The sequence below is a fragment of the Pseudomonas sediminis genome (assembly GCF_002741105.1).
In the GTDB taxonomy this organism is placed as follows: Bacteria; Pseudomonadota; Gammaproteobacteria; order Pseudomonadales; family Pseudomonadaceae; genus Aquipseudomonas; species Aquipseudomonas sediminis.
Map to the genome: position 1 here is coordinate 173014 of NZ_NIQU01000007.1, position 55593 is coordinate 228606.

Sequence of the window (55593 nt, forward strand, 5' to 3'; positions counted from 1 at the left end):
CCGGCGTTCTATGCCGGACGATAAACGCGCACATTGGCATGTCCCTCGCTCAGCAGATGGTGGGCGTGCAGGCGGCTCATGACGCCCTTGTCGCAATACAGCAGGTACTGGCGGTTCTCATCCAGTTCCTTGAATTTGTTGTTCAACGCATAGAACGGTAGCGCCTGCACCTCGATGCCCGGCACGTCCAACGGCTCGTCTTCGGCAGCGTCAGGGTGACGGATGTCGATGACGATCTGGCCAGCCAGCGCTTCACCTACTTCCTCGACCTGCACGTCCTTGCCCAACTCGTCGATCACGCGGTCGATGGGCAGTTGGGTGGCGCGCTCCAGAGCGCGCTCGAGGATGGCCATGTCGAACTGGGCCTCCTCCCTCTCCACGCGATAGCCACGGGCCTTGGTGGTCGGGTTGACCGAGATCACGCCGCAGTACTCGGGCATGTTCTTGGCGAACTCGGCGGTACCGATCTGCGTGGCGGTGTCGATGATGTCCTGCTTGTGGCTGGCAATCAGCGGGCGCATGACCAGCATGTCGGTCGCCGAATCGATCACCGCCAGATTGGTCAGAGTCTGGCTCGACACCTGGCTGATCGCCTCGCCGGTGACCAACGCTTCGATCTGCAGTTTTTCGGCAACACGGGTGGCGGCGCGCAGCATCATGCGTTTGAGGATCACACCCATCTGGCTGTTGTCGACCTTACCGAGAATCTCGCCGACCACTTCCTCGAACGGCACGCTGACGAACAGCACGCGCTGCGAGCGGCCGAACTTCTGCCATATATAGTGCGCCACTTCCATCACGCCCAATTCGTGGGCACGACCACCGAGATTGAAGAAGCAGAAGTGGCTGACCAGGCCGCGACGCATCATCTGGTAAGCCGCCACGGTGGAGTCGAAGCCGCCGCTCATCAGCACCAGGGTCTGCTCCAGCGAGCCCAGCGGGTAACCGCCGAGGCCTTCATGACGGTTGTGCACCACGAACAGGCGCTGGTCGCGAATCTCCATGCGCACTTCGACGTCCGGCTTCTTCAGGTCGATGCCGGCAGCGCCGCACTCCAGACGCAGGCGCGAACCGACATGACGCTCGACGTCGATGGAGGAGAACCCGTGCTTGCCACCGCGCTTGCAGCGCACGGCGAAAATCTTGCCCGGCAGTTGCTCGGCGTAATGACGCTTGCAGTGTTCGGTGATGTCGTCCAGATCGCCCAGCGGGTATTCATTGATCTCGAGGAACAGACCGATACCCGGCGTGTTGCGCAGGCGTTCAGTCATCTCGGCAAGCAGCTTGGGATCGTCCAGATCGGTTTCGACCTCGAGGTTGTCCCAGACACCGGTCACCCGCAGTTCGGGGTCAAGATCGCGCAGCACGGAGCGAATGTTCTTCCCCAACTGGCGGATGAACTGCTTGCGCACCGGGCGGCTCTTGATGGTGATTTCCGGGAAAACTTTGACGATGAGCTTCATGAATAGAGCGCCCGCTTGGGGGACGAAAAAACAGGGGCGCGGATTATAGCGGAAATTGTTCAAGCTTTGACCAAAAATACTGCACCACCCATATGACGCACCAAAATGGATCTTTTGCGAAATTAAAGGCCCTTAAATGGTGCAAATATTTCTGGTGAATTGCCGCGCAGACGCCGCAGCACCTGAGTTTCGTGGCTTCTGCCCAATAAAGGGCACTGGCATGCAATTTGCTCCCTTGTGAGGCAGGTCGCCCTGGAGGACTATCCCGCCGGGCTTCACCGCATCTTCAAGGCTTATCGATAAGAGCCTTTTCCACCTGGAGGACAACATGTCTAAGGCTGTTCAACTGATCAAAGAACACGACGTGAAGTGGGTAGACCTGCGCTTCACCGATACCAAGGGCAAGCAGCACCACGTGACCATGCCGGCCCGTGACGCCCTGGACGACGATTTCTTCGAGCACGGCAAAATGTTCGACGGCTCCTCCATTCATGGCTGGAAAGGCATCGAAGCCTCCGACATGATCCTGATGCCGGTAGACGATACCGCCGTTCTGGACCCGTTCACCGAAGAGCCGACCCTGATCCTGGTCTGCGACATCATCGAGCCGAGCACCATGCAAGGCTACGACCGCGACCCGCGCTCCATCGCCAAGCGCGCTGAAGAGTTCCTCAAAGGCACCGGCATCGGTGACACCGTATTCGTTGGCCCGGAGCCCGAGTTCTTCATCTTCGACGAAGTGAAGTTCAAGTCCGACATCTCCGGCTCGATGTTCAAGATCTACTCCGAGCAAGGCTCCTGGATGACCGACGGCGACGTCGAAGGCGGCAACAAGGGCCACCGTCCAGCCGTCAAAGGCGGTTACTTCCCGGTTCCGCCGTGCGACCACGACCACGAAATCCGTACTGCCATGTGCAACGCCATGGAAGAAATGGGCCTGGTCGTCGAAGTGCACCACCACGAAGTGGCCACTGCCGGCCAGAACGAAATCGGCGTGAAGTTCAACACCCTGGTCGCCAAGGCTGACGAAGTTCAGACCCTGAAGTACTGCGTGCACAACGTAGCCGACGCCTACGGCAAGACCGCCACCTTCATGCCGAAGCCGCTGTACGGCGACAACGGCTCGGGCATGCACGTGCACATGTCGATCTCCAAAGACGGCAAGAACACCTTCGCTGGTGAAGGCTATGCCGGCCTGTCCGAGACCGCTCTGTACTTCATCGGCGGCATCATCAAGCACGGTAAGGCCCTGAACGGCTTCACCAACCCGTCGACCAACTCGTACAAGCGTCTGGTTCCGGGCTTCGAAGCACCGGTGATGCTGGCCTACTCGGCTCGCAACCGCTCCGCCTCGATCCGTATCCCGTACGTTGCCAGCCCGAAAGCCCGCCGCATCGAAGCGCGCTTCCCGGACCCGGCTGCCAACCCGTACCTGGCCTTCGCTGCTCTGCTGATGGCCGGTATCGACGGCATCCAGAACAAGATCCACCCAGGCGATGCGGCCGACAAGAACCTGTACGACCTGCCACCAGAAGAAGGCAAGCTGATCCCGCAAGTCTGCGGCAGCCTGAAAGAAGCCCTGGAAGAGCTGGACAAGGGCCGCGCGTTCCTGACCAAGGGCGGCGTGTTCTCCGACGACTTCATCGATGCCTACATCGAGCTGAAATCCGAAGAAGAAATCAAGGTACGTACCTTCGTACACCCGCTGGAATACGACCTGTACTACAGCGTCTAAGCCAGTCTCGCGCCGCCCTCGTGCGGCGCGTTTCAAAAGCCCTGCCCGGTTCTGCCTGGCGGGGCTTTTTTATGGACACGCAGCGGCACCATGCCCTGTAGGAGCGAGCATCGCGAGCGAACCTGGCGACCTGAAGAGCTTCGCTCGCGACGCTCGCTCCTACGGCAGATCCGAGTCCACTTTTTGTAGCCAAACATCACAGCCATGGCGCCCTGCGCTTGCCAGGAACCGCCAGCAGTGCAAGGCTTAGCGCATCATCCGCGGAAGGATCGGCCCATGCGCCCGCTACTCGCCTGCCTGCTGCTTGCCCTGGCCTTGCCGGCCAGTGCGCAGATCTACAAATACACCGACGCCAACGGCAACACGGTCTTCACCAATCAGCCACCGGATGGCACGGCCGCCGAGAGCGTCAATCTGCCGCCAACCAATACGGTGGAGATGCAGACGCCCAGCATTCCTGCGGACACCAGCGGCGACACCTCAGCACAGAGCGCGGCCCTTTACTCCGTGTTGAGCCTGACCGGTATCCCGGATGATGAAGCCATGCGCGCCAACAACGGCACCTTCGTCGTCGGGGTGAACATCCAGCCACGTCTGCAACCCGGCCACCAGCTACGGCTGATTCTCGATGGCGAGCCATACGGCCAGGCCAGCAACGTACCGAGCCTGCAGCTGACCAATGTCGAGCGCGGCGAACACAGCCTGGCGGTGGCAGTGGTCTTGGGTGACCGCATCATCCAGCAGAGCGCCACCGAAACCTTTACCGTGCAGCGCATCAGCGTCAACAGCCCTGCCCGCCCACCTGTCACGCCACCGCGTCCGACCCCAAGACCTGCGAACTGATCACGATGCGTACACTGCTGCTCTGCCTGCTGTTCATCACCCAAGCAGCTTCGGCTCAGGTCTATACCTATATCGATGCTGAAGGTAACCGCGTTTTCACTGACAAACCGCGCAGCAGCAATGCCGAACGGGTGATGCTCGCGCCGTCCAACAGCGCGCAAATGAGCCAGACCCCGCCCACGGTGCGCATGGCCCCGCCACCTGCGGTTAGCAAACCGACCGTGCACTATCAGCTGCTGCGCATTCTGGTGCCGGAGCCGGACGCCTCGATCCATAACGGTTCCGGCGACATGATCGTCACCCTCAATAGCGAGCCGGGCCTGCTGCCCGGCCACAGCTACCGACTGCTGCTCGACGGCGCGCCCCAGGGCGAGATCAGCCGCAGCCCGGTCTTTTCCCTGCAGCACGTCGACCGCGGCACGCACCAACTGGTGGCAGAAATCATCGACTCCGCTGGGCTAATCGTCGAGCGCACCCCCGCGCAACCCTTTCATATGCACCGCATGACCCTGGCGCAGAAACGCAAGGTCAATCCGTGCAAGAAGGACGAATACGGCGTGCGCCCCGAATGCCCACTGAAAGACAAGCCCAAGGAAGAGGTCAGCATCCTTCCTTTCTTCTGAAAAGCATATCGCACCTTAATGGTGCAATCTCACGCACCACCTCCTAAGCTCTCCCTGTTTTGGGTCGCTTTTCTTTACCCAGTCGCGCCGCAGCACCACCAAAACCTGGCAGACCGCACAAATAATGCGTCTTTTCGGGGCCTTGGTTTGCTTCTTGCATTTTCCTGCCTATCGCCGGAACGCACTGCCTATGACCATCAACGACGCGCTGCACCGCCTGCTACTCGACAACCTGACCACCGCCACCCTGCTGCTCAACAGCCAGCTGTGCCTTGAGTACATGAACCCGGCGGCGGAGATGCTCCTGGCCGTCAGCGGCCAACGCAGCCACGGTCAGTTCATCAGCGACCTGTTCACCGAATCGCCCGAGGCGCTGTCATCCTTGCGCCAGGCGGTGGAACAGGCGCACCCATTCAACAAGCGCGAAGCCGTATTGACCTCGGTCACCGGCCAGACGCTGACCGTGGACTACGCGGTAACGCCGCTGTTCAGCATGGGCGAGACCCTGCTGCTGCTGGAGGTGCACCCGCGCGACCGCCTGCTGCGCATCACCAAGGAAGAGGCGCAGCTGTCCAAGCAGGAAACCACCAAACTGCTGGTGCGCGGCCTGGCCCACGAAATCAAGAACCCACTCGGTGGCATTCGCGGCGCAGCACAACTGCTGTCGCGCGAACTACCCAACGAAGAGCTCAAGGACTACACCAACGTCATCATCGAAGAGGCCGACCGCTTGCGTAACCTGGTCGACCGCATGCTCGGCTCGAACAAGTTGCCGTCGCTGTCGATGACCAACGTGCACGAGGTGCTGGAGCGCGTCGCCAACCTGATCGAGGCGGAAAGCCAAGGCAGCATCACCTTGGTGCGCGATTACGACCCGAGCATTCCGGATCTGCTGATCGACCGTGAGCAGATGATCCAGGCCGTGCTCAATATCGTGCGCAACGCCATGCAGGCCATCGCCGGGCAGAAGCACGACATGGGCCTCGGGCGCATCAGCCTGCGTACCCGCACCCTGCGCCAGTTCACCATCGGCCACACCCGCCACCGCCTGGTGGTCAAGGTCGAGATCATCGACAACGGCCCCGGCATCCCGCCTGAGCTGCAGGAAACCATCTTCTATCCCATGGTCAGCGGGCGTGCCGACGGCACCGGCCTGGGCCTGGCCATCACCCAGAACATCATCAGTCAGCACCAGGGCCTGATCGAGTGCGAGAGCTATCCCGGCCACACCGTATTCTCGATCTTCCTACCGCTGGAACAAGGAGCGCCCACGCCATGAGCCGCAGTGAAACCGTCTGGATTGTCGACGACGATCGTTCCATCCGCTGGGTACTGGAAAAGGCCCTGCAACAGGAAGGCATGACCACCCAGAGTTTCGACAGTGCCGACGGTGTACTCGCCCGCCTGACCCGCCAACAGCCGGACGTGATCATCTCCGACATCCGCATGCCCGGCGCCAGTGGCCTCGACCTGCTGGCACGCATCCGCGAGCTGTATCCACGCTTGCCGGTGATCATCATGACCGCGCATTCGGACCTGGACAGCGCGGTAGCCAGCTACCAGGGCGGCGCCTTCGAGTACCTGCCCAAGCCTTTCGATGTCGATGAGGCCGTTTCACTGGTCAAGCGCGCCTTCCAGCATGCCCAGGAACAGCAGAGCCTGGCCGTACCGGCGGCACAGGCGCGCACCCCGGAAATCATCGGTGAAGCACCGGCGATGCAGGAGGTGTTCCGCGCTATCGGCCGCTTGAGCCACTCCAATATCACCGTGCTGATCAACGGCGAATCCGGCACCGGTAAAGAACTGGTAGCGCATGCCCTGCATCGCCACAGCCCGCGTGCTGCCGCGCCCTTCATCGCGCTGAACATGGCGGCGATCCCCAAGGACCTGATGGAGTCCGAGCTGTTCGGCCACGAGAAAGGCGCCTTCACCGGCGCGGCCAACCAGCGCCGCGGCCGTTTCGAACAGGCCGATGGCGGTACCCTGTTCCTCGACGAAATCGGCGACATGCCAGCTGACACCCAAACACGCCTGCTGCGCGTATTGGCCGATGGCGAGTTCTACCGCGTTGGTGGTCACACCCCGGTGAAAGTGGACGTGCGCATCATCGCCGCCACCCACCAGAACCTGGAAACCCTGGTGACCGCCGGCAAGTTCCGCGAAGACCTGTTCCACCGTCTCAACGTCATTCGCATCCACATTCCGCGTCTGGCCGACCGCCGTGAGGATATCCCGACCCTGGCTCACCATTTCCTCGCCCGTGCCGCGCAGGAACTGTCGGTCGAACCCAAGCTGCTTAAGAGCGAAACCGAGGACTACCTCAAGCACCTGCCCTGGCCAGGCAACGTGCGCCAGCTGGAGAACACCTGCCGCTGGATCACCGTCATGGCCTCCGGTCGCGAAGTCCATGTCGACGACCTGCCGCCTGAGCTGCTGACCCAACCGCAGGACGCTGCCCCAGTGACCAACTGGGAGCAGGCGCTACGCCTGTGGGCCGACCAAGCTCTGGCACGTGGCCAGTCCAACCTGCTCGATAGCGCCGTACCGGCTTTCGAGCGCATCATGATCGAGACTGCACTCAAGCACACCGCCGGCCGCCGCCGCGATGCCGCCCTGCTGTTGGGGTGGGGTCGCAACACCCTGACTCGCAAGATCAAGGAGCTGGGCATGAAGGTCGACGGCGGGGACGACGACGACAGCGACGACTGATCCCGCCAGCGTTACGAAAAAGGGCATCCCACGGGATGCCCTTTTTATTTGCAGTCAGTGGCCGGCCATTGGTGGTGCGCACAGCGCACCCTACCCAGAGCGCGACGACCGTAGGGTGCGCCGCGCGCACCGCCTATTGAGACAGGCTCAACCGCGTTGCGCGTTCTTGATCGAGATCTGCGTGTTCAGCGTCCAGAAGTCGTAGAGCACGCCGATCAGGAACAGGCCGCCGGTAAACAAGTAGATGATCCCGGTGATCCACTTGCCCTGATACATGCGGTGCACGCCGAACACGCCGAGGAAGGTCAACAGAATCCACGCCACGTTGTAGTCGGTTTCACCTGCGGTAAAGCGCAGATCGGCCTCGCGATCCATCGCAGGAATCAGGAACAGGTCGATGATCCAGCCGATGAACAGCAGGCCGAGGGTGAAGAACCAGATGGTGCCGGTGACCGGTTTGCCGTAGTAGAAACGGTGCGAACCGAGGAAACCGAAGATCCACAACAGGTAGCCGATCAGCTTGCTGTGCGTATCGGGTCGTTGCATGGCGAACTCCTTGATAGACATATAGCTTCAGACGCTGCCTGCAGACATAAGGTTTCACGCGCTCAGAGGCGACACGACACAACGAATGACTTGATAGCTGTACGGAGCCCATATACTGTATAAAAAAACAGTATAGATATGGCCTGCCATGCAACTGATCGAAAAGCTCACCATCCTCGCCGACGCCGCCAAGTATGACGCCTCCTGCGCCAGCAGCGGCGCACCAAAGCGCAGCTCCAAGGGCAAGGACGGCATCGGCTCGACCAACGGTATGGGCATCTGTCACAGCTATACACCGGACGGTCGCTGCGTGGCGCTGCTGAAGATTCTGCTGACCAACTTCTGCCTGTACGACTGCCAATACTGCATCAACCGTCGTTCCAGCGACGTGCCGCGTGCGCGCTTCACGCCCGAGGAAGTGGTGACGCTGACCCTGGACTTCTACAAGCGCAATTGCATCAGTGGCCTGTTCCTCAGCTCCGGCATCATCCGCTCGGCGGACTACACCATGGAGCAGCTGATCCGCGTCGCCAAGCTGCTGCGCCAGGAGCACCAGTTCCGCGGCTACATTCACCTCAAGACCATTCCCGATGCCGCGCCGGAACTGATCGCGGAGGCCGGGCTGTATGCCGATCGCCTCAGCGTCAATATCGAGCTGCCCACCGAAACCAGCCTGGTACGCCTGGCACCGGAAAAGAACGTCGGCAGCATCCACCAGGCCATGCACAGCATTCATCTCGGCGAGCGCGAGGCCAAGGAAGAACGCCGCGCGCCGCGCTTTGCCCCGGCCGGGCAGAGCACGCAGATGATCGTCGGTGCCGACGCCACCGATGACAGCACCATCCTGCACAACGCCCAGAGCCTGTATCACGACTACCGCCTGCGCCGCGTCTACTACTCGGCCTTCAGCCCGATTCCTCAGAGCCCGAAAACCGTGCCCTTCGAGGCGCCGCCGCTGCTGCGCGAGCATCGCCTGTACCAGGCCGACTTCCTCATGCGCGGCTACGGTTTCAGCGCCACGGAGCTGCTCGCAGGCCCTGGCAACCTGGCGCTGGACATCGACCCCAAGCTGGCCTGGGCCCTGGCCAACCGCGCGCAGTTTCCCGTCGATCTCAACCGCGCCGACGAATCACTGATTGCCCGTGTGCCCGGCATCGGCGTGCTCAGCGCACGACGCCTGGGCGCGCTGCGGCGGGAACGGCGTATCCGCTACGAAGACCTGACCCGCCTGCGCTGCGTACTGGAAAAGGCTAAACCCTTCATCGTCACTCAGGACTACCGGCCACCGCGCGCCGAACACGAATCCGTGGTGCTGCGTCAGCAGCTACGCGACACCCCGGCACAGATGGCGTTGTGGTGATGCACAGTCTGCGCTTCGACGGCAGCTTCGCCACCTGGCGCCAGGCCGCACGCCGCGCCTTGTTGCAAGGCCTGGCCCCGCACCAGTTGCAATGGCTGGACGAGGAGGCCCCACCCAGCCTGTTCGATCAGCCCGCCGAGGGCGCGCCGGAGCCTAGCGGCCGCTTGCGCGTCTCCCCCGAACTGCTCGATCTGCTGGAAAGCGCCGCCCAGTACCGCGGCGATGAACGTTGGAGCCTGCTCTACCGCGTGCTCTGGCGCTTCGTGCAGGGTGAACGCAGCGCCGTGCTGGCCGGCGACCCCGATGGCAGCGAGCTGCATCGCCGGCTCAAGGCGGTGCGCCGCGAGGCGCATCATCTGCATGCCTTCGTGCGTTTCCAGCCATGCAAAATCCCTGACGCGCCGGACTTCGTCGCCTGGTTCGAACCCGCGCATGACATTCTCGCCTCGGCCAGCGGGCACTTCGCCGAACGCCTGGGCAAACACAGCTGGCTGATCGCGACGCCGCGTGACGGCGTGTACTGGGATGGCCAGCACCTGCAGCATGAGCGCCGCTGCCCAGCGCAGTGGCAAGCCTGGGCGCAACAGCCCGAGGATGACGGCCAGGCGCTGTGGCGCGCCTATTACGGCAGCACCTTCAACCCGGCGCGGCTCAACCGCACAGTGATGCAGCAGCATCTGCCATTGAGGTTCTGGAAGCACCTGCCGGAAGGCCCGCTGATTCCCCAACTGATGAGCGAAGCACGCGCTGGCGCGCAGCGCGATGGCCAGGCATTGGTGCTGGCCGGCAGGAAGGGCAAACGCATCGCCCAGATAAACGAGGGGGACGCAGCGCGTCCCCCGTCAGCCAGCGTCAGCGGAAGCGACGCCCCGGATCTTCCTCGCTGACCTCCAGCGCCAGGCCCTGGGCCATGCTGGTCAGGTGATCGCCATCGGTTTCCGAACCGAGCTTGATCATCAGGCGCAGGTCGTTGGCCGAGTCGGCGTAGAGCAGCGCATCTTCGTAGGTGATCTCGCCCTGGGTGTAGAGGTTGTACAGCGCCTGATCGAAGGTCTGCATGCCCTGTTCGGTGGAGCGCTTCATCAAACCCTTGAGTTCGTGCACTTCGCCCTTGCGGATCAGGTCGGCAGCCAGCGGGGTGTTGATCAGCACCTCGATTACCGCGCGGCGACCTTTACCATCTGGGGTTGGAATCAACTGCTGAGCGACGATGGCCTTGAGGTTGAGCGACAGGTCCATCCACACCTGGTTTTGCCGATCAGCCGGGAAGAAGTTGATGATGCGGTCCAGCGCCTGGTTGGCGTTGTTGGCGTGCAGGGTGGCCAGACACAGGTGACCGGTTTCGGCGAAGGCCACGGCATGATCCATGGTCTCGCGGGTCCGCACCTCACCGATGAGGATCACGTCCGGCGCCTGACGCAGGGTGTTCTTCAGCGCCACTTCGAACGACTCGGTGTCGATGCCCACTTCACGCTGAGTGACGATGCAACTCTGGTGCTGGTGGATGTACTCGATCGGGTCTTCGATGGAGATGATATGACCGCTGCTGTTCCTGTTGCGGTAGCCGATCATTGCCGCCAGAGAGGTCGACTTGCCGGTGCCCGTGGCACCGACGAACAGCACCAGCCCGCGCTTGGTCAGCGCCAGTTTCTTGAGAATTTCCGGCAGCTTGAGTTCGTCGATGGTCGGGATGGTCGTCTCGATCCGACGCAGCACCATGCCCACCAGGTTGCGCTGGTAGAAGGCGCTAACGCGGAAACGACCGATACCACGGGCGCTGATAGCGAAGTTGCACTCATGGTTCTCGGCGAAATCACGGCGTTGCGCCTCGTTCATCACGCCGAGCACGGTTTCGCGAGTCTGCTCCGGCGACATGGCGTTCTTGGTCACGGGCATGATCTTGCCGTTGACCTTCATCGACGGCGGGACACCAGCGGTGATGAACAGGTCGGAGCCGCCTTTTTCGACCATCAGGCGCAGTAGTTTTTCGAATTCCATCGTCGTTCTCGCCGCTTCGTGTGCAATGCCGTTCGGCAGCCATCTGCCGAATCATGGGAGCGAGCTGTGCCCGCGAACAGGGTGACGCAAAAGCTTCGCGAGCAACGCTCGCTCCCACACCAGTTCCTAGAAGTTTTCCGGGCTCTTGGCCTTCTCGCGCGCACTGTCGCGGCTGACCAGTCCCTTGGACACCAACGTCTTCAGGCAGGCATCGAGGGTCTGCATGCCCAGCGCGCCGCCGGTCTGGATCGCCGAATACATCTGCGCGACCTTGTCCTCACGGATCAGGTTACGGATGGCCGGCGTACCGATCATGATTTCGTGAGCAGCAACACGACCGCCGCCGATCTTCTTCAGCAGGGTTTGCGAGATCACCGCCTGCAGCGACTCGGAGAGCATCGAACGCACCATCGACTTCTCCTCGGCCGGGAACACATCGACCACCCGGTCGATGGTCTTGGCAGCGGAGGTGGTGTGCAGGGTGCCGAACACCAGGTGACCGGTTTCCGCGGCGGTCAGCGCCAGGCGGATGGTTTCCAGGTCGCGCATCTCGCCCACCAGGATGATATCCGGGTCTTCCCGCAGGGCCGAGCGCAGGGCTTCGGAGAAGCCGTGGGTGTCGCGGTGCACCTCGCGCTGGTTGACCAGGCACTTCTTCGACTCGTGGACGAATTCGATCGGGTCTTCGATAGTGAGAATGTGGTGGTACTTGTTGCTGTTGAGGTAGTCGAGCATCGCCGCCAGGGTGGTCGACTTGCCCGAGCCGGTGGGGCCGGTGACCAGCACCAGGCCGCGCGGCACGTCGGTGATCTTGCGAAACACCTCGCCCATGCCCAGGTCTTCCATGGTCAGCACCTTGGACGGAATGGTACGGAACACCGCACCGGCGCCACGGTTCTGGTTGAAGGCGTTGACCCGGAAACGCGCCACGCCCGGTACTTCGAAGGAGAAGTCGGTCTCGAGGAACTCTTCGAAGTCTTTGCGCTGCTTGTCATTCATGATGTCGTAGATCAGCGCGTGTACCTGCTTGTGATCCAGCGGCGGCAGGTTGATGCGGCGCACATCGCCGTCGACGCGGATCATCGGCGGCAGACCCGCCGAGAGGTGCAAATCCGACGCGCCTTGCTTGGCGCTGAAGGCGAGCAGCTCAGTGATATCCATGGGACTCCCCAATTACAAGCAAGCAGGTAGAATGCCGCAAACCCTCTAGGGGTCAGGCTTTATAGAGCGCAGGTAATGTCCACGATAGCAGAGAATATTGCAAAGGTCGGAGCGCGCATCCGTGAGGCGGCGCAAGCCTCGCAGCGTAATTTGGCGGATATCGGCCTGCTCGCAGTGAGCAAGACCAAACCGGCAGCGGCCATTCGTGAAGCGCATGCGGCTGGTTTGCGCGATTTTGGCGAAAACTACCTGCAGGAAGCCGTGGAAAAACAGGCCGAACTGAGTGACCTGCCCTTGATCTGGCACTTCATCGGCCCCATTCAGTCGAACAAGACCCGGCCCATCGCCGAGCATTTCGACTGGGTACATTCCGTGGATCGCCTGAAAATCGCCCAACGTCTCTCCGAGCAGCGCCCCGCGCACCTGCCGCCGCTGAATATCTGCCTGCAGGTCAATGTCAGCGCTGAGGACAGCAAATCCGGCTGCAGCCCAGAAGCGCTGCCAGAACTGGCCAAGGCCGTCGTCGCCCTGCCCAACCTGCACCTGCGTGGACTGATGGCGATTCCCGAACCTACCGACGATGGCGCCGCGCAACATGCCGCCTTCGCCCGCCTGCGTCAGCTACGTGATGACCTGGCGCTCGATCTCGATACCCTGTCCATGGGCATGAGCCATGACCTGGAGGCCGCCATCGCCGAAGGCGCCACCTGGGTGCGCATCGGTACCGCCCTGTTCGGTGCCCGCGATTACGGCCAGCCCACTCACTGAATGAAGGATTTTCTGCAATGAGCAACCCGACCATCGCCTTCGTCGGCGCCGGCAACATGGCCGCTAGCCTGATTGGTGGCCTGCGTGCCCAGGGCGTGGCAGCCAGCGCCATCCGCGCCAGCGAACCTGGTAGCGAACAACGTACTCGTCTGCAGCAGGAACACGGCATCGCCACCTTTTCCGATAACGCTGAAGCGATCAAAGGCGCGGACCTGATCGTGCTGGCGGTCAAGCCTCAGGTCATGAAGACAGTGTGCCTGGACCTGGCCGCCCACCTAGCGCCGAATCAGGTGATCATTTCCATCGCCGCCGGCATCAGCTGCGCCAGCCTAGAGAACTGGCTTGGCCAGCGCCCGGTAGTGCGCTGCATGCCCAATACGCCGGCGCTGCTGCGCCAGGGTGTTTCCGGCCTGTTCGCCAACCCGCGCGTCAACGCCGCGCAGAAAACCCAGGCCGAGCAGGTGCTGAGCGCCGTCGGCCTGGCCCTGTGGCTGGACGACGAAGCGCAGCTCGATGCAGTGACTGCCGTCTCTGGCAGCGGCCCTGCCTATTTTTTCCTGCTGATCGAGGCGATGACCGAAGCTGGCGAGAAACTCGGCCTGCCGCGTGAGACCGCTGCGCGTCTGAGCATCCAGACCGCACTGGGCGCTGCGCGCATGGCCAGTGAAAGCGATGTCGACGCGGCCGAATTGCGTCGCCGTGTTACCTCACCGAACGGAACCACCGAAGCGGCAATCAAAACCTTCCAGGCCGGCGGCTTCGAAGCGCTGGTACAACAGGCACTGAATGCCGCCGCCAATCGCTCGGCCGAACTGGCCGAACAACTGGGTCAATAAAGGAAGCACACATGTCCGGACTCATCGAAGCCCTGATCTACATCATTCAGACCCTCGGCAGCCTGTATCTGCTGATCGTCCTGCTGCGTTTCATCCTGCAACTGGTACGTGCAGACTTCTACAACCCGCTGAGCCAGTTCATCGTCAAGGCCACGCAGCCGCTGGTAACTCCACTGCGCCGGATCATTCCGGGCTTCGCCGGGCTGGACCTGGCCTCGCTGATCCTGGCGATTCTGGTGCAGTTGTTGCTGATGGTCGTAACCCTGACCCTGATGGGCTACAACGTCGGCGGTTTCATCCTGCAGTTGCTGGTGTGGTCGATGATTGGCGTGACCTCGCTGTTCCTCAAGGTGTTCTTCTTCGCCCTGATCATCAGCGTGATCCTTTCCTGGGTCGCACCGGGCAGCTACAACCCGGGCGCACAGTTGGTGAACCAGATCTGCGAGCCGCTGCTGGCGCCGTTCCGCAAGCTGCTGCCGAACCTCGGCGGCCTGGATATCTCGCCGATTTTCGCCTTCATCACCATCAACCTGATCGATCGCTTCGTGATTGGCGGGCTGGCGGCCTCTACTGGTCTGCCGCCGATGCTCAGCCCCTTCCTCTGAGTGACAAGCTACTTTCGCTGGGATGGCGAGGACCTGATCCTCGACTGCCATCTGCAGCCCAAGGCGAGCAAGGACGAGTTCGCCGGGCTACAGGGTGAGCGGCTGAAAATCCGCCTCACCGCCCCGCCGGTAGACGGCAAAGCCAACGCCCACCTGCAGGCCTTCCTGGCCAAGGCCTTCGGCGTCGCCAAGAGCCAGGTGAGCCTGGAAAGCGGTGAACTCAATCGGCATAAACGCCTGCGTATCCGCGCCCCGCGAAGCCTGCCGCCGATTCCTGGGCTGCAGCGCACCTGACGACCGCTCAGCCGCCGCACCCGACCATAAGGCGGGACTGTAGAAGCGGCCAATTGACGACCGCCTTGTAGCTCGCATAATGCAAGCTATTCTCGCCAATGCCGTGCTTCCTGGCGGCAACCCCAACTGAACAGTCACGTAGCCCCAGCAAGTGGATGAACTTGCCGAGAGGAGAGCCAGGATGAGCATGGAACGTCTCAGCCAGCAGGTTGACGCTTACGTCGCCTGGAAACGCGAGCTGATGCGCGAGATCACGCGTTATCGCAGCTGGCTGGAGCACAACCGGCTCAACTCCGAGGCGGTTCAGGCCAAGCTCGAACGTGCGTTGAAAATCCTGCGTACCGATCACATCACCCTCGCCTTCGTCGGCGAGTTCTCGCGCGGAAAGACCGAGCTGATCAACAGTCTGTTCTTTTCCGAATATGGCCAGCGCATGCTGCCCTCGCATGCCGGGCGCACCACCATGTGCCCCACCGAGCTGTTCTTCGATCCGCGTTCGGAACGCCCCTACATTCGCCTGCTGCCCATCGAGACCCGCACGGCCTCGGCCAGCGTCGCGCAGTTCAAGCGTATTCCCCGGCACTGGGTGAACATCCCGCTGGACATCAGCGACCCGGCCAACATGGCGCTGGCCTTCAGTCAGGTGGCCAAGACCAAACCCATGCCGGTGGAACAGGCGATCCAGCTCGGCTTCCACCCGGACATGCTCGAAGGCACCGGTAAACGCGGCCAGGTGCTGGTGCCCGCCTGGCGCCATGCGATGGTCAACTTCGATCACCCGTTGCTGCGCCAGGGTCTGCGCATTCTCGACACCCCCGGCCTCAACGCTCTGGGCAGTGAACCCGAGCTGACCCTGTCGATGCTGCCCAATGCCCAGGCGATCATCTTCCTGCTGTCCGCCGATACCGGCGTCACCGCCAGCGATATGCACATCTGGCAACAGCACATTCGTCAGCTCGACGAAGACACCCAGACCAGCCTGTTTGCCGTACTGAACAAGATCGACGTGCTATGGGACGACCTGGCAGGCGAGACTTTCGTGCAGAACGCCATCGGCCAGATCCAGAGCGCCACCGCCAAACAGCTGGGCATCGCCAAGCAGGACGTACTGCCGCTGTCGGCCAAGCAGGCGCTGCTGGCCAAGGTGCGCAAGGACGAGGCACTGCTGGCCCGCAGCCAGATGGCCAATCTGGAGACCCTGCTGTGCGAGCGTATCGTCGCGCAGAAGGAGCGCCTGATCGAAGATAGCGTGGTACGCCAGGTGCTGGCGCTGCTCAACAACAGTCAACACGTGCTCAGCCTGCGCCTGGAGAAGGTCAGCGAACAGCTGGCCCTGCTCGGCAACCATCAGCAGGACAACGGCCAACTGCTGTTCGAACTGACCGCCAAGACCAAGGAAGACCACAGCCTGCACCACAAGCGCCTGCTTGGCCTGAAGACCAACCAGCGTCTGCTGCAACGCCAGGGACAGTTGCTGCGTCACGCAGCACGCGTCGAACGCCTGGAAGAACACCTGAGCGAAGTGCGGCGTACCTTGACCGGCAGCTGGACCACCCTGGGTATCAACCAGGGCATCCTGCATTTCTTTCGCGCCGTCGAGCAGGATTTGCACAACCTGCAGCACGAAGCCGAGATGGCCAACAAGATGGTCGCCGCCATCTATCGCCGCCATAACGAAGAAAGCCCGCTAGGCGGCGTCGACGCGCCGCAGTTCAAGATTCAGCGTTACCTGCGTGAGCTGAAGAAGCTGCAGGAAAAGGGTGACCAGTTCCGCCTGCATCTGAAGACCCTGCTCACCGAGCAGCGCAGCCTGACCCGGCGCTTCTTCGCCACCCTGGCCCAGGAGGTGATCGGCCTGCACCAGCGCCTGCGCCTGGACGCCGAACAGTGGGCCGCCGACGCACTGATGCCGCTGATGCAACACACCCTGGAACACAAGCAGATGCTGGAAAGCCACATGCTGCGCCTCAAGGCCCTGGCTCAGGAAACTCAGCAAACACGCAAACGCAGCCTGCAACTGGCGCGTTACCAGGAAGAGCTGGAACAGCAACTGGCGCAGGCCAGCGACATGCTGCGCGTACTGCGCCGACCGGCACCGGTGCAGCGTCAGGGCAAGGTGGTCAGCCTGCCGATGGCAGCACGCCCCCAAAGCCTGTAGAGGGGAGCGGGCGCCCAGCTCGCTTGCCGCTCGGGTCGGTGCTCTTTAGACTGGCGCCCTCCTCCGATTCCTTAGCAGCGCCTCCATGCCCACTGCATTTCCCGAAGATTCCGTCGGCCTGGTCAGCCCCCAGGTATTTCGCTTCAGCGAGCCCCTGGCGTTGGCCTGCGGGCGCAGCCTGGCCGAGTACGAACTGGTCGTCGAAACCTATGGCGAACTGAACGCCGCGCGCAGCAATGCGGTACTGATCTGCCATGCCCTGTCCGGCCACCATCACGCCGCCGGCTATCACAGCCCGGATGATCGTAAACCCGGTTGGTGGGACAGCTGCATCGGCCCCGGCAAGCCGATCGACACCAACAAGTTCTTCGTCGTCAGCCTCAACAACCTCGGCGGCTGCAACGGCTCCACCGGCCCGAGTAGCACCAACCCGGCCACTGGCAAACCCTATGGCGCCGATTTCCCGGTGATGACGGTCGAAGACTGGGTGCATAGCCAGGCGCGCCTGGCCGATGTGCTAGGCATCGAGCAATGGGCGGCGGTGATCGGCGGCAGTCTCGGCGGCATGCAGGCCATGCAGTGGACCATCAGCTACCCCGAGCGCGTGCGTCACTGCCTGGCCATCGCCTCGGCGCCCAAACTGTCGGCGCAGAACATCGCCTTCAACGAAGTGGCGCGCCAGGCGATTCTCACCGACCCGGAATTCCACGGCGGACACTTCCAGGAACAGGGCGTGATCCCCAAACGCGGCCTGATGCTGGCGCGCATGGTCGGGCACATTACCTACCTGTCCGACGACGCCATGGGCGAGAAATTCGGCCGTGGTCTGAAGAGCGAAAAGCTCAACTACGACTTCCACAGCGTCGAGTTTCAGGTGGAAAGCTACCTGCGCTACCAGGGCGAGGAGTTCTCCGGCCGCTTCGATGCCAACACCTACCTGCTGATGACCAAGGCGCTGGACTACTTCGACCCGGCCGCCGCGCATGACGGCGACCTGGCCAAGACCCTGGCCGTGGCCAAGGCGGACTTCTGCGTGATGTCCTTCACCACCGACTGGCGCTTCTCACCCGTGCGCTCGCGGGAAATCGTGGACGCGCTGACGGCGGCGAAGAAGAACGTCTGCTATCTGGAGATCGACGCACCGCAGGGCCACGACGCCTTCCTCATGCCGATCCCGCGTTACCTGCAGGCGTTCGGCAGCTACATGAAGCGAATCGAGGTATGAGCATGCGTGCGGATCTGGACATCATCCAGGAATGGATCGCCCCGGGCAGCCGTGTGCTCGACCTGGGCTGCGGCGACGGCGAGTTACTGGCCTGGCTGCGCGACAACAAGCAGGTGGCCGGCTACGGCCTGGAAATCGACCCGGACAAGATCGCCCTGTGCATCGAGCGCGGCGTCAACGTCATCGAGCAGAACCTCGACCTGGGCCTGGGCAACTTCGCCAGCAACAGCTTCGATGTAGTGGTCATGACCCAGTCGCTGCAGGCGCTGCACTACCCGGACAAGGTGCTGGCCGAGATGTTGCGCGTCGGCAAGACCTGCATCATCACCTTCCCCAATTTCGGCCACTGGCGCTGCCGCTGGTACCTGACGACAAAAGGTCGCATGCCGGTGTCGGACTTCCTGCCCTATACCTGGTACAACACCCCGAACATCCACTTCTGCACCTTCGAGGACTTCGAGCGTCTCTGCCACGCCCAAGGTGCCCGTGTGGAAGAACGCCTGGCGGTGGACCGTGACCATCGCCACGGCATCGCCAGCCGCATCTGGCCCAACCTGCTGGGCGAGATCGGCATCTACCGCATCAGTGGCGCGGATCTGTCCGCTCACCGCGTCGCGGTCTGAACTAGGAGAACAACATGCGCCGCATCATCCCCTTCCTGATCGCCCTGTGCCTGGCCCTGCCGGCCGCCGCCGAGCGCAAGCAGAGCTTCGGCGATCTCGACGTGCACTACAGCGTGTTCAACTCCAGCTTCATCCAGCCGGATATCGCCAGCGCCGCCGGCCTGGTACGCAGCAAGACCCAGGGTGTGATCAACATTGCCGTGCTCAAAGCCGGCAAGCCCAGCACCGCCGTGGTCGGGGGCGAGGTGAAGGACCTGCTGGGTAAGAGCACCGCGCTAACGTTCCGCCAGGTCACCGAAGGCGAGGCCATCTATTACCTGGCGCAGTTCCCATTCAAGACCCGCGAAATGCTCAGCTTCACCCTGAACGTACGCCAGGGTGATGACGCACATCGCATCACCTTCAACCAGGAAATGTTCCCGGATGACTAAGCCAGTGAGTGGTTTCAAGGAGCTGGTACTGGCCAGCCATAACGCCGGCAAGCTCAAGGAGTTGCAGGCCATGCTCGGCGACGCCGTGCGCGTGCGTTCGATCGGCGAATTCAGCCAGGTCGAGCCGGAAGAAACCGGCCTGTCGTTCGTCGAGAATGCCATCCTCAAGGCACGCAACGCCGCGCGCATCTCCGGCTTGCCGGCACTGGCCGACGACTCGGGCCTGGCGGTGGACTTCCTCGGCGGCGCCCCCGGCATCTACTCGGCACGCTATGCCGATGGCCAGGGCGATGCGGCGAACAACGCCAAGTTGCTCGCCGCCCTGAAAGACGTGCCGGATGCCGAGCGCGGCGCGCAGTTCGTCTGCGCCCTGGCGCTGGTACGCCACGCCGACGACCCTTTGCCAATCCTCTGCGAAGGCCTGTGGCACGGCAGCATCCTGCACGAAGCCCGTGGCGAGCACGGCTTCGGCTACGACCCGCTGTTCTGGGTGCCGGATAGCGAATGTTCCAGCGCCGAGATGCCGTCCGAGCAGAAGAACCGCCTCAGCCACCGCGCCCGCGCCATGGCCCTGCTCAAGCAGCGCCTGGGGCTTGCATGAGCGAGACCGCTGGCGGGAGTTTCCTGCTCCCGCCCCTGGCGCTCTACATCCACATCCCGTGGTGCGTGCGCAAATGCCCCTACTGCGACTTCAACTCCCACGCCGCCGGGCCGACGCTGCCTGAAGAAGAGTACGTCGACGCGCTGCTGGCCGACCTCGATATCGACCTGCAGCACGTCCATGGCCGACTGCTGACCTCGATCTTCTTCGGCGGCGGCACGCCCAGCCTGTTCTCCGACCGCGCCCTGGGCCGTTTGCTGGAAGGCGTACAGCAACGTGTCGGCTTTGCGCCGGATATCGAGATCACCCTGGAGGCCAACCCTGGCACCTTCGAGCAGGCCAAGTTCAAGGGCTACCGGGCGCTGGGTATCAATCGCCTGTCTATCGGCGTGCAGAGTTTCCAGGAAGCCAAGCTCAAGGCACTGGGGCGCATCCACGATGGCGGCGAAGCCATCCGCGCTGCCAACATGGCCCGCGCCGCCGGCTTCGACAACTTCAACCTCGACCTGATGCACGGCCTGCCCGAGCAGAGCATCGAGGATGCCCTGTTCGACCTGCGCACCGCCATCAGCCAGGGCCCGACGCACCTGTCCTGGTACCAGTTGACCATGGAGCCGAACACGGTGTTCTGGAGCCAGCCGCCAACGCTTCCCGAGGATGATCTGCTGTGGGATATCCAGGAAGCCGGCCAGGCCCTGCTCGCAGCCGAAGGCTACGCGCAGTACGAAGTGTCCGCCTACGCCAGGCCTGGCAAGCAGGCGCGACACAACCTCAATTACTGGACCTTCGGTGATTTCCTCGGCATCGGCGCTGGCGCCCACGCCAAGCTAAGCACACCTGCTGGGCGCATCCAGCGCACCTGGAAAACCCGCCTACCCAAGGACTACCTCGACCCGGCCAAGGTATTCCAGGCCGGGGAGCGCGTACTCGAAGCCGGCGAACTTCCGTTCGAGTATCTGATGAACGTGTTGCGTTTGACCGAAGGCGCACCGGCCGAACTATTCAGCCAACGCACCGGCCTGCCGTTGCAGCAACTCGAACAGGCACGTCGTGAAGCCGAACGCCAGGGGCTGCTGCAGGCCGATCCAGCCCGCCTGGTAGCCACCACCAAGGGGCAACTGTTCCTCAACGATCTGCTGCAGCAGTTCCTGGCGTAGTTCACCCACAGAGCGGCATGAATCCGGTAGGCTAGCGCGCCTGATTCGCGCGGCCATTGCTCACGTCGCGCTGCACTGAAGGAGCCCGCATGGATCTGCTACTGGACCTGATCGTCACCCTCTCGCGCTGGAGCCGCAGCCACCTCAGCGATATTTCCCTGGCCATCATGGCTACTCTGCTGGTGCTGTTCGGCCCTGCCATCAACGCCTGGGTTCAACGCACCATCGGTAACCTCAATTTCGTCCTGCGCACCCTGCTGTTCGTGGTGTTCTGCGCGGTCGGCTACGGCCTGGCCATCGTCTTCCTCACGCCCTGGCTGGCCAAGGGCCTGGCGCACTTCAACAACTACACGCTGGCGCCAGTGCTGATTCTGATCTTCGCGGTCATCGGCATACTCGCCGACCGCAATTAGCGGGCGCAGCGCACAGGCTGCCCCATCAACCTTGCAGCCACACCATCACCTGCCCAACCAATTGCGCAGGGGTGGCATGCGTCGAATCCAGGCGCAGCAACGGACACGTCAGGTGCTGCTCGATCCAGGTCTCGTGCATGAGTCGGCTGCGCGTGTGCCGGTCGCCCTGCTCGTAGCCGGCCGCCCAGTCGAGAAAGGCCAGACTCTGGGCGTGCATATCGCCGCCCGGTTCAATTCGTTCGCCGTAGCGCTGCGCCTCGCGCTGACGTAGCCGGTGCATGCGCTCGTCATCGTCCAGATGCAGGAACAGTGCATGACTGAACGACGGGATCAATGCCTCGCCCCAACTGCATAGCGAGCCACTCAACACCCAGCTCGACGCCTGCGCGGCGCACTCGCGGATCAACTCCACCCGTTGTGGTGGTGGACGCTTGTGCAGGTACGGCGGCTCGCTGGGTAACCAGTAGAAGTCGTCGGTATCGAGGTGCAGCCAGCCGCAGCTATTGGACAGGGCATTGCCCAGCGTGGTGGTACCGGAGCCGGATGCGCCGAATATATGCAATCTGATGCTCATGCATCCTCCCTGATCAGATGCGCAAAAATACAGAAGCCGCCCAAAGGCGGCTTCGTGAACGACCGCAGCCCTGTCAGTTGCCTTCGCGGCGCAGCGCCTGCGGGGTGAAGTCGCGCGGGCTTAGACGGGCGTTGAAGTCGTACATCTTCTCGTTGTTATCCAGGCCGTCGGCGAAGTAGCGGCCGCCCTTGAGGTCGTAGATGGTCTCCAGGGTCGAGCCGAACATCGGCACATCGTAGTAGCTGATCGGGTGAGCTTCCTGCAGGCCGATCAGGTTGCCATTACGGTCATACAGATCGACCGCGAGGATCTGCCAGCTGTCCTCGTCGAGATAGAAACGACGCTTGCCATAGGGATGACTGAAGCCGGTGCGCAGGTCCGCCTCCACCACCCAGACGCGGTGCAACTCGTAACGCAGCAATTCCGGATTGATGTGCTTGGCCTGCAGGATGTCGGCGTAGGGAATGCCCTTCTGGTGCACGGCGTAGCTGTTGTAGGGCACCAGCATCTCGCGCTTGCCTAGCAGCTGCCATTCGTAGCGATCCGGTGCGCCATTGTAGGAGTCCACCTGGTCGGCAGTGGCCATGCCATTGGTGTCGGGTTGCAGGGTGTCGTAGGCAAGCATCGGCAGGCGGCGCACACGGCGCTCGCCACGGTTGAAGCGCCAGGCCTTGCGAATCGCCAGCACCTGATCGAGGGTTTCCTGCACCACCAGCGCCGAGCCGGCCAACTTGGCTGGAGCCACGACCTTGTACTTGTAATAGAACAGGGTGTTGTCCAGATCCTGTGGGGCAACACCTTCGCGGCCATAGAGGAAGTAGATGTCGCGCTCGAGCTTGAGCAGGTTGTAGCTACCGTTGGCGAGCACCGCCGCCTGGTTGGTGGCCATGCTGATCTGGTCGCCGCGGTAACGCATGACGTGGTTCCAGATCGCCTCCTGGCCATTCTGCGGCAGCGGGAATGGCACACCAGCGGCCGCCCCCTGCACACCGTTGCCACCAGAAATCAGCTCGGCATTCAGCGCATTGAAGCGGGAGGCATCATAGATGCGTTGTGGCGCGGCCGCACTGCGGCGGGTCGGGAATACGCGCAGATAGAAGCTGGGGTTCTGCTGCAGCAGGGTCTTGAGGCCGATCGGCAACTGTTGTTCATACTGCGCCAGGTTCTGGCTGTCGACTCGGAACAGCAGTTTGTCGTCAGCATAGGGGTCCGGGTGATGCATGCCCGGCTGGTAGTTGGCCGGCGGCGTAGCCAGACCGCCCGTCCAGGCAGGGATGGTGCCACTGGCATTACCGGCGCGCTCGCCACCCAGTGGTGTCAGGTCCTGACCCAGACGCGCAGCCTGACTGGCATCAACCTTGGCCTGGGCCTGAAACGCCAGGGCAGTCAGCAGAAGAAGGGAAACCGATCTCAACACAATGCTCTCCTCGCGGCGCCATGGAAGCGATGCCGCTATTGTCCGCGCACCTTGCAGGCGCACTTATCGTTGTTGTGTTCTGAGAGCCTGCTCACGGTCTCGCGAGCTAGAGCGATACAAGGCAAAAACAAGCGAGGAAGCGGAGTGTACTTTTGTACATGAGCATTCCGAGCTTGTTTTTAACGCAGTAGCGCCGACGCGCAGCAGATCGTGAGCAGGTTCTGAGGTGAGGCGCCGTCCTGGCCGTCGGGTTATCCCGATCTAGTGGTGCATCCTGCCGGTTCTATATACGGGCGATCCCTACGGACGGGATCGCTCGGCAATCACTCCTGACGCTGAAACTTGAGATCCCATACACCGTGGCCAAGGCGCTCGCCACGACGTTCGAACTTGGTCACCGGGCGCTCTTCTGGGCGCGGCACGTAAGTGCCATCGGCCGCCAGGTTGCGGTAGCCCGGCGCAGCGTTCATCACTTCAAGCATGTGCTCAGCATAGTTCTCCCAGTCGGTGGCCATGTGCAACACGCCGCCGACCTTCAGTTTGCTGCGCACCAGCTCAGCGAAAGCAGGCTGGACGATACGGCGCTTGTGGTGACGTGACTTGTGCCAGGGGTCGGGGAAGAACAGCAGCACGCGATCGAGGCTGGCGTCGGCCACGCAGTCCCGCAGCACCTCCAGCGCATCGCAGCTGTAGACCCGCAGGTTGCTGAGATTTTGCGTCATCGCACCGTTGAGCAGCGCACCCACGCCGGGTTTGTGTACCTCGACACCGATGAAATCCTGCTCAGGCGCAGCAGCAGCCATCTCCAGGGTGGAGTGGCCCATGCCGAAGCCGATCTCGAAGGTGCGCGGTGCGCTGCGACCGAACACCTGGTCGAAATCGCGTAGGCCGTCTTCCAGCTCAAGGCCGAACAGCGGCCAGCCCTTGTCGATGCCACGCTGCTGACCTTCGGTCATGCGCCCGGCACGCATCACGAAGCTCTTGATGGTACGGCGCTGGCGACCGTCTTCGGTCAGTTCGGGCTGTTGGGTATCGGTCATGCTGGACTCTTGTAGAGTGTTTACGACTCTGCGGTCTGAAGCCCTGCTTGCAACGCAGCAGGGTCGACGCGCAGCCAATCGTTATCCTTAGTTGATCAGGCCAGTCAGCGGCGACGACGCACTGGCATAGAGTTTCTTCGGCATACGGCCGGCCAGGTAGGCCAGGCGACCGGCCTCGACGGCATGCTGCATGGCACGCGCCATCAGCACCGGATTCTGCGCTTCGGCGATGGCGCTGTTCATCAGCACCGCCTCGCAGCCCAGCTCCATGGCGATGGTAGCGTCGGAGGCAGTGCCCACGCCGGCGTCGACCAGCACCGGCACCTTCGATTCCTCGAGGATGATGCGCAGGTTGTACGGGTTGCAGATGCCCAGGCCGGAGCCGATCAAGCCGGCCAGCGGCATCACCGCGATGCAGCCGATCTCGGCCAGTTGGCGCGCGATGATCGGATCGTCGCTGGTGTACACCATCACGTCGAAGCCATCCTTGACCAGTACTTCGGCGGCCTTGATTGTCTCGATGACGTTGGGGAACAGGGTTTTCTGGTCGGCCAGCACTTCCAGCTTGACCAGGTTGTGACCATCGAGCAGCTCGCGGGCCAGGCGGCAGGTGCGCACGGCCTCGACCGCGTCATAGCAGCCGGCGGTATTGGGCAGGATGGTGTACTTGTCCGGGCTGATCACGTCGAGCAGGTTCGGCTCACCGGGATTCTGGCCGATGTTGGTGCGGCGCACCGCCACGGTGACGATCTCGGCGCCGGAAGCGGCGATGGCGTCGCGGGTCTCGTCCATATCCTTGTACTTGCCGGTACCGACCAGCAGGCGCGACTGGAACGTACGACCGGCCAGAGTGAAGGGCTTGTCGCTGCGAACTTGGCTCATGGAATACTCCTCGAGGGGTCAACCGCCGCCGATGGCGTGCACCACTTCCACCTGGTCGCCTTCGGCGAGCTGGGTGCTGTCGTGCTGGCTGCGTGGAACGATGTCCTGATTGAGCTCGACCGCCACACGGCGCCCGGTCAGATCGAGGCGAACCAACAGGTCGGCGACGCTCTGGTTATCCGGCAGTTCGAAGGGTTCACCATTCAACTGGATACGCATGACGACTCGGTCACAACTGGAAAGAGGGCCGGCATTCTAGCCCGTTAACTGGCCACGACCAAGGCTAAAAGGCGCCATTCGTCCTCATTTCTGACGCCAGGGTCAGGTCAGCTTCCAGGCGCTCAGGCCCAGGCACAGCCAACCAACGAGGAAGGCGACGCCACCGAAAGGCGTGATGATACCGAGCTTGCCAATGCCGCTGAGGGTCAGCAGATAGAGACTGCCGGAGAACAGCAGGATACCCAGCGCGAAGGCGCCGCCAGCCAGGTTCACCAACCGTCCGGGCGCATGCATCGCCAGCAGGCCGACGCCGAACAGGGCCAACGCGTGAATCAGCTGGTAATGCGTGCCGGTCTGGAACACCGCCAGATACTCGGGAGTCAGCCTGTGCTTCAGACCATGGGCCGCGAACGCGCCCAGAGCGACACCGGTGAAACCGGCGAATGCGGACAACAGTAGCCAGAGACGGGCCATGGAAACTCCTGAATGGAACGGGCAGTGTGCAGTTTAACTCCTGTGCCGACAGGCGAACTGCTCGTTATTGTCACACCTGCGTCAACCCTTCGGGCCGTCGCAAAGCGACGTCAAAAATCGCTCCAGGCGATTTTTTGTTTTAATAGCGCCACATCCGATCATTGCGAGACCCCATGCTCCGAGCCCTGACCCGCCGCCTGCTGAAACTGCTGCTCTGGCTGATCCTGGCCAGCGTACTGCTGGTGCTTGCTCTGCGCTGGGTGCCGCCGCCCGGTACGGCGCTGATGATCGAGCGCAAGATCGAATCCTGGGGCAGCGAACAGCCCATCGAGCTGAAGCGCCAGTGGCGCCCCTGGAAAGAACTCCCGGATCACCTGAAGATGGCGGTGATCGCCGCTGAAGACCAGAAATTCGCCGAACACTGGGGGTTCGATGTCGGCGCGATTCAGGCGGCGCTGGCACATAACCAGAGCGGCGGCTCACTAAGAGGCGCCAGCACCCTCAGCCAGCAGGTGGCGAAGAACCTGTTTCTCTGGTCCGGACGCAGTTGGCTGCGCAAAGGGCTGGAAGCCTGGTTCACCGCACTGATCGAAGTGCTCTGGTCGAAAGAGCGCATCCTTGAGGTGTACCTCAATAGCGTCGAGTGGGGCGATGGCATCTTTGGCGCCGAAGCCGCGGCACAACACCATTTCGGTGTCGGCGCGCCTTATCTCAATCGCCAGCAGGCCAGCCAGCTGGCAGCGGTGCTACCCAATCCACTGCGCTGGAGCGCTGGTCGCCCGAATGGCTACGTGGTGCGACGCGCCGCCTGGATTCGCCAGCAGATGAATCAGCTGGGTGGCAGCCACTACCTCAATCAGCTCAAGGCAGCGCGCCCAGACTGGTGGCCACGCTGGCTGTAAGCGAGGCTAGCTAGCGGGTCGCGCGAAAAGCCTGGCGCGGCACCGCATGCAGCAGCGCGACCTCATCGCCGCGCAGGTGCACGGTCAAGCCCCATTGCGGATAGACCCAAGCCTGACCGTCGACCAATTCCAAGGTCAGACGCGGCTGCCCGAGACTGGCAGCCAGGCGCTCGCTGGCCAGGGCTTGGGGGGCATTCAGATTGAGGCTGGCGATGGAAAAACCGGCCATCTGATCGACCAGTGATTGACCAAGGACCTGCTCGCTATCACCGGCCTTGAGGCCTTGCGCCGTCATCAGACTGTCGCGCTGCTCACGGCTCAACCTCAGCTCGGCCTCGAGCGACCACTTGCCCTCCTCCCCTTCGAGTGGCGCACGATAGACAAGCCGCGCGCCGTCAAGGCGCGGCTCCAGCCACAGCTCGCCCGGCGCTAACGCCTGCACATCACGCAGCGTCAGTGCGTCCTCAGCCAGCGGCTGTAACAGTGCGTCGCGCCACTGCTGCAGACCTTCCACCGGTTCAACCTCGGTACTGCGCATCAGCCAGGCGCCCCAGGCGAAGAACAACACGGCGACGAGCGCGAATATCAGCCAGTGCTGCGCTTTCAGTGGGGCTTTGTTCAAGGCAATTGCTCCAGACAGAAAAAAGCCGCACCAGGGTGCGGCTTTTCGGGGTAACAGCAGACTCAAGCGGCGATACAGCCCTTGAGCTTGTTCATCGCATTCTTCTCGAGCTGGCGAATCCGCTCGGCCGACACATTGTACTTGGCGGCCAGGTCGTGCAGCGTCGCCTTTTCCTCGGCCAGCCAGCGCTGGTAGAGAATGTCGCGACTGCGCTCGTCCAGACTTTCCAGCGCTTCGTGCAGGTTGCTGCTGGAACTGTCGCTCCAGTCGGCATCTTCAAGCTGGCGGGCTGGGTCGTAGCGATGGTCTTCCAGATAATGCGCTGGTGACTGGAAGGCGCTGTCGTCGTCGGCATCGGCTGCCGGATCGAAGGCCATGTCCTGGCCGGTCAGGCGACTTTCCATCTCGCGCACTTCGTGCGGCTCGACGCCGAGGCTGGCGGCCACGGCGGTCACTTCATCGTTGTTCAGCCAAGCCAGACGCTTCTTCTGGCTGCGCAGGTTGAAGAACAGTTTGCGCTGGGCCTTGGTGGTGGCCACTTTAACGATGCGCCAGTTCTTCAGAATGAACTCGTGGATTTCCGCGCGAATCCAGTGCACAGCGAAAGACACCAGGCGTACGCCCATTTCCGGGTTGAAGCGCTTGACCGCCTTCATCAGGCCGACGTTGCCTTCCTGGATCAGGTCGGCCTGAGCCAGACCGTAACCGGAGTAGCTGCGTGCGATATGCACCACGAAACGCAGGTGGGCCAACACCATCTGGCGGGCTGCCTCGAGATCCTGCTGGTAAAAGAGATTTTCGGCCAGTTCACGCTCCTGCTCGGGTGTCAGCAGCGGGATGCTGTTGACGGCATGCACGTATGCTTCCAGGTTGGCGCCTGGAACCAGAGCATGAACAGGTTGCAAGGAAGTGGACATTCGAATCCTCCGATTCACGAAACTCGTGCAGTGTAGCACTGCGCTATCTGATGCAGGTCCTGTGGATAAGTTCCTGCCCAGATAGTCAATATCAACCAAAACAATAAGTTGTCAGCTTGCGTTCAGCCTTGCCGAACAGCGCCCTAACGGGGCGCAAGTTCGTTCAGATGACGCGCCACTGCCAGCCAGGCGCCAATATAGCCCAACAGCACGGCGCCGAGCAGCAGCGAAAAACCGTCGGAAGAAGGTACGCCACCCAGCGCGAAATCGCTACCGTAAAGGCCAGCCAAACGTACTACCGCATCGTTCAGCCAATCCAGCCCGAAGGCCAGCAGCAGCCAGGCGAAGATACCAGCGCCGAAACCATACAACGCGCCCATATAAAGGAAGGGACGTCGCACGTAGCCATCGGTTCCACCTACCAGCTTGATCACTTCGATTTCGGCACGACGGTTCTCGATGTGCAGGCGGATGGTGTTGCCGATCACCAGCAGCAGCGCCAGGATCAGAAGCAGGCTCAGGCCAAAGACGAAGCGGTCACCCAGCTTGAGGATCGCGGTCAGGCGTTCGACCCAGACCAGATCGAGCTGCGCCTGCTCTACCTTGGGCAGCTCCGCCAGGCGCTGGCGCAGGGCCTCAAGCTTGGCCTTGTCGACTTCCTTCGGCGTGACCAAAACCACGCCCGGCAGCGGATTCTCCGGCAACTCCTTCAACGCCTGACCCAGACCGGACAGCTGCTGGAACTCTTCCAGCGCCTGCTCGCGGCTGATCCATTCGGCGTCGGAGACGTCATCCATCGCTGCGATCTGCTCGCGCAGCGCCTGGCCGTCGCGCTCACCGGCGGACATATCGAGGAACAGGGAAATCTGCGCCGCACGCTGCCAGGAGCCGCCGAGCTTCTCGACGTTATCCAGCAGCAGCGACAGGCCCATGGGCAGGCTCAGCGCCACGGCCATCACCAGGCAGGTGAAGAAGCTGCCGATGGGCTGGCGCGCCAGGCGGCGCAGGCTGTCGACCAGGCTGGCGCGGTGGCTTTCCAGCCAGGCGTTGAGCAGAGTGCGAAAATCCGGCTCATCCGCCGGGCCATCGACCACCTTGTTGCGCGGCGCCGCGCCGACGCGTTCGGCCGGCTGCGGTGTGGGCATCTTCGATGCGCTCATCAGGCTGCCTCCCCATCACCGATCAGGCGACCACGTTGCAGGGTGAGCATGCGTTGGCGCATACGTGCGATCAGCGCCAGGTCGTGGCTGGCGATCAGTACCGTGGTGCCCAACTGGTTGATGTCTTCGAACACGCCCATGATCTCGGCAGCCAGGCGCGGGTCAAGGTTACCGGTAGGCTCGTCCGCCAGCAGTAGGGCTGGCCGGTGGACGATGGCGCGGGCGATGCCAACGCGCTGCTGCTGACCGGTGGACAGATCCCCCGGCGCCTGCGCGGCCTTGTCGCTGAGGCTGACACGCTCCAGCGCCGCACCGACGCGCTTGGCTATCTCTGGCTTGGACAGACCGAGAATCTGCAGCGGCAGAGCGACGTTGTCGTAGACAGTGCGATCGAACAGCAGCTGGTGATTCTGGAATACCACGCCGATCTGTCGGCGCAGGAACGGAATCTGCGCGTTGGTGATGGTCGACAGGTCCTGCCCGGCCAGCAGCAACTTGCCGCTGGTGGGCCGTTCCATCGCCAGCAGCAGACGCAGCAGCGTGCTCTTGCCGGCACCGGAGTGACCGGTGACAAAGAGGAATTCGCCGGGGCGAACGCGGAAACTCAGCTCGTGCAGCCCGACATGGCCATTGGGGTAACGCTTGGCGACCTGCTCGAATCGGATCATGCCCGCTCGCGCTCCTCGAAGAGTGCCTGAACGAAAGCCTGCGCCTCGAACGGCCGCAGGTCATCGATGCCTTCGCCCACGCCGATGTAGCGAATCGGCAGGCCGAACTGCTTGGCCAGGGCGAAGATGACGCCGCCCTTGGCGGTGCCGTCGAGTTTGGTCAGCGCCAGGCCGGTGAGGTTCACGGTCTGGTTGAATTGCTTGGCCTGGTTGATGGCGTTCTGGCCGGTGCCGGCGTCGAGCACCAGCAGCACTTCGTGCGGTGCGGTGTCATCCAGCTTACCTATCACCCGACGCACCTTCTTCAGCTCTTCCATCAGGTTGTCTTTGGTGTGCAGGCGCCCGGCGGTGTCAGCGATCAGCACGTCGATGCCGCGCGACTTGGCCGCCTGCACCGCATCGAAGATCACCGAGGCCGAGTCGGCGCCAGTGTGCTGGGCGATCACCGCGATGTTGTTGCGCTCACCCCAGACCTGCAGCTGCTCCACCGCAGCAGCGCGGAAGGTATCGCCCGCAGCGAGCATGACCTTCTTGCCTTCGAGTTGCAGCTTCTTGGCCAGCTTGCCGATGGTGGTGGTCTTGCCTACGCCGTTCACGCCCACGACGAGAATCACGTAAGGCTGTTTGGCAGTGTCGATGACCAGCGACTGCTCGACCGGCTTGAGCAGAGTCACCAGCTCTTCCTGCAGCGCCTTGTACAGCGCGCCGCTGTCGGCCAGTTCCTTGCGCGCCACGCGTTTGGTCAGGTTGCCAATGATCGCGGTGGTCGCCTCGACGCCGACGTCGGCGGTCAGCAGGCGGGTTTCCAGATCATCCAGCAGGTCATCGTCGATAGCCTTCTTGCCAAGGAACAGGCTGGCCATGCCCTCGCCGAGGCTGGCGCTGGTCTTGGACAGGCCTTGCTTGAGGCGGGCGAAGAAACTCGGCTTTTCCTGAGTGGCTGGCGCGGCTACGGGAGCGGGCGCAACAACCTCGGGCAAGGCTTCGGCAACAGGCTCAGGCACGAGCGGCGGCTCAATGACCACAGGCGGGGCGACCGAGGGTTCGGCAACCAGCCGCTCAGCCTGTGGCACTGGAGCAGGCGCGGCCTCAGCCACTTCGGGCTCGAGTGCCGGCAAGGCTTCGGGCGCGCGCTCAGGTGTCGACGGCTCGGCAGGTGGTCGAGCAGACTCGGGCTGCTCGACGGGCGCGGGCTGAGTCGGCTCGGCTGCGTTCTCTGCGGGCTTCTTGCGCCACCAACTGAACAGGGATTTCTTTTCTTCGGTCACAGGCGGGGTCTGCGCGCCAGCCTCGGCCGGCGACTTCTTGTCGTCATTGGAACCAAACATGGGTCGCTTGCATCTCAGGGGAGCGGACGCTAACAGGCTGCAAAGCCTTGCCGCGCCGCCCCGGAAAAGGATGGGGTATCCTAGCACCTCTTCGCCCGTCGGCGGTACGACCGCCCAGGCTATCCGACAGGTCTGACTTTCGATGAATGCCATTGCCCGCCGTTCCCTCGGCCTGCTGTTTGGCGCACTATGCGTGCCACTCGCGGCCCTCGCTTCTCCCGCTCAACCCACCCACGAATTCAAACTGGACAATGGCCTCAAGGTCATCGTCCGCGAGGATCATCGCGCCCCCGTGGTGGTTTCGCAGATCTGGTACAAGGTCGGCTCCAGCTACGAGACGCCCGGTTCCACCGGCCTGTCCCACGCACTGGAACACATGATGTTCAAGGGCAGCGGCAAGTTCGGTCCCGGCGAGGCCTCGCGCATCCTGCGTGAACTGGGCGCCGAGGAGAATGCCTTTACCAGCGATGACTACACCGCCTACTACCAGGTGCTGGCCAGTGACCGCCTGGGCGTGGCCCTGGAGCTGGAAGCCGATCGCCTGGCCAGCCTGACGCTGCCGGCCGACGAGTTCAGCAAGGAAATCGAGGTAATCAAGGAGGAGCGTCGCCTGCGCACTGACGACCGCCCGTCCTCGCTGGCCTACGAACGCTTCAAGGCCATGGCTTATCCGGCCAGCGGCTACAGCATCCCGACCATCGGCTGGATGGCCGACCTCGATCGCATGCACATCGACGAACTGCGCGCCTGGCACCAGAAGTGGTACGCGCCGAACAACGCCACCCTGGTGGTGGTCGGTGACGTCAGCGTGGATGAGGTGAAAGCCCAGGTTCAGCGCTACTTCGGCGGCATTGCGCGCGGTGAAGTGCCGACCGCCAAGCTGCCGCTGGAACTGGCTGCGCCGGGCGAGCGACGCACCACGCTGTATCTCAAGACCCAGCTGCCGAACCTGATCATGGGCTTCAACGTGCCAGGCCTGGCCACCGCCGAAACGCCACGCCAGGTCTACGCCCTGCGCCTGGCCGCTGCCTTGCTCGACGGCGGCTACAGCGCGCGTCTGTCCACCCGCCTGGAGCGCGGCGAGGAACTCGTCTCAGGCGCCAGCGCCTGGTACAACGCCTTCACCCGCGGCGACAGCCTGTTCATCCTCTCGGCCACGCCCAACGTGCAGAAGGGCAAGACCCTGGAGCAGGCCGAAGCCGGCCTGTGGCGCGAACTGGAAGAACTTAAAAAAGCCCCGCCGTCCGCAGCCGAACTGGCCCGCGTACGCGCTCAGGTCATCGCTGGTCTGGTCTACGAGCGCGACTCGATCACCAGCCAGGCCACCAGCATCGGCCAACTGGAAACCGTTGGTCTGTCCTGGCAACTGATCGACCAGGAACTGAACGAACTGCAGGCCGTCACCCCAGCCGATATCCAGCAGGCTGCCCGCACCTTCTTCGTCCGCGACCGCTTGAGCGTCGCCCACGTTCTGCCTGAAGCATCCCGTCATGAGGAGTCCCGCCATGAAGACTGAGCACCGCCGCCTGGGCCTGCTCGGCCTGGTACTGTCCAGCGCACTGCTACTGGGCGCCTGCGCCAACCTCTCTGACAAGGCCCCGACGGGCGATGCCGCCAAGCTGCAGTCGCTGGCCGCGCTCGACGGCAAGGCACCGACCCGCCGCACCCTGGATATCCAGACCTGGAACACCGCGCAGGGTGCCAAAGTGTTGTTCGTCGAAGCCCATGAGTTGCCGATGTTCGACCTGCGCCTGACCTTCGCTGCCGGCAGCAGCCAGGACGGCGGCGTGCCAGGCCTGGCCACCTTGACCAACGCCATGCTCAACGAGGGCGTGCCAGGCAAGGACGTCGGTGCCATCGCCGCTGGCTTCGAAGGTCTCGGCGCCGAATTCGGCAACGGCGCCTATCGCGATATGGCGGTGGCTAGCCTGCGCAGCCTGAGCGCCCGGGAGCAGCGCGAGCCGGCTCTGGCGTTGTTCGCCGAGGTGCTGGGCAAGCCCACCTTCCCGGCCGACTCGCTGGCGCGAATCAAGAACCAGCTGCTCGCCGGTTTCGAGTTCCAGAAGCAGAACCCAGGCAAGCTGGCCAGCCTCGAGCTGTTCGAGCGCCTTTACGGCCAGCACCCGTACGCTCACCCGAGCGACGGCACCGCGCAATCGATTCCGGCGATCAGCCGTCAGCAACTGCAGGCTTTCCATGCTCGTGCCTACAGCGCCGGCAATGCGGTGATCGCGCTAGTCGGCGACCTGTCGCGCGCCGAGGCCGAGGCCATCGCCAACCGCGTTTCCGCAGCCCTGCCGAAAGGCCCGGCACTGGCGAAGATTGCCCAGCCGCAAACGCCCAAGGCGAGCACCAGCCATATCGAGTATCCGTCCAACCAGACCCATCTGCTGATCGCCCAGCTTGGCATCGACCGCCGTGATCCGGACTACGCGGCGCTGTACCTGGGCAACCAGATCTTCGGCGGCGGCGGGTTCGGCACGCGGTTGATGAGTGAAGTGCGCGAGAAACGCGGCCTGACCTACGGCGTCTACTCTGGCTTCAGTGCCATGCAGGCGCGCGGCCCATTCATGATCAACCTGCAGACCCGCGCCGAACTCAGCGAAGGTACCCTGACGCTGGTCAAGCAACTGCTGGGCGACTATCTGCGTGATGGTCCGACCCAGCAAGAGCTGGATGATGCCAAGCGCGAACTGGCCGGCAGCTTCCCGCTGTCCACCGCGAGCAATGCCGCCATCGTCGGCCAACTGGCCTCGATGGGTTTCTACGACCTGCCGCTGAGCTACCTGGACGACTTCATGCGTGACGTGCAAAACCTGACCACCGAGCAGGTCAAGGCTGCGATGGCCAAGCACCTCGACCCCGAGGCACTGGTGGTGGTTAGCGCTGGTCCGACAGTCGCGCAGAAGGAGCTGCCGCCGCCCACCGACCGCCCGACCGAGCAGCCCAGCACGGTGCCGCACTGATGCGTGGTCGTGCACCGCAGAAACCCGCCGCGGGCAAAACCCACGGCGGGCAGGGCCAACTGCGTATCATCGGCGGCGAGTGGCGTTCGCGGCGCTTCGCCTTCCCTGACGGCCCCGGCCTGCGCCCAACGCCGGACCGGGTACGCGAGACGCTGTTCAACTGGCTGGCGCCTTATGTCGAAGGCGCCCACGTGCTCGACCCCTTCGCCGGCAGTGGCGCGCTGCTACTCGAAGCCCTGTCGCGCGGGGCGGCCAGTGGTCTGGCCTGCGACCTCAACCCGGCTTCGGTGAGCGCACTGCGCGGGCACTTGGCGACGCTGCAATGCAGCACTGGCGAGATTCAGCTGGGCGACGCCCTGCAACTACTGGCTCGTCCGGCGCCGCAGCGCTTCGATATCGTCCTGCTCGACCCGCCGTTCCACAAGGATCTACTGCAGGACACCTGCAAGCTGCTGGAAGCTCAGAACTGGCTGGCCGACGACGCCTGGATCTACACCGAAAGCGAAACCGCGCCCTCAACGCTGGGTCTGCCCGGCAACTGGCGCCTGCATCGCGAGAAGCACACCGGCCAGGTGCATTACGCGCTGTGGCAGCGTGGATGAAGGACTTCATCTACACCCACCTGCCCTACCTGCTGCTTATCATGCTGGCACTGCCGGTGTTGCTCAGCCAGCAGGAAATTGCGCTCAACCTGCAACGCGCGATACCACACAATCCCAATGCCGGTATCACCATCGGGCTTACCAGTCAGCGCATCGTCGCACTGCTGGTATTGATCTGGTGTGCCTGGCGGATGATGCGTAAACGGCGCCGCTAAGATGCCGGCATTGCGGCGAGCCTGTGGCGGCGAGCACAATCCCAATGAGTTGGCCTGACCAACGTTTCCTGACGCGCAGATAGGTCTATGCCCGCAACGTTCCAACCCGCATGGTGGCTCCCCGGCCCGCATCTGCAGACGCTGTGGAACCCCTTCTGTCGCAAACCGCCGCAACTGGAACGGCAGCGCGAGCGGCTGTGGCTGGACGATGGCGACTTCCTCGACCTCGACTGGTACGGCCCGCATGACGCCCATGCGCCGCTGGTGCTGGTATTGCACGGTCTGACCGGGAGTTCCAATTCACTCTACGTGCTCGGCCTGCAGCAGGCGCTGGCCGCGCGTGGCTGGGCCAGTGCCGCACTGAACTGGCGTGGCTGCTCCGGAGAACCCAATCTGCTGCCGCGTGGCTACCACTCTGGCGCCAGCGAAGATCTGGCATCGGCCGTGGCGCATCTGCGCACGCAACGACCAATGGCCCCCTTGTACGCCGTCGGCTATTCGCTCGGCGGCAACGTGCTGCTCAAGTACCTGGGTGAGAGCGGCGAGCAGAGCCAGCTGCAGGGCGCGGTGGCGGTCTCGGTGCCGTTTCGTCTGGACCAGTGCGCCGACCGCATCGGCCTGGGTTTCTCGCGGGTGTACCAGGCGCACTTCATGCGCGAGATGGTCGCCTACGTGAACAACAAGCAACGCCTGTTCGTTGAGAGCGGCCAGGGCGAACGCCTGTCGGTACTGGAGCGCCTCGGCCCGCTGGATGGCATGCGCACCTTCTGGGACTTCGACGGCCGCATCACTGCGCCGCTGCACGGCTTCGCCGATGCTCACGACTATTACCGCCGCGCCTCCAGCCGTTTCTACCTGGGTGAAATCCGTACGCGCACGCTGATGATCCAGGCTGAGGATGACCCCTTCATCTTCCGTCACAGCCTGCCCGAAGCCAGCGAACTGGCCCCGGGCACCGAGTTCGAGTTGCACGCCAAGGGCGGCCATGTCGGCTTCGTCGAGGGCAGCCCGCGCAAACCGGTGTATTACCTGGAGCGGCGTATTCCACAGTGGTTGGCTGACCTCGGCTAATCGCGGCTGAAGCCGCTCCTACACGGGCGGCAAGAGCCGTAGCTCGGATGAAATCCGGGAAGATGCGACAAAGGCCTTTCCGGATTGCAACCGAGCACGGCAGTCACTGCAGATTGTGGGAGGCGCTTCAGCGGCGAAAAGATCGCGGCTAAAGCCCCTCCCACAGAGGCAGTACTGCATGATCAATCACCCCAGCACCTGCTCCAGCGGCACATGGAGCCGGCCATACAGCGCCTCAACCGCTTCGCGCGCCGCAGGTGCCAGGTAGCCCCCTTCCAACGCCAGCACCTGATAGATACCGCGGCGCAGCATGTCCTGGCTGAGGTTGTCCGGGTTGGCGCCTGTGGTGCAGAGAAAGCGTACCCAAGAGGTCATGATGATCCAGCTGTTGAGCGTCAATGCCTCGATCTGCGCCGGGCTCATCAGCAGGATGCCCGCCTCGACGAAGCCCTGATAAATCGATTGCGCGCCCACCAGGCAGCGTCGGGCGAAGGCACGATAGCGCTCGGCCAGCTCAGCATCGGACTCCAGCAGATGCTCTAGGTCACGATGCAGAAAGCGGTAGTGCCACATCGCGGCCAGCAGTGCTTCCAGGTAGAAGGTCTTGTCCTCCACCGTCAGCGCGCGGCCTTCGGGCAGGCGCAGGAAGCTGTCGACCTGCGCTTCGTACTGGGCGAACAGCTCGGCGATGATCACCTGCTTGTTACGGAAGTGGTAATACAGGTTGCCCGGCGACATGCCCAGGTGCGCGGCAATGTGATTGGTGGTGACGTTACGCTCGCCCTGGCTGTTGAACAGAGCCAGGCTCTCGGCAACGATGCGGTCGCGGGTCTTGGGTGGCGCCATGACGCAGCTCGATCTCGACTTCAAAAGTGGCAAAGGTACAGGCGAATCCGCCGAAGTGTTACCCCCAGATGCACCGCATAAGCCGCAGCAGGCCTTTGGTTAGGGTGCAGCAAGGGCGGCGGCGCGGCATCCTATTTGACACATTAGAGTAATTGCTCTAAAAATCTAGCGCAGCCTAATCGCGGCTTATAGCCGCCTCCAGCAGGCTGTTTAAAAACGTCGGCGACGACTGCATGGATGCAGGAGTTAGAGCGAAGCAGGAAGCCCGAGCCGAGACAGTCAGCGCAAGGCAAAAACAGGCGAAAAAAGGCCGGGGTCGCGACCGACTTTACAAGCTGTAAATGAGTATTTTGATCGGACTCGCGCACGAGCCTGTTTTTAACGCAGCGATGACAACGCAGATAGTTTTTCAACAGCCTGCCCGCTGGAACGTCGAGGAGAAACCCATGGTCGCCGACATCGCCTACCTGCAGCACAGTCAACAGCAGATCAACCAGCTGGACGCCACATTCGCCCAGCAACGCTCTGCCTTTGCCGCCAATCCGATGCCATCGGCCGAGCAACGTATCCAGTGGCTGAAATCCCTGAGCGAGCTGCTGACCCAGCAGCAGGACGCCCTGGTGGCGGCGATCTCCACAGACTTCAGCAACCGCTCAGCCGACGAAACCCTGCTCGCCGAACTGATGCCCAGCCTGCACGGCATCCATTACGCGACCAAGCGCATCAAGAAGTGGATGAAACCCTCACGACGTAGCGTCGGCATGCAGTTCATGCCGGCCTCGGCCAAGGTCATCTACCAGCCGCTGGGCGTGGTCGGCATCATCGTGCCGTGGAACTACCCGCTGTTTCTCGCCATCGGTCCGCTGACCGGCGCACTGGCCGCCGGCAACCGGGTGATGATCAAGATGAGCGAGTCCACCCCGGTCACCTCGCAGTTGGTCAAGGATCTACTGGCGCGCATCTTCCCCGAGGATCTGGTCAGCGTCGCCCTGGGTGAAGCGGAAGTCGGCATGGCCTTCTCCAAGCTGCCGTTCGACCACCTGCTGTTCACTGGCGCCACCAGCATCGGCAAGCATGTTATGCGCGCCGCCGCGGAGAACCTGACCCCGGTGACCCTGGAGCTGGGCGGCAAGTCTCCAGCCATCGTCTCTGCCGACGTACCGCTGGCGGACGCCGCCGAACGCATCGCCTTCGGCAAGACGCTAAATGCCGGGCAGACCTGCGTGGCGCCGGACTACGTACTGGTGCCGCGAGACCGCATCGACGGTTTCGTCAGTGCCTACCGTGAGGTGGTGCAGCGCTTCTACCCGCAGCTCAAGGACAACCCGGACTACACCGCGATCATCAACGAGCGCCAGCTGGCCCGTCTCAACGGCTACCTGCAGGATGCCGAAGCCAAGGGCGCGCGCGTCGTCCCGCTGTACCCCGAAGCCCAAGGCCGGCGCCTGCCGCAGAGCCTGGTGCTGGACGTCAACGACGACATGAAACTGATGCAGGACGAGATCTTCGGTCCGCTGCTGCCGGTGGTGCCCTACGACCGTATCGAAGATGCCTTCGCCTACGTCAACGCGCGACCTCGCCCGCTGGCGCTGTACTACTTCGGCTACGACAAGCGCGAGCAGCAGCGCGTGCTGCATGAAACCCACTCTGGCGGCGTGTGCCTGAACGACACCCTGCTGCACGTGGCCCAGGACGACATGCCGTTCGGCGGCGTCGGCCCGTCGGGCATGGGTCACTACCACGGTCACGAAGGTTTCCTGACCTTCAGCAAGGCCAAGGGCGTGTTCATCAAGCAGCGTTTCAACGCCGCACGGTTGATCTATCCGCCGTATGGCAAGGCGCTGCAGAAGCTGGTCTACAAGTTGTTCGTACGCTGATCTACGCGGGCCTGGCCCGCTCTACGCCTGGTGATAACAACAATGAACGACACCACACTCGACGCGCCGCAACTCTCGCGGCGCAGCCTGCTCAAGGTCGGTCTGATGGGCACAGCGCTGCTCGGCACTGCCGGGCTGACCGCAACGCTCAGCGGCTGCTCGGCCAGCACACCTGCTGGCGGTTACCTGATTCTGCGCAGCAGCGATCTGCCGTTTCTACGTGCGCTGATCCCGGTGATGCTCGACGGCGCCGTCAGCGCCGAACAGATGCCGCAGGCCATCGACGGTACGCTGAAGAGCCTCGACAGCAGCCTGGCGCACCTGTCGCCGGAGATGCTGAAACTCACCGTACAGCTGTTCGACGTCCTGGCCCTGCCCATCACCCGTGGTCCGCTGACTGGGGTCTGGGGCAGTTGGGACAACGCCAGCGGCGATGACGTGCGGCAGTTCCTCAAGCGCTGGCAAAACAGCAGCCTGAGCCTGCTGCGCATGGGCCATGCCTCACTGCTGCAACTGGTGATGATGGCCTGGTACAGCCGCCAGGAGGCCTGGGCGCATTGCGGCTATCCCGGTCCACCTACCGTATAGCGGCTGACCCGTAGGCCGGGCCGGACGGCGAGCCGCTTCAGCCCACCCACAGCGGCCAGCTTTGGTGGGCTGAAGCCCACCCTACCCACTCGCTCCTACACGTGAAATTGCCGGCGTCACTGATAACGACAAGAGAGCCTGAAATGCCTGTACCCGATCTGTTCAAGCAAGGCCTGACCAAGGGCTGGAAGACATACGACGGTTCGCGTCTGGAAAACGACCTGACGCTGGAGGCCGATGTCGCCATCGTCGGCAGCGGCGCCGGTGGCGGCACCACGGCGGAAATCCTCAGCGCCGCCGGCTACAAGGTGCTGCTGATCGAAGAAGGCCCGCTGAAAACCAGCGACGACTTCAAGATGCAGGAGGCCGAGGCCTACCCGAACCTTTATCAGGAGGGCATCGGCCGCATGAGCAAGGACGGCGCCATCACCATCCTGCAGGGGCGCGCCGTCGGCGGTACCACCCTGGTCAACTGGACCAGCAGCTTCCGCACGCCACCGCAGACCCTGGCGCACTGGGCCGAGGCCCATGGCGTGAAGGGCCATGATGTCGCTTCCATGGCGCCCTGGTTCGAGAAGATGGAGCAACGCCTGGGCGTCGCCCCCTGGGCCATACCGCCAAATGCCAACAACGAGGTGATCCGCACGGGCTGCGACAAGCTCGGCTATCACTGGGCGGTGATCCCGCGCAACGTGCGTGGCTGCTGGAACCTCGGTTACTGCGGCATGGGCTGCCCAACCAACGCCAAGCAGTCGATGCTGGTCACCACCATTCCCGCCACCCTCGACGCAGGCGGCGAGCTGCTCTATCTGGCTCGCGCCGACAAGCTGCTGATCGAAGGCGACAAGGTGGTCGGCATCGACTGCCTGGGCATGGACGCGCGCTGCGTGGCGCCCACCGGCAAGCGCATTCGCGTCAAGGCGCGGCATTACGTGCTGGCCGGCGGCGGCATCAACACGCCCGGGCTGCTGCTGCGCTCTGCAGTGCCTGACCCGCACAAGCGCGTCGGTCGACGCACCTACCTGCACCTGGTGAACTTCTCTGCGGCGCAGTTCGAGCAGGTCATCAATCCCTTCTACGGCGCGCCGCAATCGCTCTACTCCGACCACTTCCAGTGGGATGACGGCACCACTGGCCGGCTGTCCTTCAAGCTTGAAGTGCCGCCACTGCAGCCGGCACTGACCGCCACCCTGCTCGGCGAGTTCGGCCGCGAGAACGCCCTGCGCATGGAGCAGTTGCCGCACACCAATGTGATGCTCGCCCTGCTGCGCGACGGCTTCCATCCCGATTGCGCCGAAGGCCGTGTGGAGCTGCGCGGTGACGGCAGCCCGGTGCTCGACTACCAGATGACCGACTACACCTGGGACGGCGTACGCCGCGCCTTCCTGACCATGGCCGAAATCCAGTTCGCGGCCGGGGCCAAGGCGGTGATGCCGATGCATGCCGATGCCGGCTACGTGAGAACGTGGAAGGAGGCCAAAGAGCTGATCGAACAGCTCGATCTCGCGCTTTACCGCACCCGCCTCGGCAGCGCCCACGTCATGGGCGGTTGCGCCATGGGCGAAGACCCGCAGCAGGCAGTGGTCGACAGCCTGGGCCGCCACCATCAGCTCGATAACCTGTCGATCCACGACGGTTCGCTGTTCCCCACCAGCATCGGCGCCAACCCGCAGTTGTCGATCTACGGGCTGACCTCGAAACTGGCCACCTTGCTGGCCGAACGGCTGAGGGCCTGAGATGAGCAAGCTGATCGCCTTTTTCCTGCTGGTAGCCGGGGTCATCCACCTGCTGCCAGTGGTCGGCGTGCTCGGCGGTGAACGCCTCAATGCGCTGTATGGCATCGCTCTCGACGAGCCCAACCTGCAGATACTGATGCGCCACCGCGCGGTGCTGTTCGGCCTGCTCGGCGCCCTGCTGGTGGCAGCGGCGTTCGTTCCGGCGCTACGTAGCGCGGCCCTGACCGGCGGACTGATCAGCGTGCTCGCGTTCCTCCTGCTGGCGTGGAGCGCGCCCGTCTACAACGAGGCTTTGCGCCGCGTGGTAATCGCCGACTGGATCGCCCTCGCCTGCCTGATACCGGCACTGCTGCTGCACCTGCGCAGCCACTGAGCTTTCGTCACGCTTGGCCGCGAGGGAAACGCTGCGCTACCATCCGCGACTCTTGCCGCCTCGAACAGGACGAAGCGATGAATCGAGTGTTGTACCCGGGTACCTTCGACCCCATCACCAAAGGCCATGGCGATCTGGTCGAGCGCGCCGCGCGGCTGTTCGATCACGTCATCATCGCTGTCGCCGCCAGCCCCAAGAAGAACCCGCTGTTCCCGCTGGAACAACGTGTCGAGCTGGCCCGCGAGGTGACCAAGCATCTGCCGAATGTCGAAGTGGTGGGTTTCTCCTCGCTGCTGGCGCACTTCGTCAAGGAACAGAACGCCAATGTCTTCTTGCGCGGCCTGCGTGCGGTGTCGGACTTCGAGTACGAATTCCAGCTGGCCAACATGAACCGCCAACTGGCGCCGGACGTCGAGAGCCTGTTCCTCACCCCGTCGGAGAAGTACTCCTTCATTTCCTCGACCCTGGTGCGCGAGATCGCCGCCCTGGGTGGTGACATCACCAAGTTCGTTCACCCCGCCGTGGCCGACGCGCTGAACGAGCGCTTCCGCAAACACTGAAAGCCGGCCACTCGTGGCCGCCTGATGACCCTCTCCCATTCATGGGAGAGGGTAGAAGCGACGCCAGGATTCCCCCCTCTCCCGTATACGAGAGAGAGGGCAAAGCGACTGCCTGACCAGGCTCATGGCACAAGGCTCGCCAATCCGGCACAATTCGCAGCATCGTTGCCCGTAAAGTGTCGAAGCCAGCGCCTCGACAGGAGTTGCCCCATGTCCCTGATCATCACCGACGATTGCATCAACTGCGACGTCTGCGAACCCGAGTGCCCCAACGGTGCCATTTCCCAGGGTGAGGAGATCTACGTGATCGACCCCAACCTGTGCACCGAATGCGTCGGCCACTATGACGAGCCGCAATGCCAGCAGGTGTGCCCGGTGGACTGCATCCCGCTCGACGAGAACAACGTCGAGAGCAAGGATGAACTGATGCAGAAGTATCGCATCATCACCGGCAAGGCCTGATCCACCCCGGGAGGCTGCGGGCTTCCCGTTTCCCCCGCGCCGTTCTGCCCTCCTCTGAGCAAGGCTGTTAAGCTTCCAGCCTCCCTCAGCCGCCTCTGGTAGATCGCATGTTGCGCAAACTCCTGCTATCGACCCTGCTGCTCGGTGCCAGCCTTCTCGCTCAGGCCGCTCCGCAGCAACCCGCCATTGCCACCGCTCACCCAGCAGCGACCGCTGCAGCACAGCAGATGCTCGATGCCGGCGGCAACGCCTTCGATGCCGCCGTGGCAGCCAGCGCCGCACTCGCCGTGGTCGAACCCTATGGCTCAGGGCTTGGTGGCGGCGGTTTCTTCCTGCTACGTACTGCCGGCGAAACGCCTGGCTACGACTTCCTCGATGCCCGCGAACGCGCGCCCCTGGAGGCCAAACCGGACCTCTATGTCCGCGATGGCAAGGTACAGCGTGAACTGTCGCTCAACGGTGCGCTGGCCGCTGCCATTCCGGGGCTACCGGCGGCGTTGGTCGAACTGGCCGAAAAGCACGGCCGCCTGCCGCTGAAAACCAGTCTGGCTCCGGCAATCCGTCTAGCCAATGAAGGCTTCGCGGTCGACCGCGTCTACCGCGAACGCGCAACCTGGCGCCTGGCCGCGCTGCGTGACGATGCCGAAAGTGCCAAGCTATTTCTCGACCAGGGCGAAATTCCCGCCGAGGGCCATCTGCTGCGTCAGGCGGATCTGGCTGCCACCCTGCAAGCACTGGCCGAGCATGGCCGGGAGGGCTTCTATACCGGCCCGATAGCCGAGCGCCTGGTCAGAGGCGTGCGCCATGCCGGCGGCATCTGGTCCGAGGATGACCTGCGTGAGTACCGTATTGCCCGCCGAGCGCCACTGCGCTTCCCCCTGGAAGATGGCCGTGAGTTGATCAGCGCACCGCCACCCTCGGCTGGCGGCATAGCCCTGGCGCAAAGCCTGGCGATACTCGAACAACTGCCCTGGCGCGACGCCGAGCCCGTACAGCGCGTGCATTACGTGGTCGAGGCGCTGCGCCGCGCTTATCGTGACCGCGGCCTGCTGGGCGACCCCGACTTCATCAAGAATCCCGTAGAGCAGTTGCTGTCGCCGGGGCATCTGGCCGTGCTCGCCGGCAGCATCGACCCCGAGCAGGCGACCCCCAGCTCCAGTCTGCCGCCTGCCGGCACCTGGCACGAAGGCGATCACACCACTCACTTTGCCGTACTCGATGCCGAGGGCAATGCTGTCGCTGCAACGCTGTCGATCAACCTGCCGTTCGGCGCCGCCTTCACCGTGCCCGGCACTGGCGTGCTGCTCAACGACGAGATGGACGACTTCGCCGCCGATGTTCAGGGCGTCAACGCCTATGGCCTGGCCGGCAGCCAGGCCAATACCATCGCAGGCGGCAAACGCCCGCTGTCATCCATGAGCCCGAGCTTCATCGAAAGCAGCGACGAATTCACCGCCTTCGGCACCCCCGGCGGTAGCCGTATCCCAAGCATGGTGCTGCTGTCGATGCTCGAATACCTGGACGACAAGCCCATCGAGCGCTGGCCTGCGGTGGCGCGTTACCACCACCAGTTCATGCCCGACGTGATCGAGCATGAGCCAGATACCTTCAGCGATGAACAAGTCGCCGAGCTGCAACGGCGCGGCTACGAACTCAAACGCCTGGATCGGCAGTACGGCAACCAGAAGGTGCTGTTCTGGGACAAGGTCAGCGGCGAGGTACAGGCGGCGAGCGATCCACGCGGGATAGGCACAGCACTTCCACAAGCTGTGAACGAAGGCTCGGAGTGACCGAATCAGGAGAGCCTGATCAGGCTCTCCTGTTCGTCACCGAACTTGCGCAGTTCCCGGAACAAGGCCTGCTCGCTGCCCAGCATCAGCACGTTGCGCAGGCTCTGGAAGATGCGACTGACGTAGCCCAGGTCATTCATCAGCGAGCTGGTCTGCAGGCCGTCGAGATGGCCGTAGCGCACCTCAGCGAACAGCCGTTGGCGGAACTGCGCATCAAAGCTCGCTGCCTGCTCATCCAACCACCGCAGGCGTGACTGCCACATTTCGTCAGGCATGTCCGAGCGTGCCAGCTCGCGCACCTCGTGCAGAGTCGTCAACAGATGACGACGCAACTCCACATAGGCATCGCGCGCCGCCGACGGTGGCGCATCGAGGTAATGGCCAAGGTTCTTCTGCAGGTGCTTGGCATCCTTGACCGCATCTACCAGTTGCAGCGCCGCCAGCTGGCAGCTGATCCAGAACTGCTGGTGCGCTTCATCCATGGGCAAGTCCATGCGCCCCATGAAGCTCAGCAGATCGCCATACACACCCTTGATGTGAAACTGATACAAGTGCTCGGCATCGAGGCCACCCGGTGCGGGCTTGGCCTGCAACACCCGCTCATCCCCTTTGGCCTGCGCCAGTTGATCGACCGGCAGATACAGGGCATGGCAGATCACCTCCAGGCTCAAGCGGCCAAGATGCCCCAGCTCCTGCACCACCGCGCCGGATGCTGCATCGACCGAATCCAGAGCGCGCTCGTTCAGATAGCGGGCGCGGGTACGCTCGGGCTCGGTCACCTGCTCGGACGCCAGTTCGGTAATCAATACCTGCGGCTCGACTCGGTCCGGCAGCCAACGAATCAAGTACTGAGCCAGGCGCCTCTGAAGTGGCCAGAACAGCGCCACGCCCATGGCATTGAACAGGGTGTGGAACATCGCCAGCTGAATCAGGCTGTTCTCGCCAAGGCCCAACGGCTCGGCCAAGACATGCACCAGCCAGGTCAGCGGACCGAGCAGACAGAAGGCGATAACGCCGGTGGTGATGTTGAACAGCACATGGGCCAGCGCCAGGCGCTGGCCGTTGCGGTTACCGCCGAGCGAGCCGACGAAAGCGGTGGTCACGCTGCTGCCGATATTCGAGCCAATGGCGATGGCCAGGCTCTGACCGAGCTCCAGCTGACCACTGGCCAATGCAGCCAGCGTCAGCATCAGCGTGGCGTGGCTCGATTGCAGCACCACGGTAATCGCCATGCCGATGGCGGTGAACAGCAGCGCCCCACGCAGTCCGCCTTCCTGCAGGCCGGTCATGTCCAGCCCATCACCGAAACTGGCGAAACCTTCCTTGATCTGGTCAATGCCGAGAAAGATGAAAGCGATACCCAGTACGATGCGCCCGGCTGCCTTGCTCTTGGGCCCGAAGAAACCGGCCAGCACACCGAACACCAGCAGCGGCAGGGCCAGCGGACTCAGGCTGAGATTTTGCCCGGCCAGCGCCAACAACCAGATGCCGCTGGTAGCGCCGAGGTTGGCACCGAACAGAATGGCGATACCGCCGGCCAGCTGGATCAGCCCAGTACTGATAAAGGCGATGGTCAGCAGCGATACCAGGGTACTGGACTGCAGCAACAGGGTGCCGCCGACACCGAACAACAGGCTCTTGAACGGCGTGGACGTACTGCGCCCGAGTATCTGCTCCAGCTTGCTGCCCGCCAGCTGACGCAGGCCTTCTTCCAGGCACTGCATGCCGAACAGGAAGATCGCCAAACCGGCGCAGAGTTGCAGCCAGCCCTGGCTGAACCAGAACGAGGCGATCAGCCCCGACACAACCAGCAACAGCATCACCCAGCGCAGGGACTTTATTACCACCGTTTCTTCCTTTTCTCGGCGTTCAAACGCAAACGGCCTCTCGCCTCCGTGAGGAGACGAGAGGCCGCATCAAGCGGTGTAGCGGATCAGTCGCGCTTGTAGCCGCTGCTGGTGCAGCCCAGGCAACGTACGAAGGCCTCTTTGCCCGGCTCGACTACCAGAGACTGAGCAGCTTCACCAACGTTGCCACCCAATGCGGTGAACGGCAGGCTGACGATGAAGGCTGCAGCACCGATGGCAGTGGCGCCGATCAACAGCGGGCGAGCGATGACCAGATCACCGATCATGGCATAGCCCTTGGGCGCCTCGACGGTGTAGAGCGGATCGCCGCTGGCGTTCTGCTGAACCACTTCCGCTTGCGCCGATAGCGCCAGCAGGCCAGAGGTCAGCGCCAGGACAGCAGCGGAAGTGCGGAACGCTTTCATGGATCGATCCTTCAAATTATTCGGGAAAGTGCCAGTAACTATAACAGCGCATTGATAATTGTCAGCGTGACGGACGTCAATCGCCGTGAAAGGCGTATTCCGGCTTTTTCGGTACATAAGGACGAAAGAACGCCAGCATCGTGGCCAGATCGGCTTTCTCGTCACCGCTTGGCTGAAAAGTCGGGCCGATCACCACGCGACGATTCTGGTAGTCCAGCGCCCCGAGCACGATGGGCACGCCTGCGCCCAGAGCTATATGGTAGAAGCCCATCTTCCAGCGCTCGACCTTCTTGCGTGTGCCCTCGGGCGAGAGCACCAGAATGAACTCGTCATGCTCGCGAAAAGCCTGAATGGCCTGTTCGACGGTATTCAACTGGCGATCCCGACGAATCGCAATACCGCCCCAACTGCGCATCAAGCCGCCGAAGGGCCAGCCGAAGATGCTGTGCTTGCCGAACCAGCGAGCATTCAGGCGCAGCACGAATTTCAGCGCGATGAAAATCACGAAGTCCCAGTTGGACGTGTGATGAGCGCCGATGGCAACGAACTTGTCGAGTTGCGGCAACTGCCCCTCGATACGCCAGCCCATCAATTTCAGCACGCTGCGCCCCAGCCATTCGGCAGCCGGATTGCGCGGTAGATAGTTGCCGGACATCTAACACCTTCGTTTTTCTTATTTTTATGCCGTAGGGCGGGTTTCACATGCCCTACGGCTCGCCCATCTGGCAGATCGTCATCTGCTCAGCGCTGGCACTTGGGACAGTAAACACTCGCCCGCTGGCCCAGTTTGACCTCACGCAGCGTGCTGCCACAGACCTTGCAGAATTCGCCGCCACGCCCGTAGGCGAACAGTTCCTGCTGGAAGTATCCGGGCTGACCATCGCCACCGACGAAGTCGCGCAGCGTAGTACCACCACGCTCGATGGCATGGGCGAGGATGCGTTTGATCTCCTCGGCCAGGCGCAGGTAACGCGCACGCGAGACTGAGCCAGCCTCGCGGCGTGGATCGATGCCGGCAGCGAACAGCGCTTCGGTGGCGTAGATGTTGCCCACGCCCACCACCACGGCGTTATCCATGATGAAGGGTTTGACGGCCATGCTGCGCCCACGCGACATCTGGAACAGACGCTCACCGTCGAACAACCCGCCCAACGGCTCCGGCCCGAGTTTGCTGAGCAATACGTGAGTCAGCGGGTCCTCACTCCACAGCAGTGCACCGAAACGCCGCGGATCGGTGTAACGCAGGGCAAGGCCGGACTCCAGCTCGATATCCACATGCTCATGCTTGGCCGCAGCCAGGCCACATTCGACCAGGCGCAGACTGCCGGACATGCCCAGGTGACTGATCAGACTGCCGACTTCGGCCTTGATCAGCAGGTACTTGGCGCGCCGCTCGACGCACTCGATCCGCTGGCCGGACAGACGCACGTCCAGGTCTTCAGGGATCGGCCAACGCAGACGGCGCTCACGCACGATCACGCGGCTGACGCGCTGACCTTCAAGATAGGGGGCGATACCGCGACGGGTAGTTTCGACTTCGGGTAATTCAGGCATGGCTATACGGCAGCAGAACGGCGGTGCGCCACCTTAGCAGGAGCGACCTGCCAAGCGGTAGAGCGCCGCCCAGCGAACGAGGGCTCAGAGCACGGCTAGATCGCGGATGCTCTCTCGCAGGTTTTCGAAGTCGTACTCCGAGAGTCCCACATACTCCAGGATCGGCTGCGAAATGTACTGCCACTCCATGTCGACGGCCTGGCCACCCAACACACGATGGCTCTCGCAGACATGCTCGGCCATCTTCAGGATGCCCAGCAGTGTCTTGAGCTGCGCATCGCGCCCGGAGTCGTCGCTGAAGATCGACAGGGCGTTGTGGTGGTTGGCGATGACCTCGCAGAGGTGTTCCGGCAGGCGCCAGGAACGCGCGGTGAAGTACCCCACCACCGCATGGTTAGTGGTCAGCAGGCGGTTCTCGGTATCGACCACGCGACGCTCGTCGCTGGCGCTGGCGTAAGCTTCCTCCAGCACCTGCATGTAATTGGGGAAGCGCTTGAGCATCAGCGGAATGCCGCAATCGTGGAACAGCCCCAGGCTGTAGGCCTCGTCAGGCGAGTGATAACCAAGGCGCTTGGCCAGGGTCAGGCAGGTCATTGCCACATCCTGAGCACTGTCCCAGAAACGGTTGAGTACCAGGATGGCCTCGTCGGTCAGCTCACCTTTGATCGACTGCGCGTTGATCAGGTTGATCACCGTGTTGCAACCCAGCAGGTTGACCGCCTGCTGGATCGACGCGATGCGATTGGCCAGGCCGAAATGCGGGGAGTTGACGATCTTCAGCAGCGAGCCGGACAGCCCCGGGTCCTGACTGATCAGCTTGGCGATGCTGCGCAGATCGGGATTAGGCATGATCTGCTCCATCTGCAGGTCGACCATGATCTGCGGTTGTGGCGGTACGCTGATCCCCTGCAGGACTTGCTGGATCTGTTCGGCGGTGAGTTCGTAGGTCATGGAAAGGGAATCGTGCAGGATGAGAAGTAGGACACAGTCTAGCCAAAGCACCGACCTGCTCGCAGCCGACTTTTGTAAACGCCGGCCTGGCGCGCAAACCGCTATAATCCCGCTCTTTTCCCCGCGGAGCCCGAACTCATGTCTTCCCTGCCCAGTCTGCGCCTGAAAGCCAACGCCGACCGACGCCTGCGCGCCGGCCACCTGTGGGTATACAGCAACGAGATCGATGTCGCCGCCACCCCGCTGCATGGTTTCGCTGCCGGCGACCAGGCCGTCCTGGAAGCGGCCGGCGGCAAGCCGCTGGGCATCGTCGCCATGAGTCCGAACAACCTGATCTGCGCCCGCCTGCTGTCGCGCGACGTCAAGCATGTGCTGGACAAGTCACTGCTGGTGCATCGCCTCAATGTGGCCCTGAGCCTGCGCGAGCGCCTGTTCGACCAGCCCTGCTACCGCCTGGTGTATGGCGACTCCGACCTGCTGCCGGGGCTGGTGGTCGACCGTTTCTTCGACATCCTCGTGGTCCAACTGGCTTCCGCCACCATGGAGGCGCACAAGGATGACGTGCTCGCCGCGCTGATCCAGGTGTGCAAGCCCAGCGGCATTCTGTTCAAGAACGACTCCGCCGCGCGCGACGCCGAAGGACTCGAGCGCTACGTCGACACCGCCTTCGGCGTGGTGCCGGAGTGGGTAGCGCTGGAAGAGAACGGCGTGAAGTTCGAAGCCCCGGTGATCGAAGGACAGAAGACCGGCTGGTTCTACGATCACCGCATGAACCGCGCGCGCCTGGCGCCCTACGTCAAAGGCAAGCGCGTGCTCGACCTGTTCAGCTACATCGGCGGCTGGGGCGTGCAGGCCGCGGCGTTCGGCGCCAGCGAAGTGTTCTGCGTGGACGCCTCGGCCTTCGCCCTCGACGGCGTGGAACGTAATGCCACGCTCAACGGTTTCGCCGAGAAGGTCACCTGCGTCGAAGGCGATGTGTTCGCCGCGCTACGCGAACTGAAATCCGCAGAGGAGCGCTTCGACGTGGTGATCGCCGATCCACCCGCCTTCATCAAGCGCAAGAAAGACATCAAGAACGGCGAAGCGGCCTATCGTCGTCTCAACGAAACTGCCATCCGCCTGCTCAACAAGGACGGCATCCTGGTCAGCGCCAGTTGCTCCATGCACCTGGAGGAAGACAACCTGCAGAACATCCTGCTGACCAGCGCGCGTCACTTGGACCGCAACATCCAGCTGCTCGAGCGCGGCGCCCAGGGCCCCGATCATCCGGTACACCCGGCCATCGCTGAAACTCGCTACATCAAGAGTCTCACCGTTCGCCTGCTGCCCAACAGTTGAGCAGCCTGCACCTGCCGAGTGCGTTTCGGCAGGTGCCCCCTCTCTTCCCGCGCTGTTACCTCCCCCCACACCCGCCTCGCATCTCTCCCAGCATCGACTAGGCTTGAACCTGCATAGAAGAGCGCTATCAGCCGGCCATCAGTCATCTGGCTTGCTTATTGCTTTTAGCTATCAACATAACGATCGCCTCCCACGAAGGGGGTGAATCGACTCAGAAGTTGGAGCCTTGGCCACGAGCTGACTCCACATTGCGTATAGCGGGGAGGACTATGACTGCGCAGGCTGGGAACGACGCGTTCCTGCGATTCACCAACGTCAAGAAGACCTACGATCACAAGACCCTGGTGGTCAAGGACTTCAACCTCAATGTGGCCAAGGGCGAATTCATCACCCTGCTCGGCCCCTCCGGTTCCGGCAAGACCACCTGCCTGATGATGCTAGCCGGCTTCGAGGACGTGACCAGCGGCGAGATCCTGATCAACGGCCGCAACGTCACCAGCATAGCCCCCTACGATCGCAACATCGGCATGGTCTTCCAGCAGTACGCGCTGTTCCCGCACATGACCATCCGCGAGAACCTGGCCTACCCGCTGAAGATCCGCAAACTACCCAAGGACGAGATTCGCGCCAAGGTCGAGGAGTACCTCGCCCTGGTCGAACTGCAGGCCTTTGGCGGTCGCTACCCCGGCCAGCTCTCCGGTGGCCAGCGCCAGCGTGTGGCCCTGGCCCGCGCGCTGATCTTCGCCCCGGACATCGTGCTGATGGACGAGCCCCTCGGCGCGCTGGACAAGAAGCTGCGCGAGCAGATGCAGTTCGAGATCAAGCGCCTGCACGAGCAGCTCGGTTTCACTGTGATCTACGTAACCCATGACCAGACCGAAGCGCTGACCATGAGCGACCGCATCGCCGTGTTCAACAACGGCGTGGTGCAACAATGCGCGCCGCCCCACGTACTTTACGAGCGCCCGGCCAACATGTTCGTCGCCGACTTCATCGGTGAAAGCAACAAGCTGCCCGGCGTGATCGAGAGCGTCAGCGAAGAGCGCGTCGAAGTGCGCCTGCAGGATGGCGGCCTGGTCAGCACCCTGAAGGCCAACTGCACGGAAATCGGCCAAGCCACCACCGTCTCGGTGCGCCCGGAAAAACTCAACTTCACCGACCGCCTTGGCGCCGCTGGCAATCAGGTCAAGGCCCGCTTCGTCACCCGCCACTACGTCGGTGAATACATCCGCTACCACTTCGAAACCGCCAGCGGCAGCGAGCTGGTGGTGAAGAACCTGAACGACAGTTCAGCCCCGCAACTCAGCACTCAGGAAGAGGTCGCCCTGGCCTGGCTGCCGGAAGACAGCCAGGCCCTGGATCGATCGGAAGTCCCCACCCACAACTAGTAGAAGCAAATGGAGCACAGCAATGGCTAGATCACTGACTACCAGCGTTTCCACCTTCGCCCTGGTGGCGGCACTGGGACTGGCAACGGGCAGCGCCACCGCCCAGGACAGCCTTACCGTGGTTTCCTGGGGCGGGTCCTACGGCGCCGCGCAGAAGAAACACGTCATCGACCCGTACCAGGCGGAATCCGGCGTCAAGGTACTGTTCGAGGACTACTCGGGTGGCGTTGCCGAGATCAAGGCTCAGGTCGAATCCGGCAACATCCAGTGGGACGTGGTTGACTTCGAAGTGATCGACCTCGAGCGCGCCTGCTCCGAAGGCTTGCTGGAAACCCTCGACCACAGCGTGCTGCCGGCCGGCATCGACGGCACCGCAGCAGCACAGGACTTCATTCCCGAAGCACTGGCCAGTGAGTGCGCGGTGGGCAACATCGTCTGGTCGGTGGTGTTCGCCTTCAACGACAACACCATCGGCGGCACCAAGGCCACCAGCATTGGCGACTTCTTCGACACCACCAAGATCCCTGGCAAGCGCGCCATGCGCAAACGCCCACAGGTGAACATGGAGTGGGCGCTGATGGCCGATGGCGTGGCGCCTGAGGAAGTCTACGAAGTGCTGGCCACGCCGGAAGGCCAACAACGCGCCTTCGACAAACTGGCCAGCATCAAGAAAGACATCGTCTGGTTCGACTCCTGGTCGCAAGCGCCGCAACTGCTCAACGACGGTGGCGCGGTACTGGTGCAATCGGCCAACGGCCGCTTCTACGACGCCATCGTGCAGGAGAAGAAGCCCTTCGAAATCGTCTGGGACGGCCACGTCTACGACCTCGACGCCTGGGCCATCGTCAAGGGCACCAAGAAGAAAGAGCTGGCCATGGAGTTCATCAAGTACGCCACCGGTTCCAAGCCGCTGGCGGGCATGCCGGACGTCGCCTACGGCCCGACCCGCAAGTCGTCCATGCCGCTGGCAGACCAGACTGCGACGCCGCACCTGCCGACCGCTCACCTGGATAAAGGCATCCAGGCTGGCTCCGAGTTCTGGGCTGACTATGGCGAGTCGTTGGGTGAGAAATTCAACGAGTGGCTGTTGAAGTAAAGCACCAGCATCCTGTCTCCCCCGACCTGTGGGAGGTGCTTTAGCCGCGACCGTCGCCGCTGAAGCACCGCCTACAGGAGTCGGGGGGAACAGTTGGGCTGAATCCACCGGAGTAACACCTTGTCATCCCTGACCACCAGCGAAGCCGGCCAAGCCGCCAGCGCCCGTCGCAAGAAACGCCTCGCCGCCTTTCTCTTCGTGGTGCCGCTGCTGCTGTTCATCATCGTCACCTTCGTCGCCCCCATCGGTACCATGCTGTGGCGCAGCGTGTATCACCCGACCGTGGCCGAACTGATTCCGCAGACCCTGGCCGAGCTCGAACGCTGGGAAGATCACAAGCAACTGCCAGACGAGAAGACCCTGCAGGTATTCGTCAGCGAACTGCACACGCTCAACGAGCAGCGCCTGTCAGGCAAGCTGTCCGAGGAGTTCAACCGCGCCTATACGGGCATGTCCAGCGTGGTCAAATCTACCGCGCGGCGTATCGGCAGGCTGGATGCACAAGCGCTGCAGGCCCAGGGTGTGCAAACCCTGCTCGATGCCCATCGCAACTGGAGCAAACCCGAGCTGTGGTACGCCATCGAGCGTTCCGGCAAGGTCTACACCTACGATTACTACCTGACGGCCCTGGACCTGGAACTGCACCCCGACGACGGCATCCAGGTGCGCCAGGACACGCAGATCTACCTGCAGCTGTATACCAAGACCCTGAACATGGCGCTGGTCATCACCCTGCTCTGCGCCCTGCTCGGCTACCCGCTGGCCTACTACCTCGCCGGCCTGCCGTCGAACCGCGCCAACCTGCTGCTGGTGCTGGTGCTGCTGCCGTTCTGGACCTCGCTGCTGGTGCGTACCACCTCGTGGATCGCGCTATTGCAGACCAACGGCGTGATCAATTCCTTCCTCATGGGCATCGGCCTGATCAGTCAGCCCTTCGAGATGCTCTACACCTCGTTCGCCACCGTGGTGGCGATGACTCACATCCTGCTGCCGTTCATGATCCTGCCGCTGTACAGCGTGATGCGCGGCATCGACCCCAGCTACATGCGCGCCGCACTCAGCCTGGGCGAAAAACCAATACCGGCGTTCGCCCGCATCTATTTCCCGATGACATTGCCAGGGCTCAGCGCCGGAGCATTGCTGGTGTTCATCATCTCGGTCGGCTACTACATCACCCCGGCACTGGTCGGTGGCACCGACGGGCAGATGATCAGCAACATCATCGCCTTCCATATGCAGCGTTCGAACAACTGGGAGCTGGCCGCCGCGCTGGGCTCGCTGCTGCTCGGGCTGATCATGCTGCTGTACTGGGTGTACGACCGTTTCGTCGGCGCCAGCAACATCAAGTTGGGATGATGAGACGATGAAGATCCCCGCCTACTACGGCTTCTGGCACCACCTCGGACACTGGCTGCTCAAGGCCAGCTCTTGGTTGGTGCTGCTGTTCCTGATCCTGCCGATCCTGGTGATCGTGCCGCTGTCGTTCAACGCCGAGCCGTTCTTCAGCTTCACCGAAGGCATGCTCACCCTCGACCCCGAGGCCTATTCGCTGCGCTGGTACCGGGAGATATTCAACGATCCGAAATGGATACTGGCGATCAAGAACAGCTTCTTCATCGGCATCCTCTCGACCATCCTCGCCACCATTCTGGGCACCTGCGCCGCCATAGGCCTGGCCCGCGATGAGATGCCGTTTCGCCGCTTCATCACCGCCCTGCTGCTATCGCCGATGATCGTGCCGCTGATCATCACCGCTGCCGGGATGTTCTTCTTCTACTCCAACCTGGGTCTGGCCGGTGGCTACCTCGGGGTGATTCTGGCGCACGCGGCGCTGGGCACGCCGTTCGTCATCATCACCGTCACCGCCACGCTGACCGGCTTCGACTACAGCCTGGCGCGCGCGGCGCTGAATCTCGGCGCCACGCCGATTCGCGTGTTCTTCGACGTGATCATGCCGCTGATCCGCCCCGGGGTGATTTCCGGCGCGCTATTCGCGTTCATCACCTCGTTCGACGAAGTGGTGGTGATCCTGTTCATGGCCGGCCCACAACAGCGCACCATTCCACGGCAGATGTTCTCGGGCCTGCGCGAGCAGATCAACCCGAGCATCCTGGCCATCGCCACCCTGCTGATTCTAGTGTCCATCGCCTTGCTGG

General features: G+C 62.9%; 57 protein-coding genes (1 of these 57 only partly in view). 36 read left to right on the forward strand and 21 right to left on the reverse strand.

Going from position 1 to position 55593, the window contains the following annotated elements; genetic code table 11:
* Nucleotides 1–8: 8 nt before the first annotated feature.
* Nucleotides 9–1463, reverse strand: a complete 1455-nt coding sequence (gene thiI, locus CDO35_RS17345) for a tRNA uracil 4-sulfurtransferase ThiI (protein WP_099525923.1) — start codon at nucleotides 1461–1463, stop codon at nucleotides 9–11.
* Nucleotides 1464–1791: 328 nt separating this feature from the next.
* Here thiI and glnA point away from each other — a divergent pair, with 328 nt between their 5' ends.
* The 5 genes from glnA to ntrC all read left to right on the forward strand — a co-directional run bounded on the left by glnA (nucleotide 1792) and on the right by ntrC (nucleotide 7373).
* Nucleotides 1792–3198 (forward strand): glutamate--ammonia ligase, encoded by a 1407-nt coding sequence (gene glnA / locus CDO35_RS17350; protein ID WP_017675827.1) that lies wholly within the window; start codon nucleotides 1792–1794, stop codon nucleotides 3196–3198.
* 276 nt (nucleotides 3199–3474) lie between these two features.
* Nucleotides 3475–4041 (forward strand): DUF4124 domain-containing protein, encoded by a 567-nt coding sequence (locus tag CDO35_RS17355; RefSeq protein WP_099525924.1) that lies wholly within the window; start codon nucleotides 3475–3477, stop codon nucleotides 4039–4041.
* A gap of 5 nt (nucleotides 4042–4046) precedes the next feature.
* Nucleotides 4047–4664: a DUF4124 domain-containing protein gene (locus tag CDO35_RS17360; RefSeq protein WP_099525925.1), complete on the forward strand. Its 618-nt coding sequence runs from the start codon at nucleotides 4047–4049 to the stop codon at nucleotides 4662–4664.
* A 190-nt stretch (nucleotides 4665–4854) separates the two neighbouring features.
* Nucleotides 4855–5943: a nitrogen regulation protein NR(II) gene (gene glnL / locus CDO35_RS17365; RefSeq protein WP_099525926.1), complete on the forward strand. Its 1089-nt coding sequence runs from the start codon at nucleotides 4855–4857 to the stop codon at nucleotides 5941–5943.
* Entirely contained in the window at nucleotides 5940–7373 is a 1434-nt protein-coding gene (gene ntrC, locus CDO35_RS17370; RefSeq protein ID WP_099525927.1) for a nitrogen regulation protein NR(I), read from the forward strand. The genes glnL and ntrC overlap by 4 nt, the downstream gene beginning before the upstream one ends.
* Nucleotides 7374–7520: 147 nt before the next feature.
* On the opposite strand, the gene CDO35_RS17375 is transcribed toward ntrC, so the two are convergent.
* Nucleotides 7521–7919 (reverse strand): NINE protein, encoded by a 399-nt coding sequence (locus tag CDO35_RS17375; RefSeq protein WP_099525928.1) that lies wholly within the window; start codon nucleotides 7917–7919, stop codon nucleotides 7521–7523.
* 148 nt (nucleotides 7920–8067) lie between these two features.
* Between CDO35_RS17375 and CDO35_RS17380 the strand changes: the two genes are divergently transcribed.
* Together CDO35_RS17380 and CDO35_RS17385 are read left to right on the forward strand one after the other, a co-directional pair.
* Nucleotides 8068–9279 carry a putative DNA modification/repair radical SAM protein gene (locus tag CDO35_RS17380; protein WP_099525929.1) on the forward strand — a complete coding sequence of 404 codons (1212 nt, stop codon included), beginning with the start codon at nucleotides 8068–8070 and terminating at the stop codon, nucleotides 9277–9279.
* Nucleotides 9279–10166, forward strand: coding sequence for a TIGR03915 family putative DNA repair protein (locus CDO35_RS17385; RefSeq protein WP_099525930.1), 888 nt, complete (start codon nucleotides 9279–9281; stop codon nucleotides 10164–10166). Before CDO35_RS17380 ends, CDO35_RS17385 begins: the two co-directional genes overlap by 1 nt.
* Here the strand turns inward: CDO35_RS17385 and CDO35_RS17390 are convergent.
* Together CDO35_RS17390 and pilT are read right to left on the reverse strand one after the other, a co-directional pair.
* Nucleotides 10132–11277 carry a PilT/PilU family type 4a pilus ATPase gene (locus CDO35_RS17390; RefSeq protein ID WP_099525931.1) on the reverse strand — a complete coding sequence of 382 codons (1146 nt, stop codon included), beginning with the start codon at nucleotides 11275–11277 and terminating at the stop codon, nucleotides 10132–10134. The two genes, CDO35_RS17385 and CDO35_RS17390, sit on opposite strands and share 35 nt — an antisense overlap.
* A 126-nt stretch (nucleotides 11278–11403) precedes the next feature.
* Nucleotides 11404–12438: a type IV pilus twitching motility protein PilT gene (gene pilT / locus CDO35_RS17395; RefSeq protein ID WP_003463935.1), complete on the reverse strand. Its 1035-nt coding sequence runs from the start codon at nucleotides 12436–12438 to the stop codon at nucleotides 11404–11406.
* Nucleotides 12439–12513: 75 nt separating this feature from the next.
* Here pilT and CDO35_RS17400 point away from each other — a divergent pair, with 75 nt between their 5' ends.
* From CDO35_RS17400 to CDO35_RS17450, 11 genes are all read left to right on the forward strand, one after another.
* Nucleotides 12514–13206, forward strand: coding sequence for a YggS family pyridoxal phosphate-dependent enzyme (locus CDO35_RS17400; RefSeq protein WP_099525932.1), 693 nt, complete (start codon nucleotides 12514–12516; stop codon nucleotides 13204–13206).
* A gap of 17 nt (nucleotides 13207–13223) precedes the next feature.
* Nucleotides 13224–14042, forward strand: a complete 819-nt coding sequence (gene proC, locus CDO35_RS17405; RefSeq protein ID WP_099525933.1) for a pyrroline-5-carboxylate reductase — start codon at nucleotides 13224–13226, stop codon at nucleotides 14040–14042.
* Between the two features lie 11 nt (nucleotides 14043–14053).
* Nucleotides 14054–14647 (forward strand): YggT family protein, encoded by a 594-nt coding sequence (locus CDO35_RS17410; protein ID WP_099525934.1) that lies wholly within the window; start codon nucleotides 14054–14056, stop codon nucleotides 14645–14647.
* Nucleotides 14648–14941: a DUF167 domain-containing protein gene (locus tag CDO35_RS17415; protein ID WP_099525935.1), complete on the forward strand. Its 294-nt coding sequence runs from the start codon at nucleotides 14648–14650 to the stop codon at nucleotides 14939–14941.
* Nucleotides 14942–15122: 181 nt separating this feature from the next.
* A complete protein-coding gene (locus tag CDO35_RS17420; RefSeq protein WP_099525936.1) occupies nucleotides 15123–17099 on the forward strand; it encodes a dynamin-like GTPase family protein in 1977 nt (658 codons plus the stop codon).
* Between the two features lie 85 nt (nucleotides 17100–17184).
* Nucleotides 17185–18324: a homoserine O-succinyltransferase MetX gene (gene metX, locus CDO35_RS17425; RefSeq protein ID WP_099525937.1), complete on the forward strand. Its 1140-nt coding sequence runs from the start codon at nucleotides 17185–17187 to the stop codon at nucleotides 18322–18324.
* A gap of 2 nt (nucleotides 18325–18326) precedes the next feature.
* Nucleotides 18327–18947: a methionine biosynthesis protein MetW gene (gene metW, locus CDO35_RS17430; protein ID WP_099525938.1), complete on the forward strand. Its 621-nt coding sequence runs from the start codon at nucleotides 18327–18329 to the stop codon at nucleotides 18945–18947.
* A gap of 14 nt (nucleotides 18948–18961) precedes the next feature.
* Nucleotides 18962–19378, forward strand: a complete 417-nt coding sequence (locus CDO35_RS17435) for a DUF4426 domain-containing protein (RefSeq protein WP_099525939.1) — start codon at nucleotides 18962–18964, stop codon at nucleotides 19376–19378.
* Nucleotides 19371–19979, forward strand: a complete 609-nt coding sequence (gene rdgB / locus CDO35_RS17440) for an RdgB/HAM1 family non-canonical purine NTP pyrophosphatase (RefSeq protein WP_420713166.1) — start codon at nucleotides 19371–19373, stop codon at nucleotides 19977–19979. The genes CDO35_RS17435 and rdgB overlap by 8 nt, the downstream gene beginning before the upstream one ends.
* Nucleotides 19976–21136 carry a radical SAM family heme chaperone HemW gene (hemW, locus tag CDO35_RS17445; RefSeq protein WP_099525940.1) on the forward strand — a complete coding sequence of 387 codons (1161 nt, stop codon included), beginning with the start codon at nucleotides 19976–19978 and terminating at the stop codon, nucleotides 21134–21136. Before rdgB ends, hemW begins: the two co-directional genes overlap by 4 nt.
* 89 nt (nucleotides 21137–21225) lie before the next feature.
* A complete protein-coding gene (locus CDO35_RS17450; protein ID WP_099525941.1) occupies nucleotides 21226–21549 on the forward strand; it encodes a DUF3392 domain-containing protein in 324 nt (107 codons plus the stop codon).
* A 25-nt stretch (nucleotides 21550–21574) separates the two neighbouring features.
* On the opposite strand, the gene CDO35_RS17455 is transcribed toward CDO35_RS17450, so the two are convergent.
* The 6 genes from CDO35_RS17455 to CDO35_RS17480 all read right to left on the reverse strand — a co-directional run bounded on the left by CDO35_RS17455 (nucleotide 21575) and on the right by CDO35_RS17480 (nucleotide 26155).
* Nucleotides 21575–22123 carry a P-loop NTPase family protein gene (locus CDO35_RS17455; RefSeq protein ID WP_099525942.1) on the reverse strand — a complete coding sequence of 183 codons (549 nt, stop codon included), beginning with the start codon at nucleotides 22121–22123 and terminating at the stop codon, nucleotides 21575–21577.
* 73 nt (nucleotides 22124–22196) lie between these two features.
* Entirely contained in the window at nucleotides 22197–23540 is a 1344-nt protein-coding gene (locus CDO35_RS17460) for a DUF1329 domain-containing protein (protein WP_099525943.1), read from the reverse strand.
* A 323-nt stretch (nucleotides 23541–23863) separates the two neighbouring features.
* Nucleotides 23864–24580 carry a tRNA (guanosine(46)-N7)-methyltransferase TrmB gene (trmB, locus tag CDO35_RS17465; protein ID WP_099525944.1) on the reverse strand — a complete coding sequence of 239 codons (717 nt, stop codon included), beginning with the start codon at nucleotides 24578–24580 and terminating at the stop codon, nucleotides 23864–23866.
* A gap of 87 nt (nucleotides 24581–24667) precedes the next feature.
* Nucleotides 24668–25462: a thiazole synthase gene (locus CDO35_RS17470; protein WP_017363115.1), complete on the reverse strand. Its 795-nt coding sequence runs from the start codon at nucleotides 25460–25462 to the stop codon at nucleotides 24668–24670.
* Between the two features lie 18 nt (nucleotides 25463–25480).
* Nucleotides 25481–25681, reverse strand: coding sequence for a sulfur carrier protein ThiS (gene thiS, locus CDO35_RS17475; protein ID WP_061240208.1), 201 nt, complete (start codon nucleotides 25679–25681; stop codon nucleotides 25481–25483).
* A gap of 102 nt (nucleotides 25682–25783) precedes the next feature.
* Nucleotides 25784–26155, reverse strand: coding sequence for a DUF423 domain-containing protein (locus CDO35_RS17480; RefSeq protein WP_099525945.1), 372 nt, complete (start codon nucleotides 26153–26155; stop codon nucleotides 25784–25786).
* 173 nt (nucleotides 26156–26328) lie between these two features.
* On the opposite strand from CDO35_RS17480, the gene mtgA reads away from it, so the two are divergent.
* Nucleotides 26329–27057 (forward strand): monofunctional biosynthetic peptidoglycan transglycosylase, encoded by a 729-nt coding sequence (gene mtgA / locus CDO35_RS17485; RefSeq protein ID WP_099525946.1) that lies wholly within the window; start codon nucleotides 26329–26331, stop codon nucleotides 27055–27057.
* 10 nt (nucleotides 27058–27067) lie between these two features.
* On the opposite strand, the gene CDO35_RS17490 is transcribed toward mtgA, so the two are convergent.
* The 5 genes from CDO35_RS17490 to ftsY all read right to left on the reverse strand — a co-directional run bounded on the left by CDO35_RS17490 (nucleotide 27068) and on the right by ftsY (nucleotide 31752).
* Complete coding sequence (locus CDO35_RS17490) at nucleotides 27068–27679, reverse strand: hypothetical protein (protein ID WP_099525947.1); 612 nt, start codon at nucleotides 27677–27679, stop codon at nucleotides 27068–27070.
* 62 nt (nucleotides 27680–27741) lie between these two features.
* Entirely contained in the window at nucleotides 27742–28596 is an 855-nt protein-coding gene (gene rpoH / locus CDO35_RS17495) for an RNA polymerase sigma factor RpoH (RefSeq protein WP_017675856.1), read from the reverse strand.
* Nucleotides 28597–28739: 143 nt separating this feature from the next.
* A complete protein-coding gene (gene ftsX, locus CDO35_RS17500) occupies nucleotides 28740–29756 on the reverse strand; it encodes a permease-like cell division protein FtsX (RefSeq protein WP_099525948.1) in 1017 nt (338 codons plus the stop codon).
* Entirely contained in the window at nucleotides 29756–30424 is a 669-nt protein-coding gene (gene ftsE, locus CDO35_RS17505; protein ID WP_099525949.1) for a cell division ATP-binding protein FtsE, read from the reverse strand. The genes ftsX and ftsE overlap by 1 nt, the downstream gene beginning before the upstream one ends.
* The gene (gene ftsY / locus CDO35_RS17510) at nucleotides 30421–31752 is read right to left on the reverse strand and encodes a signal recognition particle-docking protein FtsY (RefSeq protein ID WP_099525950.1); all 1332 of its coding nucleotides are present in this window, start codon (nucleotides 31750–31752) and stop codon (nucleotides 30421–30423) included. Before ftsY ends, ftsE begins: the two co-directional genes overlap by 4 nt.
* A 142-nt stretch (nucleotides 31753–31894) precedes the next feature.
* Here ftsY and CDO35_RS17515 point away from each other — a divergent pair, with 142 nt between their 5' ends.
* From CDO35_RS17515 to CDO35_RS17535, 5 genes are all read left to right on the forward strand, one after another.
* Nucleotides 31895–33268, forward strand: a complete 1374-nt coding sequence (locus CDO35_RS17515) for a M16 family metallopeptidase (protein ID WP_099525951.1) — start codon at nucleotides 31895–31897, stop codon at nucleotides 33266–33268.
* The gene (locus tag CDO35_RS17520) at nucleotides 33258–34718 is read left to right on the forward strand and encodes a M16 family metallopeptidase (RefSeq protein WP_099525952.1); all 1461 of its coding nucleotides are present in this window, start codon (nucleotides 33258–33260) and stop codon (nucleotides 34716–34718) included. Before CDO35_RS17515 ends, CDO35_RS17520 begins: the two co-directional genes overlap by 11 nt.
* Nucleotides 34718–35320: a 16S rRNA (guanine(966)-N(2))-methyltransferase RsmD gene (gene rsmD / locus CDO35_RS17525; protein ID WP_099525953.1), complete on the forward strand. Its 603-nt coding sequence runs from the start codon at nucleotides 34718–34720 to the stop codon at nucleotides 35318–35320. The genes CDO35_RS17520 and rsmD overlap by 1 nt, the downstream gene beginning before the upstream one ends.
* Nucleotides 35317–35535 (forward strand): hypothetical protein, encoded by a 219-nt coding sequence (locus CDO35_RS17530; protein WP_099525954.1) that lies wholly within the window; start codon nucleotides 35317–35319, stop codon nucleotides 35533–35535. Before rsmD ends, CDO35_RS17530 begins: the two co-directional genes overlap by 4 nt.
* Before the next feature lie 87 nt (nucleotides 35536–35622).
* The gene (locus CDO35_RS17535) at nucleotides 35623–36606 is read left to right on the forward strand and encodes a hydrolase (RefSeq protein WP_099525955.1); all 984 of its coding nucleotides are present in this window, start codon (nucleotides 35623–35625) and stop codon (nucleotides 36604–36606) included.
* A gap of 186 nt (nucleotides 36607–36792) precedes the next feature.
* On the opposite strand, the gene CDO35_RS17540 is transcribed toward CDO35_RS17535, so the two are convergent.
* Nucleotides 36793–37452, reverse strand: a complete 660-nt coding sequence (locus CDO35_RS17540; protein WP_099525956.1) for a TetR/AcrR family transcriptional regulator — start codon at nucleotides 37450–37452, stop codon at nucleotides 36793–36795.
* 446 nt (nucleotides 37453–37898) lie between these two features.
* On the opposite strand from CDO35_RS17540, the gene CDO35_RS17545 reads away from it, so the two are divergent.
* From CDO35_RS17545 to ggt, 7 genes are all read left to right on the forward strand, one after another.
* The gene (locus tag CDO35_RS17545; protein ID WP_099525957.1) at nucleotides 37899–39329 is read left to right on the forward strand and encodes a coniferyl aldehyde dehydrogenase; all 1431 of its coding nucleotides are present in this window, start codon (nucleotides 37899–37901) and stop codon (nucleotides 39327–39329) included.
* Between the two features lie 42 nt (nucleotides 39330–39371).
* A complete protein-coding gene (locus CDO35_RS17550) occupies nucleotides 39372–39917 on the forward strand; it encodes a twin-arginine translocation pathway signal protein (protein ID WP_099525958.1) in 546 nt (181 codons plus the stop codon).
* A gap of 143 nt (nucleotides 39918–40060) precedes the next feature.
* Nucleotides 40061–41653 carry a GMC family oxidoreductase gene (locus CDO35_RS17555; protein ID WP_099525959.1) on the forward strand — a complete coding sequence of 531 codons (1593 nt, stop codon included), beginning with the start codon at nucleotides 40061–40063 and terminating at the stop codon, nucleotides 41651–41653.
* Between the two features lies 1 nt (nucleotide 41654).
* On the forward strand, nucleotides 41655–42026 hold the full coding sequence (locus CDO35_RS17560; RefSeq protein ID WP_099525960.1) for a phosphopantetheine adenylyltransferase: 372 nt from the start codon (nucleotides 41655–41657) through the stop codon (nucleotides 42024–42026).
* Between the two features lie 77 nt (nucleotides 42027–42103).
* The gene (coaD, locus tag CDO35_RS17565; protein WP_099525961.1) at nucleotides 42104–42586 is read left to right on the forward strand and encodes a pantetheine-phosphate adenylyltransferase; all 483 of its coding nucleotides are present in this window, start codon (nucleotides 42104–42106) and stop codon (nucleotides 42584–42586) included.
* Nucleotides 42587–42796: 210 nt separating this feature from the next.
* Nucleotides 42797–43048, forward strand: a complete 252-nt coding sequence (locus CDO35_RS17570; RefSeq protein WP_004373873.1) for a YfhL family 4Fe-4S dicluster ferredoxin — start codon at nucleotides 42797–42799, stop codon at nucleotides 43046–43048.
* Nucleotides 43049–43155: 107 nt separating this feature from the next.
* Nucleotides 43156–44838, forward strand: coding sequence for a gamma-glutamyltransferase (gene ggt / locus CDO35_RS17575; RefSeq protein WP_099525962.1), 1683 nt, complete (start codon nucleotides 43156–43158; stop codon nucleotides 44836–44838).
* A 5-nt stretch (nucleotides 44839–44843) separates the two neighbouring features.
* On the opposite strand, the gene CDO35_RS17580 is transcribed toward ggt, so the two are convergent.
* The 5 genes from CDO35_RS17580 to CDO35_RS17600 form a co-directional block, all read right to left on the reverse strand.
* Entirely contained in the window at nucleotides 44844–46658 is a 1815-nt protein-coding gene (locus CDO35_RS17580; protein ID WP_208019972.1) for a Na/Pi cotransporter family protein, read from the reverse strand.
* Between the two features lie 113 nt (nucleotides 46659–46771).
* Complete coding sequence (locus CDO35_RS17585) at nucleotides 46772–47110, reverse strand: hypothetical protein (RefSeq protein WP_037005370.1); 339 nt, start codon at nucleotides 47108–47110, stop codon at nucleotides 46772–46774.
* Nucleotides 47111–47186: 76 nt separating this feature from the next.
* Nucleotides 47187–47765: a lysophospholipid acyltransferase family protein gene (locus CDO35_RS17590; RefSeq protein WP_099525963.1), complete on the reverse strand. Its 579-nt coding sequence runs from the start codon at nucleotides 47763–47765 to the stop codon at nucleotides 47187–47189.
* Nucleotides 47766–47851: 86 nt separating this feature from the next.
* Nucleotides 47852–48664 carry a bifunctional DNA-formamidopyrimidine glycosylase/DNA-(apurinic or apyrimidinic site) lyase gene (gene mutM / locus CDO35_RS17595; protein ID WP_099525964.1) on the reverse strand — a complete coding sequence of 271 codons (813 nt, stop codon included), beginning with the start codon at nucleotides 48662–48664 and terminating at the stop codon, nucleotides 47852–47854.
* A gap of 84 nt (nucleotides 48665–48748) precedes the next feature.
* On the reverse strand, nucleotides 48749–49615 hold the full coding sequence (locus CDO35_RS17600; protein WP_099525965.1) for an HDOD domain-containing protein: 867 nt from the start codon (nucleotides 49613–49615) through the stop codon (nucleotides 48749–48751).
* A gap of 138 nt (nucleotides 49616–49753) precedes the next feature.
* On the opposite strand from CDO35_RS17600, the gene CDO35_RS17605 reads away from it, so the two are divergent.
* The 5 genes from CDO35_RS17605 to CDO35_RS17625 all read left to right on the forward strand — a co-directional run.
* A complete protein-coding gene (locus CDO35_RS17605; protein ID WP_099525966.1) occupies nucleotides 49754–50953 on the forward strand; it encodes a class I SAM-dependent rRNA methyltransferase in 1200 nt (399 codons plus the stop codon).
* A gap of 269 nt (nucleotides 50954–51222) precedes the next feature.
* Nucleotides 51223–52341 (forward strand): ABC transporter ATP-binding protein, encoded by a 1119-nt coding sequence (locus tag CDO35_RS17610; protein WP_099525967.1) that lies wholly within the window; start codon nucleotides 51223–51225, stop codon nucleotides 52339–52341.
* Nucleotides 52342–52363: 22 nt separating this feature from the next.
* Nucleotides 52364–53437: an ABC transporter substrate-binding protein gene (locus CDO35_RS17615; RefSeq protein WP_099525968.1), complete on the forward strand. Its 1074-nt coding sequence runs from the start codon at nucleotides 52364–52366 to the stop codon at nucleotides 53435–53437.
* A gap of 120 nt (nucleotides 53438–53557) precedes the next feature.
* Nucleotides 53558–54793 (forward strand): ABC transporter permease, encoded by a 1236-nt coding sequence (locus tag CDO35_RS17620; RefSeq protein WP_099525969.1) that lies wholly within the window; start codon nucleotides 53558–53560, stop codon nucleotides 54791–54793.
* Between the two features lie 7 nt (nucleotides 54794–54800).
* Nucleotides 54801–55593, forward strand: partial view of an ABC transporter permease gene (locus CDO35_RS17625; protein WP_099525970.1) — the 5' portion only. The gene runs 62 nt beyond the window's last position; the window shows 793 of its 855 coding nt (coding positions 1–793); it begins with the start codon at nucleotides 54801–54803; its stop codon lies beyond the right edge, outside the window.

Bases quoted from the DNA above. Each gene is read 5' to 3' on its own strand.
- CDO35_RS17515 (WP_099525951.1), top strand. From the start codon at position 31,895: ATGAATGCCATTGCCCGCCGTTCCCTCGGCCTGCTGTTTGGCGCACTA.
- CDO35_RS17610 (WP_099525967.1), top strand. From the start codon at position 51,223: ATGACTGCGCAGGCTGGGAACGACGCGTTCCTGCGATTCACCAACGTC.
- CDO35_RS17580 (WP_208019972.1), bottom strand. From the start codon at position 46,658: ATGCTGTTGCTGGTTGTGTCGGGGCTGATCGCCTCGTTCTGGTTCAGC.
- CDO35_RS17450 (WP_099525941.1), top strand. From the start codon at position 21,226: ATGGATCTGCTACTGGACCTGATCGTCACCCTCTCGCGCTGGAGCCGC.
- pilT (WP_003463935.1), bottom strand. From the start codon at position 12,438: ATGGATATCACTGAGCTGCTCGCCTTCAGCGCCAAGCAAGGCGCGTCG.
- ftsY (WP_099525950.1), bottom strand. From the start codon at position 31,752: ATGTTTGGTTCCAATGACGACAAGAAGTCGCCGGCCGAGGCTGGCGCG.
- CDO35_RS17540 (WP_099525956.1), bottom strand. From the start codon at position 37,452: ATGGCGCCACCCAAGACCCGCGACCGCATCGTTGCCGAGAGCCTGGCT.
- metW (WP_099525938.1), top strand. From the start codon at position 18,327: ATGCGTGCGGATCTGGACATCATCCAGGAATGGATCGCCCCGGGCAGC.
- CDO35_RS17360 (WP_099525925.1), top strand. From the start codon at position 4,047: ATGCGTACACTGCTGCTCTGCCTGCTGTTCATCACCCAAGCAGCTTCG.
- ggt (WP_099525962.1), top strand. From the start codon at position 43,156: ATGTTGCGCAAACTCCTGCTATCGACCCTGCTGCTCGGTGCCAGCCTT.
- rpoH (WP_017675856.1), bottom strand. From the start codon at position 28,596: ATGTCCACTTCCTTGCAACCTGTTCATGCTCTGGTTCCAGGCGCCAAC.
- CDO35_RS17570 (WP_004373873.1), top strand. From the start codon at position 42,797: ATGTCCCTGATCATCACCGACGATTGCATCAACTGCGACGTCTGCGAA.
- CDO35_RS17455 (WP_099525942.1), bottom strand. From the start codon at position 22,123: ATGAGCATCAGATTGCATATATTCGGCGCATCCGGCTCCGGTACCACC.
- glnA (WP_017675827.1), top strand. From the start codon at position 1,792: ATGTCTAAGGCTGTTCAACTGATCAAAGAACACGACGTGAAGTGGGTA.
- CDO35_RS17560 (WP_099525960.1), top strand. From the start codon at position 41,655: ATGAGCAAGCTGATCGCCTTTTTCCTGCTGGTAGCCGGGGTCATCCAC.
- CDO35_RS17400 (WP_099525932.1), top strand. From the start codon at position 12,514: ATGTCCACGATAGCAGAGAATATTGCAAAGGTCGGAGCGCGCATCCGT.
- CDO35_RS17555 (WP_099525959.1), top strand. From the start codon at position 40,061: ATGCCTGTACCCGATCTGTTCAAGCAAGGCCTGACCAAGGGCTGGAAG.
- coaD (WP_099525961.1), top strand. From the start codon at position 42,104: ATGAATCGAGTGTTGTACCCGGGTACCTTCGACCCCATCACCAAAGGC.
- CDO35_RS17535 (WP_099525955.1), top strand. From the start codon at position 35,623: ATGCCCGCAACGTTCCAACCCGCATGGTGGCTCCCCGGCCCGCATCTG.
- CDO35_RS17550 (WP_099525958.1), top strand. From the start codon at position 39,372: ATGAACGACACCACACTCGACGCGCCGCAACTCTCGCGGCGCAGCCTG.
- hemW (WP_099525940.1), top strand. From the start codon at position 19,976: ATGAGCGAGACCGCTGGCGGGAGTTTCCTGCTCCCGCCCCTGGCGCTC.
- CDO35_RS17410 (WP_099525934.1), top strand. From the start codon at position 14,054: ATGTCCGGACTCATCGAAGCCCTGATCTACATCATTCAGACCCTCGGC.
- thiI (WP_099525923.1), bottom strand. From the start codon at position 1,463: ATGAAGCTCATCGTCAAAGTTTTCCCGGAAATCACCATCAAGAGCCGC.
- CDO35_RS17380 (WP_099525929.1), top strand. From the start codon at position 8,068: ATGCAACTGATCGAAAAGCTCACCATCCTCGCCGACGCCGCCAAGTAT.
- ntrC (WP_099525927.1), top strand. From the start codon at position 5,940: ATGAGCCGCAGTGAAACCGTCTGGATTGTCGACGACGATCGTTCCATC.
- CDO35_RS17520 (WP_099525952.1), top strand. From the start codon at position 33,258: ATGAAGACTGAGCACCGCCGCCTGGGCCTGCTCGGCCTGGTACTGTCC.
- mtgA (WP_099525946.1), top strand. From the start codon at position 26,329: ATGCTCCGAGCCCTGACCCGCCGCCTGCTGAAACTGCTGCTCTGGCTG.
- CDO35_RS17375 (WP_099525928.1), bottom strand. From the start codon at position 7,919: ATGCAACGACCCGATACGCACAGCAAGCTGATCGGCTACCTGTTGTGG.
- thiS (WP_061240208.1), bottom strand. From the start codon at position 25,681: ATGCGTATCCAGTTGAATGGTGAACCCTTCGAACTGCCGGATAACCAG.
- CDO35_RS17470 (WP_017363115.1), bottom strand. From the start codon at position 25,462: ATGAGCCAAGTTCGCAGCGACAAGCCCTTCACTCTGGCCGGTCGTACG.
- proC (WP_099525933.1), top strand. From the start codon at position 13,224: ATGAGCAACCCGACCATCGCCTTCGTCGGCGCCGGCAACATGGCCGCT.
- glnL (WP_099525926.1), top strand. From the start codon at position 4,855: ATGACCATCAACGACGCGCTGCACCGCCTGCTACTCGACAACCTGACC.
- CDO35_RS17480 (WP_099525945.1), bottom strand. From the start codon at position 26,155: ATGGCCCGTCTCTGGCTACTGTTGTCCGCATTCGCCGGTTTCACCGGT.
- rdgB (WP_420713166.1), top strand. From the start codon at position 19,371: ATGACTAAGCCAGTGAGTGGTTTCAAGGAGCTGGTACTGGCCAGCCAT.
- CDO35_RS17545 (WP_099525957.1), top strand. From the start codon at position 37,899: ATGGTCGCCGACATCGCCTACCTGCAGCACAGTCAACAGCAGATCAAC.
- ftsX (WP_099525948.1), bottom strand. From the start codon at position 29,756: ATGAGCGCATCGAAGATGCCCACACCGCAGCCGGCCGAACGCGTCGGC.
- rsmD (WP_099525953.1), top strand. From the start codon at position 34,718: ATGCGTGGTCGTGCACCGCAGAAACCCGCCGCGGGCAAAACCCACGGC.
- CDO35_RS17615 (WP_099525968.1), top strand. From the start codon at position 52,364: ATGGCTAGATCACTGACTACCAGCGTTTCCACCTTCGCCCTGGTGGCG.
- CDO35_RS17600 (WP_099525965.1), bottom strand. From the start codon at position 49,615: ATGACCTACGAACTCACCGCCGAACAGATCCAGCAAGTCCTGCAGGGG.
- CDO35_RS17530 (WP_099525954.1), top strand. From the start codon at position 35,317: ATGAAGGACTTCATCTACACCCACCTGCCCTACCTGCTGCTTATCATG.
- mutM (WP_099525964.1), bottom strand. From the start codon at position 48,664: ATGCCTGAATTACCCGAAGTCGAAACTACCCGTCGCGGTATCGCCCCC.
- CDO35_RS17390 (WP_099525931.1), bottom strand. From the start codon at position 11,277: ATGGAATTCGAAAAACTACTGCGCCTGATGGTCGAAAAAGGCGGCTCC.
- metX (WP_099525937.1), top strand. From the start codon at position 17,185: ATGCCCACTGCATTTCCCGAAGATTCCGTCGGCCTGGTCAGCCCCCAG.
- CDO35_RS17385 (WP_099525930.1), top strand. From the start codon at position 9,279: ATGCACAGTCTGCGCTTCGACGGCAGCTTCGCCACCTGGCGCCAGGCC.
- CDO35_RS17605 (WP_099525966.1), top strand. From the start codon at position 49,754: ATGTCTTCCCTGCCCAGTCTGCGCCTGAAAGCCAACGCCGACCGACGC.
- CDO35_RS17585 (WP_037005370.1), bottom strand. From the start codon at position 47,110: ATGAAAGCGTTCCGCACTTCCGCTGCTGTCCTGGCGCTGACCTCTGGC.
- ftsE (WP_099525949.1), bottom strand. From the start codon at position 30,424: ATGATCCGATTCGAGCAGGTCGCCAAGCGTTACCCCAATGGCCATGTC.
- CDO35_RS17355 (WP_099525924.1), top strand. From the start codon at position 3,475: ATGCGCCCGCTACTCGCCTGCCTGCTGCTTGCCCTGGCCTTGCCGGCC.
- CDO35_RS17420 (WP_099525936.1), top strand. From the start codon at position 15,123: ATGAGCATGGAACGTCTCAGCCAGCAGGTTGACGCTTACGTCGCCTGG.
- CDO35_RS17590 (WP_099525963.1), bottom strand. From the start codon at position 47,765: ATGTCCGGCAACTATCTACCGCGCAATCCGGCTGCCGAATGGCTGGGG.
- CDO35_RS17435 (WP_099525939.1), top strand. From the start codon at position 18,962: ATGCGCCGCATCATCCCCTTCCTGATCGCCCTGTGCCTGGCCCTGCCG.
- trmB (WP_099525944.1), bottom strand. From the start codon at position 24,580: ATGACCGATACCCAACAGCCCGAACTGACCGAAGACGGTCGCCAGCGC.